Genomic DNA, 55,177 nt, shown 5'->3' with positions numbered 1-55,177 from the left:
TGGGCGCTGAAATCATCAAGGTCGAGAGCCCCGAGGGCGACATCGTTCGCCAGATCGGTCCCGGCCGCACACCCGGCATGGGCGGGATGTTTCTCAACGCCAACCGCGGCAAGCGCAGCATCGTCCTCGACCTCAAGAAGAAGGAAGGACGCGACACGCTGCTGCGACTGGCCAAGCGTGCCAACGCGCTGGTCTATAATGTGCGCCCGCAGGCGATGACGCGGCTCGGCCTCGACTACGAGACGCTTCGCGAGATCAATCCGTCCCTCGTCTATGTCGGCGCGTTCGGCTACGGCCAGTCCGGCCCCTATGCCGCCAAGCCCGCCTATGACGATCTCATTCAGGGCGCGGCCACCATTCCGACACTTCTCGCCGCCGCCGGCGACGGCACGCCGCGCTACGTTCCTGTCACCATCGCCGACCGCATCGTCGGACTGATGATGGTCAATGCCATCATGGGCGGACTGATGCACCAGCAGCGCACCGGCATCGGCCAACGCATCGACGTGCCGATGTTCGAATCCATGACGGAGTTCGTGCTGGTCGATCATCTGGGCGGATTGACCTACGATCCGCCGCTCGACCACGGCGGCTATGCCCGCCTGCTCTCGCGCTATCGCAAACCCTACAAGACCAGCGACGGCTATCTCTGCGTCCTCATCTACAACGACAAGCACTGGCGCAGCTTCTTCGAGGCGATCGGGCAACCGCATTTCCTCGATCAGCCGCGTTTTGCCAACCACGCTGCGCGCACGAATCATATTGACGATATCTACGAGGAGATCGGCCACATCTTCGTCACGCGCACCACCGCGGAATGGCGCGAGCTGCTGGAGCGCGCCGACATTCCGGTGATGCCGATGCACACGCTGGAGACGATTTTGGACGATCCGCATCTCAATGCGATCGACTTCTTCCAGACTGTAGATCACCCCGTGGAAGGCCGCATCCGCCAGATGCGCGTGCCCTCGACCTGGAGCGTGACCCAGCCCGAGCCCGCCGGCCCCGCGCCGACACTCGGCCAGCACGGCCGCGACATCCTGGCCGAGGCCGGCTTCTCGGTGGACGAGATCGAGCAGCTTGCAGAGCAAGAAGCAGTTCACCTGGCGGCGCCGCCGTAAGCAACGGGCGCCGGCAAAAATCGAGATACAGGGAGGAAACCACGATGGCCGGACTCTATTTCGAGGATTTTTCCGTGGGCCAGGAGTTCAGGCATCCCCTGAGCCGGACCGTCACGGAGATGGACAACACCATGTTCAGCCTGCTGACGCTCAACCCGCAGCCGCTGCACATCGACGCGCATTTTTCGGCCCAGACCGAGTTCGGCCAGCGCATTTTCAACAGCCTTTACACCCTCGGCATCATGATCGGCATGACGGTCTATGATACGACCATGGGCACCACCGTCGCCAATCTCGGCATGACCGACGTCACTTTTCCAAAGCCGGTCTTCCATGGCGACACTTTGCGGGCGACGACAAAGGTGCTTTCGTTGCGGGAATCCAAATCGCGCCCCAAGGCGGGCATCGTCGAGTTCGAGCACCACGCCTTGAACCAGAACGACGAGATCGTCGGTAAATGCCGCCGCATGGCGATGATGCACAAGAGGCCGGTCTGATGCGTTCGATGCTGTTCGTGCCGGGCGACTCCCCGCGAAAATTCGAGAAGGCCAGCGAAGGCAGCGCCGACGCGTTGATCATCGATCTCGAGGACTCTGTCGTCACCGACAAGAAGCCGGAGGCGCGCGGGTTGACGCTGGCGATGCTGAAGGGCTCTCGCGGCCCCCATCAGCTCTATGTCCGCGTCAACGCGCTCGACACCGGCATGACGCTCGCTGACCTCGCCGCGGTGATGCCAGGCAAACCCGACGGCATCGTGTTGCCGAAATCGCAAGGCGGCGACGACGTGCGCCAGGTCGCAACCTGGCTCGAAGCCTTGGAGGCTGCGGCCGGCATCGCGGTCGGCACGACGCGCATCGTCTGCGTCGCGACCGAAACCGCCGGCTCGATCTTCGGGCTGGGCAGCTACAAGGGCTGCTCCGCGCGTCTTGCCGGCTTGATGTGGGGCGCGGAAGATCTCTCCGCTTCGCTCGGCGCTACTGAAAAGGCGTCAGGTGGCGTGTTCCACAGCCCTTATCGTCTGGCACGCGATCTCTGTCTGATGGCGGCGGCGGCGGCCGAAGTCGCGCCGATCGACACCGTCTATACCGACATCGACAATCTGGCAGGACTCGAGCAGGAAACGCGCGCCGCGCGGCGCGACGGTTTTTCGGCGAAGGCGCTGATCCATCCAAAGCATGTCGACGTCGTCAACGCGGCGTTCGAGCCGACCGAGGCCGAGCGTAATTGGGCAGAGAAGGTGATCGCGGCATTCGCGAACAATCCGAACTCCGGTACTCTGCGTCTCGACGGCCAGATGATCGACAAGCCGCATCTTCGCGCCGCGAAGAAAATCCTCGGCCAGCCCTAGATCAGGATGCAAGTCTCACCATGATCGTTCGCCAAGCCGCAAACGTCCTGGAGATCATGGAGTTCTTCGCGCAAACGAGGAAACCGGCGACGCTTGCCGAGATCGCCGACCATTTCGGCTGGCCGCGCTCGTCGACCTTCAACCTGCTCGCGACGCTGTCGGAGAAAGGCTATCTCTACGAACCGCGGCCGCGGGCCGGCTTCTACCCGACGCCGCGCTGGCTGGCGATGGCGCGGATGATCTCCGAGGTCGAGCCGCTGCCGCCGTGGACACACACGCTGATCGCCGACCTCTCGGCCGAGACCGGCGAGACCGCCTCCATCGTGGCGCCGGCCGGCGTGATGGCCGTGTTCATTGACGTCGTCGAGTCCCAGGCCGCGATCCGCTATTTCGCGACCATCGGCCACCGCGTGCCGATTCACGCCACCGCCAGCGGCCGCGCCCTGCTGCTGCAATATTCGCCGGAGGAGCGCGACTCCGTCTATCGCAAGATCGAATTCAAGCAATACGGTCCGTCAACGCCGATCAGCATAGACGCCGTCGAGACCGAGCTGCGCAATTCGATCGCGCGCGGCTATTGCCAGAGCTTCGCCGACTATAGCCGCGACCTCGCGGGCGCCGCGATCCCGCTGCCGATCAGCGATCGCAGACTCTCGGTCGTGGTCGCCGGCCCGGAATTTCGCATCGGTCCGAAGGTGGCGGAGGTGGCCGCTTTGATCGCGCGGACTGTCGATCGATTGCGGCCGAAGGCGGCGGCGTAAGCTGACCTCAGTCGAATCCTTGAACCGGCGGCGTCGTGGTCTGCGCGGGCACCACAGGAGCAGCTTGAACAGGCTGCACCGCAGGCGCGGCTTGAACCGGCGGTTTGCTGGCAGCTCTCATCTGGCCATTGGCATCCATCGACTCGCGTGTGCCCGGCGGACCCCCGGTCGCCGCCGCGCGACGCGGCAGTTGCCGATGTCTCGCCGAGCGTGAACCTCTCACGCCCCAGGACCGGGCGATTGCAGGTCCGGCGGTATAACCGACCACCGCGCCCGCGACGGCACCGATCGGACCCAGCACGACGGCGCCTGACACGGCTCCCAACGCCGCAGCACCAGCGCGCTCCTGCGCGGCGGCGCTTGCAGGCACGCTAGCCAGCATCACGACGGCAGTGATCAGAGCTTTGTTCATCGGAGCGTCTCCCTCGCGGGCGTGACTCATACTTAAATATGGCTGCACGAGGTTTGTTCGTTGCCCAACACAGGGCAATCGCCGATGGAACTCCGGCAATTCAAAGGCCTCTGCCTTCAGATTGTGGTCGCAGCGGAGGCAGATCGGCAACTACGGCGCGACCTTGTCGCTGGTAAATCCGTTGCCGTCGAGCGCGCGGCGCACCGTGCCATCCGACTTGGCCTCATCCAGGAAATGCGCGGCCCAGGCCTTCGCCACCGCCTTGCCCTTGGGCACGACCACGACCACGCCGGTCGACTGGATCACCTCGTCCAGCACCTTCGTTCCCGGCAGCTTACGCGAGAGGTCTTCCAACGCCCCCATACCCATCGCGAGGGCATCCAGCTCCCCCTTGCCGATTAATTCGGCCGCCTGTTCCGGCTTCACGAACTTCGTCAGCTTCGCCTGCTTCAGCGACTTCTCGACCGTCCGCGACGTCGAGGTCCCCTCGATGCAACCGACCCGCATTCCCGCACGATCAACATCCGCAACGGCGCGGATGTCCGAACCGGCGCGAATGAGATAGCCGCTCATATAGGCGACGTAAGCTGGGCCCTGATCCACGAACTGCTCGCGCTTGACGTCGGCCGGCATGAAGGAGAGATCCCAGACGTCCTTGCTGCTGGCGGCGGCGATCTCGTCGGAGCTCTGGTATTCGACCAGATGCAGAGGAACGTGCAACTTGTCGGCGGCAGCCTTGGCGAGTTCTACGGTGACGCCGCGCGGCTTTCCGCCTGCGGGATCACGCGTCGTCCAGAACGCCGACGCGGCGGGGCCGACGGCCACCGCCACGCGCAACGCTCCCGTCGGCGCGATGTCGCTCGCGCCTTCAGCATTCCCCGTTACAGCGCCGGTGACAGCGAAGGCCAACCCCAACATGACGACTACGGCATAACGCAACATATTGCACTCCCGATCCGGGCTGGATCAGTCAGGCGATCTTGATCGACATGTCCGGCAAGCCATCGAGCTTGCACAGCAGCACGTCGCCCTTCACCACGGGGCCGACATTCTCCGGCGTGCCGGAATAGATGATGTCGCCGGCCTTGAGCTCGAACGCTTCCGAGAGCTTTGCGATCTGCTCGGCGACACTCCAGATCATCTTGCTGAGATCCGAGCTCTGCTTCACCGTCCCGTTGATCGCCAGTGAAATGGCGCCCTTCTCGAAATGCCCGGTCTTGCTGGCCGGATGGATCGGGCCGATCACCGCAGCGTGGTCAAAGCTCTTGCCGATCTCCCAGGGCTTCTTCTCCGCGGCCATGCCGTTCTGGAGATCGCGCCGGGTCATGTCGAGGCCGAGCGCGTAGCCATAGACATGATCGAGCGCCTTCTCGGCCGGAATGTTGCTGCCGCCGGATTTCAGCGCAGCGACCAGCTCGACCTCGTGATGATAGTTCTTGGTCAGCGACGGATAGGGATGATCCGCGACCTCGCCGATCGCGACGTTCTGGATCGCGTCGGTCGGTTTCTGGAAGAAGAACGGCGGCTCGCGGCTCGGATCCGAACCCCGCTCGATCGCGTGCGCCGCATAGTTACGCCCGATGCAGTAGATGCGGCGGACCTGGAACACGCTGGTCTCGCCGACGATCGGGATGGTGACCATCGGCACCGGAAAGATCGGCCTTTGCCCGGCCTGCGCCGCAGCCGGCGCAACTTCCGCGATTGAAGCAGCACTTGCCACCGCGGCAATTGCGAGCAGCTCTCGTCGCGTTGCTGAGATCTCTTTCATGTTTTGTGCTCCCTTTTTATGTTCGTTGGGCGCATCATGCGCGCCGGCCCACCTGATAATCAATATTCAGTATGCCAGCAACACTGGACTGGCACGTCCTCTAATTGATGAGAACAGGTCGCGTGCGGCGGCGGGGCCTCACCCAGCCGTCCACACCGGCGGCCAGGTGGTGCGGCGCGAGCAGTTGGTCTGGATGACCGGCGAGCAATCCGCCGCCCACTAGGAGCGCCTCTATCGCGATTACGCCATTGATACGCTGGAGCGTGCAAACCTGCGCTGGCGCATCGGTCGGGAAGCCGCGGATCGCGTCCGCTCCTGCGGCTGCGCCCGCCCCCTTCAACAGCGTGCGCCGGCTCAGCTTTTTTGTCGATTTGTCGTTCGTCCCCGCCGGATTGGCAGCGGATGTCACTTCGTCCCCGTCAAGCATGGCAACCCTCGTTGGCTACAATGAACGCTGCGCACAGATCGCCATTGACCGGCTGCGGATCTGATCAATTGCGGCGAGGCCATGGGCGGGATGTTGAGAAGTAAAATTGGAAGTAAAAATTCGCCGCATAAAAGCGGTTAATGGTTCGCCCAGCTGCATCGGCTTTCGGCAGCGCGCATAAGAAGGCGTCAGGACGTGTATACAAGGCCGGCAATGGAGCGACACAGCCGCCTGCGCATCGCGCGCGTGATCGGCGCCGCATTGCTCGTCGCTGCGATAAGTCGCGCGGCAAGTGCAAGCGAGCCTGTGATCGCACCGTCGCGCATGACGGTGATCGACACGATCGACCCGCGCTTTCAATCCTACAATGTCGAGATGGTCGAGGTGACCGGCGGTCGCTTTTGGAGACCTTATGCGCAACATCAGATGCAGCGTGATGGCTACAGCGACAGACCGCCAATCGATCTTGCCAACCGGCGTCTCCGCAAGCTCGCCGCGGCCTTGGCGCCGGCCTATCTGCGCGTGAGCGGCACCTGGGCGAATGCAACCTATTTCGCGGACGGCGACGACGCGCCGGCCGCACCGCCTGCCGGCTTCAACACCGTGCTCAGCCGCGCGCAATGGCGTGGCGTTATCGACTTCGCCCGCGCGGTTGACGCGCAGATCGTCACCTCCTTTGCGATCAGTCCGGGCAGCCGCGATGCGGATGGCGCGTGGAAGACCGATCAGGCGGAGCACCTGATCGACACGACGCGTTCGCTGGGCGGCCACATCGCGGCGGTGGAATTCATGAACGAACCAAACCTCGCCGCGACGAACGGCGCGCCGCCTCGATATGATGCGAAGGCTTATGGCCGCGACTTCAGGATTTTTCGCGAATGGATGCAACGGGCGGCGCCCGAGACGCTGATCGTCGGTCCGGGTTCAATCGGCGATGCGCCGTCGCCATCCGGGTCCGGCATCGCCACGCGCGACCTGCTCGCCGCATCCGGCCCCGGTCTCGATCGCTTCTCCTATCATCACTACAACACGCTCTCGCCGCGCTGCGGCGGCCGTGACGATCCGGCGCAGGCGCTTTCGGAGCAATGGCTGGCGCGGACCGACGCGAGTCTCGCGATCTACAGCGCGCTGCGCGACATATTCGAGCCGGGCAAACCGATCTGGCTGACGGAGACCGCGGATGCAGCCTGCGGAGGCAATCGCTGGGACAAGACTTTTCGCGACGCATTCCGCTATCTCGACCAGCTCGGACGGCTGGCAAGAGCTGGCGTCCAGGTCGTGATGCACAACACGCTGGCCGCCAGCGACTACGGCCTGCTCGACGAAGGGACGTTCCGTCCGCGGCCGAACTACTGGGCTGCGCTGCTCTGGCACCGGCTGATGGGAACGGTCGTACTCGACACGAGCTCCGTCGCCGCGCCAGATCTCCATCTCTATGCGCATTGCCATCCGGCCATGCGGGGCGCGGTGTCCGTGCTCGCGATCAACGCGTCGCGGCATGCATCATCCACCCTGACGCTGTCACATCCCGCCGAGCGTTACACGTTGCATGCGAAGCGGCTGCAAGACGCGACCGTGCAGCTGAACGGCAAGTCGCTCGCGCTGAATGCCGATGACGAGCTACCCCGGCTTGAGCCGCGCGCAGCATCGGCGGGCACGATCCGGCTTGCGCCAGCGACCATCACCTTCCTGGTATTTCCAGCAGTCGCGAATCCTGCCTGCCGTTAGCCGCCCTCAGGATCTCAGCGAGCTCCGCGCGGTCTCCGGCGCCATCAGCGTTGCGATGATCGTGATGATCGAGAGCCCGATGATGTAGACTGACACCGCCCAGTACGAGCCGGCCCATGCGAGCAGTGCCGTCGCAATCAGCGGCGAGAAGCCGCCACTGAGCGCGGCCGCGACGTTGGCCCCCAGCGACGCACCGCTGTAGCGCACCTGGGTGCGGAACAGCTCCGGCATGAAGGCGGCCTTCGGCCCGAACAGCAGCGCATGCGTCAGGGTCATCGTGACGACGAGCGCGAGCGTGATCAGCGCCGGCTCCCTGGTGTCGAGGAACCAGAACAACGGAAACGCCAGCGCCACCGTGAACGCGCCGCCGGCGAGATACAGTGCCTTGCGGCCGAAGATGTCGGACAACCAGCCGGCGAGCGGCAGCGTCGCGAGCTCGACCAGCGCGGCATAGACCACCGCATCCAGGATCACCTGCCGCGGCAGGCCGAGCTGCGTCGTGGCATAGACCACGGTGAAGACGGTGAGGAGATAAGCGAGCCCGACTTCAGAGACGGTGATGCCGATCGCGAGCAGGAAACTACGCCAGTCGCGGCGCAGGACTTCCATCACCGGCTGTGCCAGCACCTCCTTGCGCTCGACCACCTCCTTGAAGTGCGGCGTCTCCGCGAGTTTCAGCCGCACGATGAAGCCGACCCCGACGAGCAGGATGCTGATCAGGAACGGCACGCGCCAGCCCCAACTGAGGAAATCGGCTTCGGGCAGTTTCGTCATCAGACCAAAAATGCGGGTGGAGGCGGCGACGCCGACGGGAAAACCGATCTGCACCAGACTGCCATAGAAACCGCGGCGATTGCCGGCGTGCTCGGCCACCATGACCACCGCGCCGCTCCACTCGCCACCGAGCCCGATGCCCTGGATGAAGCGCAAGATGACGAGGAAGATCGGCGCCCAGACGCCGATCTGGCTGTAGGTCGGCAGGCAGCCGATCAGGAACGTGCCGAGCCCCATCGCGATCATGGTCGCGACCAGCATCTTCTTGCGGCCGAGCCGGTCGCCATAATGCCCGATGATCGCGCCGCCGATCGGCCGCGCCACGAAGCCGACTGCATAGGTCGAGAACGCCGCCAGCGTGCCGACGAAGGGATCGAAGCTCGGGAAGAACAACTTGTTGAACACGAGGGCGGCGGCCGTGCCGTAGATCAGGAAGTCGTACCACTCGATCGCGGTGCCGAGCGCGCTCGCCCACACCACATGCGCCGTCGTCGATTTCTCCGCCGATGCGGAGACCCCTGTTGCTGCCGTCATTGCCATGAGCCCCAAAATTCCCGGGCGGCATCATGGCCAATCATAATGGCGGTTGCAACCTGCGGGCGTGTTGGCTTGCCCGGGATTACGGTGCGAAATTTTGCGCGTCGCTGCTTCAACACCCGTCATCGCGAGGAGCCCGTGCGACGAAGCAATGCAGAGTGCCCCCGCGGAAGGATTCTGGATTGCTTCGCTCCGCTCGCAATGACGGGCGTGGGAGCAGTTGCGCGCTCACTTTGGCGGCGCCGTCCGCGGGATAGCGGAATCCACCCAAGACCGCTATTCGTCATTGACAAATTCGTTCGTCATTATCTAATTAGCTCCCAGAACAACCAGCCGCGCCAAGCGGCCCATAAAAGAGAGGGAATGACGATGAGAGGGTTTTTGGCCTGCGCCATGCTCGCGGCCATGTCTTCGGCCGCCATGACCACCGTCGCGACCGCGCAAGTCTCCGACGACGCGGTGCGGATCGGCGTGCTCACGGATCTATCGAGCTGGGGCCGCGACAACAGCGGGCCTGGCTCGGTCGAAGCCGCGAAGATGGCGGTGGAGGAATTCGGGCCCACCGTGCTCGGCAAGCCGATCGAGATCATCAGCGCCGACCATCAGATGAAGACCGACGTCGGCGTGCAGATCGTGCGCGGTTGGTTCGACAACGGCAAGGTCGATGCCGTCGTCGACATCCCCAATTCCGGCATCGCGATCGCCGTGCACAACATGGTGCGCGAGCGCAACAAGATCGCGCTGCTCTCCGGCCCCGGCGCGAGCTCGCTGACCGACGAGCTGTGCAGCCCGAACACCGTGCACTTCACCTATGACACCTATGCGCTGTCCAAGGTGACGGCCTCCGCGGTGATCAAGGAAGGCGGAAAATCCTGGTACTTCATCACCGCGGACTACGCCTTTGGCCAACAGCTCGAGAAGGACGCCACGCGCTTCATCAACGAGATGGGCGGCAAGGTTTTGGGCGGCGTGAAGCACCCGACCAACACGGCGGACTTCTCCTCCTTCGCGCTGCAGGCGCAAAGCTCGAAGGCCGATGTGGTGGCCTTCGCCAATGCCGGCCAGGACACCGACAACGCCATCAAGCAGTCCGGCGAGTTCGGCCTGGTCCAGGGCGGCCAGAAGCTGGTCGGCCTCTTGATGTTCGACACCGACGTGCATGCGATCGGCCTCAAATCCGCGCAGGGCACCTACATGACCACGGCGTCGTATTGGAACATGGACGAGGCGACCCGCGCATGGTCGCGGAAATTCTACGAGCGCACCAAGGTGATGCCGACCATGATCCAGACCGGCGTCTACGGCTCGGTGTTGCATTATCTCAAGGCCATCAGGGCTGCCGGCACCGATGACCCCGCAAAGGCGATGGCCAAGATGCGCGAACTGCCAATCGAGGATACATTCGTTCATGGCGGACGCTTGCGCGAGGACGGCCGCGTCATTCGCGACATGTATCTCGCCAAGGTGAAAACACCCGAGCAGTCCAAGGAGCCTTGGGATTACCTGGAGATCGTCAAGACGGTAAAGGGCGAGGACGCCTTCCGCCCGGTCTCCGAATCCAAATGTCCGCTGCTCAAGAAGTGAGGCCCGCATGACCGGCAACGAGCGCAACGCAATTGAGACTTACGAGTGCGATGTGCTCGTGGCCGGATCGGGCGCATCCGGGATGTCGGCCGCGATCACCGCGCGCTATCGCGGCCTCGACGTCCTGATCGTCGAGAAGGAGCCACGCTTCGGCGGCACCACCGCCCGCTCCGGCGGTTGGTTGTGGATTCCCGGCACGTCGCTGGCGAAGGCTTACGGCATCGAGGAGACGCCGGAGCAGGCCCGCACCTATCTGCGGCACGAAGCCGGCAACAATTATGACGCCGCGCGCGTCGATGCATTCCTGAGCGCCGGGCCCGAGGCGGTCGGTTTCTTCACCAGCAAGACCGCACTCCGCTTCGACATGCCGCTGGTATTCCCGGACTACCACGCCGAGGCGCCCGGAGGCACCCAGGGTGGCCGTTCGATGGTGGCGCGCCCGTTCGACGGCCGCGAGCTCGGCGACCAGATCAAGACCCTCGGCATGCCCCTGCCGGAGCTGACCGTATTCGGCATGATGCTCGGATCCGGCAAGGACATCGTCCATTTCATGCGCGCGACGAAGTCGCTGACCTCGGCCGTCTATGTCGCAAAGCGCCTGTCGCGCCATTTGATGGACGTGCTGCGCTACGGCCGCGGCATGACCCTGACCAACGGCAATGCGCTCGCCGGGCGCCTGGCAAAATCCGCGCAAGACCTGAAGATTCCGATGTGGCTGTCCTCGCCGGTGCGTGAGCTGACGGTCGAGAACGGCACTGTCATCGGCGCCATTGTCGCCCGCGAGGGACGCGACGTCCGCATTCGTGCAAGACAAGGCGTCGTGCTCGCCTGCGGCGGCTTTCCGCACGATGTGGAACGGCGCAAGAAGATGTTCCCGCACGCGCCGACCGGCAACGAGCATTTTTCGCCGGGACCGACCGGCAACACCGGCGACGGCCTGCGCCTTGCGGAAAGCGCCGGCGGGCATGTCGAGGACCGCCTGCCGAACGCGGCAGCCTGGGTCCCGGTCTCGGTCACCAAGCGCAAGGACGGTTCAAACGGCGTGATGCCGCATTTCATCGACCGCGCAAAGCCCGGTGTGATCGCGGTGATGCGCGACGGAAAGCGCTTTGCCAACGAGGGCAATTCCTATCACGACTTCGTCCAGGCCATGGTCAAGGCGGCGAAGCCCGGCGAGGAGATCGCGGCGTACCTCGTCTGCGATCACCCGACCCTGCGCAAATACGGCCTCGGCTGCGTGCCGCCCTTCCCGATGCCAACAGGTCATCACCTCAACACGGGTTATCTCTTGCGCGGCGAGACGCTGGAGGCGCTTGCGGCAAAAGCGGGTATTGATGCCACCGCGTTCATCGAGACCGTCAAGCAGTTCAATGCGACCGCACCACTAGGTCATGACAAGGCCTTCGGCAAGGGATCAAAGGCCTATAACCGCTACCAGGGCGATGCGCTGCACGGCCCCAACCCCTGCGTCGCGCCGATCGAGAACGGCCCGTTCTACGCGATCAAGATGGTGGTCGGCGATCTCGGCACCTATGCCGGCATCGTCACTGACGAGAACGCGCGAGCGCTCGATGCGGAGGGACGGGTGATTCCCGGGCTCTATGCCGCCGGCAACGACATGGCGAGCATCATGGGCGGCAATTATCCCGGTGCCGGCATTACGCTTGGGCCGGCGCTGACCTTCGGCTACATTGCCGGCCGTCATCTCGCCGACCGCGCTACCAAGCGCGACGCGGCGTAAGCCACACGCCAGGAGGCGCATGAAGAGAGAAAGCCGCGGCATCCAGTCGATCGAGGTCGGCGGAGAATTGCTCCGCGCGCTGGCGAGATGCGGTGAGCCGATGATGCTGCGCGATCTCGCGCGCGAGGCCGGTATGACGCCGGCCAAGGCGCATCCTTATCTGGCCAGCTTCTCCCGCATCGGGCTGATCGAGCAGGACGAGATCACTGGCCGCTACGAGATCGGCGCACTGGCGCTGGAACTCGGCCTGATCAGCCTGCGCCGCCTGTCCGGCGTACGCATCGCGAGGCCGAAGATCGCGGCGCTCGCAAGTCACATTGGGCACGCGGTCTCGCTGGCGGTCTGGGGCACGCACGGCCCGACCGTGGTGCAGCTCGAAGAGCCTGGCCAGCCCGTGCACATCGTGATGCGGGCCGGCTCAGTCATGGCGCTGCTGGAGACCGCTACAGGGCGGGCCTTTGCGGCCTTCCTGCCGGAGAAGACAATCAACGCCGCACTCGAAAGCGGCCTCGATCGCCACGGCGTCGGATATAATCCGAAGCGCGCGGTGAAAGGCGCGAAGGTCACTGAGATGCTCACAGAGGTCCGCAAGCACGGCCTCGCCCGCGCGCTCGGCGATCCCCTGCCCGGCGTCAACGCATTCTCCGCGCCCGTATTCGACCATTCTGGCCATGTCGCCCTCGTCATCACCGCGATGGGACCGGAAGGCACTTTTGATGCGCGCTGGGACAGCCCGACCGCCCATGCCTTGCGCGACTGTGCCGGCAGCATTTCGAAACGGCTGGGCCACGGGATGACGGTTGCGGCGGAGTGATCTACTTCACCGGCACCGTATAGTTCAGGATCAGCCGGCCGCCGTCTGGGTAGATGGTCTGCCCAGTGATGTAGGACGCGTCGTCGCTCGCCAGGAACGCCACGACGGAAGCCACCTCGCCCGGCTCGCCGCCGCGGCCCGCCGGCGTGCGCGACAGCACGGTCTTGCGGGCATCTTCGGATGTGTAGATGGCGGACGCCACCATGTCGGTCAGAATCGTACCCGGTCCGACCGCGACGACGCGGATGTTGTGCGGGGCAAGCGCGACGGCGGCGACACTCGTTAGCTGCTTCATGCCGCCCTTGGAGATGGCGTAGGTCGCGAGCGTCGGGATCGCCAGCAGCGCGTTCACCGAGGACATGTTGATGATCACCCCGCCGCCGCCTTGCGCGATCATCTGCTTGGCCGCCGCCTGCACCCCGAAGAACGCACCCTTCAAGTTGATGGCGATGACGTCGTCGAAATCCTGTTCGGATATCTCCAGAATGTCCTGGTTGCGGGCAACGCCGGCGTTGTTGACCATGACGTCCAGCCGGCCGAACTCCTTCACGGCGGTAGCCACGAGCTGGTCGACGTCAGCGCGCCTGGCAACATTGCCGACGATGGTGCGCAAGGCGTGGGGCCGCCCCAGTTCAGCAGCCGTCGCGGCAAGGCCATCGGCATCGACATCCGAGATGACGACTTTGACGCCGTCGTCCAGGAATCGTTTCGCGCAAGCCTTGCCGATGCCGCGCGCTGCGCCGGTGATGGCGGCGACCTTGCCGGTTAGTTTCATGGTCTCACTCCAGAATAGCTGCTTGAGGCAAGCTGTTGCCGGGTGAGACCCGGCTTACGCAGCCGCGAAACCCAGATGAGCACGGAACCGGTTCTTGATAAAGACGGCATCGCGCGAGGGTAGCGATCGTGCCGGATTTTCGGCCAGAACCTTGATGACAAAAAGCCGCGGGCCATCAGCCGGCTCGGCGATCTGCCGCGTGAGACGCTCCACTTCCTCAAGCGTCCGCACCGTCCCGGTCGCAACAAAGCCGCAGGCCGTAGCGATGGCGGTGAGATCGACCCCGCGCCCGGTGTGGCTTGCCTGCATTCCGGTCTCGCCAAAATGCTGGTTGTCGATCACGACGATGTCGAGATTGCGCGGGCGCGCAACGCCGATGGTGGCGAGACCGCCGAGGCCCATGAGCTGCTCGCCATCACCAGTGAGGGCCAGCACGCGCTTTTCCGGCTGGGCCTGAGCGAGGCCAAGCCCGATCAGCGCGGCGCCGCCCATGGCGCCCCAGAGATAAAAATTGCCGTCGTTGTCGCCGACCGAATGAAGGTCGTAGGTCGGTGAACCGAGGCCGGAGACGACCAACGTGTCCTTGCGATTCTTCAGGAGCGCGGCGACGGCGGCGCGGCGGTCGAGTTGAGCTTGCATTGGCATCACCACTTCTTCTTGCCGATCAGACGTTGCCCGATCAGGACTGCGACCTGCTGATCGGATTGGTAGGCGAGCGCTGCGGCCGATTCGACCGTCTCGACCAGATCGTCCGGCGTCTCCGCGCGCATCACCTTCAGGCCGATTGCTTCCAACGAGGGCTGCGTCGCCCGGCTCATCGGCACCTGCCAGGGATTGAACTCGGCCCACTCGCCGCGCATCGTCACCAGCATCAGCAGTGGAAATCGCCCGATCGCCGACAGCGACAGCATGTTGATGCAGTTGCCGACCCCGCTCGACTGCATCAGCAGCACGCTGCGCTGCCCGCCGAGCCAGGCGCCCGCGGCAATGGCGATGCCCTCTTCCTCCGTCGTCAGCACGTTGGTGGTGACGTCGCGGTCGGCTGAGAACAGGCGGATGAGCTGGCTGTGGCCGGCATCGGGCACATAGGACATCTGCCGCACGTCGGTGGCTTTCAGGATGCGGTAGAGCTCGGACGGCCAGTCATCGCCGGCGCGCGTTTCGAGATTGGTCTGAGGGCTGTGCACCGCGTGTCTCCTTGAATTTCGGAAGCATGCTAGCGATGTTCTGATAGGGAGGCTCAGACCGTCTGGCACAACCAGATATCGAGGGATTGTATAGCTGCAGCAAAAGCGGGATGATCTGCGCTTAGCCTTCCTTGATCGCGGAGGTGATACGGTCGATAGGCAGCTTCTCGACCTCTAGCCAAACCGGCGCGGCCGCAGTCCGGCATGAAACCACGTAATCATGGAATAGATATCATAGACGGGCAGTCCGACCTCGGCCTGAAGCGCGGCCGCGTAGGGCGGCATGTTGGTGCATTCGAGCACGATGGCGCCGACATCCGGATTCTTGGCGACCAGCTCCCTACCGGCCTCGACCACGTCGCGCTCCGCCTGCGCGATGTCCATGTCGTCCTTCTCGGCCTTGATCAGAACGCGGAAGAATTCCTTGCCGTGCTCGGTCCCCACCAGCGGCGTGTCGAGCGGCACGCCGGCGCCTTCGAGATGGGCCGGCGTCAAGGTCGAGCCGGAGACCGTGACGAGACCGACGCGCTTGCCCGGCGGCAAGGTCGCCTGCACCCACGGCACCTGCATCAGTGACGAGGTCGCGACGGGAACGCCGGCCGCGGCTGCGATCTCCTTCTGGAACAGCGAGAGGAAGCCGCAATTGGTGGTGATGGCTTCGGCCCCGAGCCGCACCAGATCCTTCGCCGCATCGATGAAATCAGGCAGCAAACCGGCGGCGCCTTTCAGCACCACCTTCTCTGGCGAAGCGCCGCTCACCACGCGATAGAGCACGGGGAAAGGCCAGGTGGTGCCGTTGCCCATGTCGCCGGGAATGCGAGGAAAGCGTGCCTCCAGCATCAAGATGCCGAGCGGCGCGCCGTAGATGGCCTTGCCGCCACGGGTGATACGGGAGGACGAGTTGGCTGAAGTGGTCATGGTGCGATCTCAGAGAAAACGATCAGGTGCGAACGGTGCGAGCGGAATCTCCGGCGGCTTGCCGCTCAGAAGCTGGGCGACGAGACGGCCGGTGCGGGCCGAACCGACCAGGCCGATATGGCCGTGGCCGAAGGCATAGACGATGTCGCGCGAGGCGCGCGCGTAGCCGATGCAGGGACGTCCGTCCGGCATGCTCGGCCGATGGCCAAACCAGGTCTTGATACGGGAAGACGGAATGTCCGTCGGCAGTTTCGGGAACATGCCGAGGAGGTTGTCGCGCAGGATCTCGGCGCGCTTCCAGTTCGGTTCGGCCTCGAGGCCGGCGATCTCGACCGTGCCGGCGGCGCGCAAACCCTTGTCGGTCCAGTTCACTACCATCTTCGCATCCGATGCCATCATCGAGCTGCGCGGGCCCGATTCCGGATTCTCGATCATGACGTGATAGCCACGCTCGGTCTCCAGCGGCAGCGGATCACCAATGGATGCGGTGAGCCGCTTCGAATGCGCGCCGGCGGCAATCACCGCGGCATCGCAGGGAATCTCGCCGGTCTCGGTGATCACTGCAACGAGCTTGTTGCCGGAAAGCTTGAGCCCCGTCGCCTTGGCCCGCACAAGCTGCGCGCCACTTGCCAGCGCATGTTGCGCGAGGGCTGCGACATAGGCACCGGGATCGCGGCAGCGCCCGGCCTCTTCCACCACAACGCCGAAGGTGTAGCGCGGATGCAGATCCGGCTCGCGCTGACGAATCTCGTCGGCGTTAAGCTCCATCCATTCGACGCCGACTTTTCTGCGCAGGCGCCAGCCGAGATCGTTGTCGAAGTTCCCGCGTGACGGAAACACATGCATCACGCCGTTGCGTTCGACCAGCTCAGGAACGCCCGCCTCCTCCGCGAGCTTCCGGTGCAGCAGCGGCGCGTCCTTCAAGAGGTCGCGTAGCGCAAAGGCCGTCTTCTCGACGCGTGCCTCGGTCCAGCCAGAGAGCAGATATCTAATCAGCCAGGGCAACGCCTTCGGCAAGTAAGACCAGCGGATCGCGAGCGGCCCGAGCGGGTCCATCAGAAAGAACGGCACCTTCTTCCAGACGCCGGGCTCGGCCGGCGGGATCACGGAATGCGAGGAGAGCCAGCCGGCATTGCCGTAGCTCGCCGCCTGTTCGCCACCGGGCTCGCCTGCGTCGATCAGCGTGACGCGATGTCCCTCGCGCAGCGCTTCGATTGCGCTGATCACGCCGACCGCGCCGGCACCGATGATGGCGACGTGGCGGCCCTTGGACATGGCTTAAGCCTTCACCGCAGGGGCAAAGTCCTTGCCGACCGACATCGCGCGCGGATCGATGATGCAGTGGAGGATCGACGGCTTGCCCGAGGCGAGCGCACGCTCGAACGCCGGCGCGAACTCTTCGGTACGCTCGACGCGCTCGCCATGGCCCCCGAACGCTTTCGCGTACATCGCAAAATCCGGGTTCTTGAGCTGGGTGCCGACTATGCGGCCGGGATAGTCGCGCTCCTGGTGCATGCGGATGGTGCCGTATTGCGAATTGTCGACGACGATGACGACGAGCGGCGCGTCGTATTGCACGGCGGTCGCGAACTCCTGGCCGTTCATCAGGAAGCAGCCGTCGCCCGCGAAGGCGATCACGGTGCGATCTGGATATTGCCGCTTGGCGAGCACCGCCGCCGGCACCCCATAGCCCATCGAGCCTGAGGTCGGCGCAAGCTGGGCCGCAAAGCTGTGGAAGCGGTGATGGCGGTGGATCCAGCCAGCATAGTTGCCGGCGCCGTTGCAGACGATCGCGTCCTTCGGCAGCCGGTCGCGCAGCCAGGTCATGACCTGGCCGTACTGGAACGTGCCGGGCAGCTCGCGCGCTTTGTCGGTCCAGGCCAGATAATCGGCATGCGCCTTGGCCGCTTCACCCTCCCATGCGAGCGCCCCGGCGGGCTTTAGCGTCTCCACCGCTTCGGCGAACGCGGCAGGCGTCGCCTGGATCGCCAGCTCCGGCTGATAGACGCGGCCGAGCTCTTCCGAGCCCGGATGCACGTGGATCAGCTTCTGTTGCGGGGTTGGAATATCGAACAGCGTGTAGGACGAGGACGGCATTTCCGACATGCGGCCGCCGATCAGCAGAATGACATCGGCGCCGTCGATGCGCGCCTTCAGGCCCGGGCTCGGCCCAATGCCGAGGTCGCCTGCATAGTGCGAATGGTCCGCGTCGATCAGCGACGCTCGGCGGAACGAGGTCGCGACCGGCAAGTCGAACCGCTCGGCAAACCGCGCGATGCTCCTGGTCGCCTCGTCTGTCCAGCGCGAACCGCCGAGAATGACGAGCGGCGCCTTGGCGCTGGCAAGCATGGCGCCAACGCGCTCGATATCAGAAGGCGCGGGCCAGCTCACCGCCGGCTCGATACGCATCGCGTCCGCAACGGCCGCGGTCTCGGTCAGCATGTTCTCGGGCAGCGAGATCACGACGGGACCGGGACGGCCCTGCATGGCGACGCGGAAGGCGCGCGCGACCAGCTCCGGAATGCGGTCGGGACGATCGATCTCGACCGCCCATTTTGCCATGGTGCCGAACACCGCCTTGTAGTCGAGCTCCTGGAACGCCTCGCGCTCGCGCATGCCGGTGTCGACCTGACCGACGAACAGGATCATCGGCGTCGAATCCTGCATCGCGATATGGACGCCGTGGCTGGCGTTGGTGGCGCCGGGGCCGCGGGTGACGAAGCAGATTCCGGGGCGGCCCGTGAGCTTGCCGTAGGCTTCCGCCATCATCGCGGCGCCGCCTTCGGCGCGGCAGATCATGACGTCGATCGGGCTGTCATGCAGCGCATCGAGCGCCGCGAGGTAGCTCTCGCCCGGCACGCAGGTGACGCGCTCGACGCCTTGCGCGACCAGCTGATCGATCAGGATCTGGCCGCCGGTGCGGGTGTTGCGAATGGTCATGACGGCTCCCTCGAGGCTTTGGCGATGCGCTTCATGGCTTCGCGAAAATCTTGTTCAGAGCTGGCGTAGGACAGGCCGGCAGGGCGCGCAAGATCGAATGGCTTTTCGCACCCTGCGCAGGCGTCATGCCCGCCCCTGGTCTTTGCACATCCGCCCATTCGCGAGGACGCGGCGGCCATGATCGAGCGCCGCGCCAATGATCGACCGGCTCGATCCGAAGCTCGGCGCAGCTGCCTTCTATTGATGCTCGATCGCGCGGATCGCGCCGCGGAGCTCGGCGAGGCCGCGGAGACGGCCGATCGCGGTGTAGCCGGGATTGGTGCGCTTGGTGGCCGCGAGATCGTCGAGCATGCGGTGGCCGTGGTCAGGCCGGAACACGATTCTCTTGTCGGGCGAACGCCGCGCGTTCTCCTTCAGGAGCGCCTTCAGCACCGCGATCATGTCGACATCGCCGTCGAGGTGATCGGACTCGTAGAACGACAGGCCATCGGCCTCGCGCTTGGTCGCGCGCAGATGTGCAAATGCGACGCGCGGGCCGAAGCGCTCGGCCATTGCGGGGAGGTTGTTCTCGGCGCGCACGCCGAGCGAACCCGTGCACAGGCAGATGCCGTTGGCCTTGGACGGAACGGCATCGAACAGCGCCTGATAGTCATCGGCGGACGAGGCAATGCGCGGCAGGCCGAACAGCGGGCGCGGCGGATCGTCGGGATGCAGTGTCAGCGAGACCCCGAGCTGCTCGGCGACGGGCGTGACGCGGCCCAAAAATTCGGCAAGATGTTGCCGCAGGATTTTCGGCGTGATGTCGCGATATGTTTCGAGTCGATCGCGGAATTGCGGGATCGTCATCGGCTCGGTGGTCGACCCCGGCAACGCGCTGGCGATGACCATGACGAGATAGTCGATATCGGCCTGGCTCATCTGGTCGAACAGCTTTTTCGCGCCGGCCTGCTGCTCGGGTGAGTATTCGGCGGTTGCGGCCGGCCGCTTCAGGATATGCAGCTCGAACGCGGCAAAGCGGTCCTGGTCGAAGCGCATGGCGCGGGCGCCGTTCGGCAGCTCCCATTCGAGATCGGTGCGACACCAGTCAACCACCGGCATGAAGTTGTAGCAGACAATCCTGATACCGGCGGCGGCTACCGCCTCCAGGCTCGCGATCCACGTCTCGATCGAGCGCGTCGCCTTGGCGCCAAGACGCTTGACGTCGTCGGGGATTGGGATCGATTCCACCACCGACCAGGTCAGTTGCGAGCGGCCGGGCTGGCCGCGCTCGATGAAGTTCTTGCGCTCCTCGACCGCCTTGCGTGTCCAGGCCTCGCCGATCGGCACCTGATGCAGCGCCGAGACGATATCGGTCGCGCCGGCCTGCCTGACGTCATCCAGCGAGACGGGATCATCGGGCCCGTACCAGCGCCATCCCTCTAGCATCATGCCCTTTTCTCCGATCAATTCGCGGTCAGCACGACCTTGACGCTCTGCGAGCGGTCGAGCGCCAGCCGCAGCGCCTCCGGCGCGGTGGACAGCGGCCGCTCGGCCGTGACCAGTGACAGCACGTCGACGCTGCCGGCAGAAATCAGTTCCACCGCGGTCATGAACTCGAGCCCGAAGCGGAACGAGCCGCGAAGGTCGATCTCCTTCGCCATCACCGCATTGGCCGGCACTGGAATCTGGCCGCCCGGAAGGTTGCCGATCTGCACGACAATGCCGCCGCGCCTGACGATGCCGATCGCGCTGGCGAGGCCAGCAGCCGTGCCCGAGACCTCGAAGACGACATCGTAGGGACGCGACGCGGCTTGTGCCTTCAGGCCTTCCTCACCGCCCGCGACGTTTTCGGCGTGAGAGACGCCGAGGCGGCTTGCAAAGGCCAGCGGCGCCGGCGCGATGTCCGCAACCGTGATGTCGGTCATGCCGGCGCGGCGCGCGGCGAGCATGGTCAGAAGCCCGATCGGGCCGGCACCGAAGATGATGCCGCGCTTGCCTTCGATGTTGCCGGCACGCGCGACCGCGTGCAGGCAGACCGCGAGCGGCTCGGCCAGCGCCGCGGCCTGATAGGAGACGTGGTCGGGAATCTTCACGCATTGCGCCGGGATCGCATCGAAGTAATCGGCAAAACCGCCCTGCATGTGCGGCGTCTTCGAGGCCGAGCCCATGAAGTAGATATTTTCGCAAAGGTTTTGCCGGCCTTCGCGGCAAGCGACGCAATGGCCGCACCAGCGCGACGGGTTGACGGCGACGCGGTCGCCGGCCTTCAGGTTCGCCGCGGCGCCCGCGATCTCCACGACCTCGCCGGATATCTCGTGGCCGAGCACCAGCGGCGACTTCACGACGAAATCGCCGGTCCGGGCATGACGGAAATAATGCATGTCCGAACCACAGATGCCGCCGGCACCGAAGCGGATGCGCACCATGCCATCAGCGAGCTTGTCGAGCGGATGCTCGATCATGCGCAGATCTTCGGGACCGAACAGGGTTGCGGCGAGAGAAGTGGATGTCATTTGGAAAGTCCCATGTATTTCGGCAGCCAGAGGGTCAATTCAGGAATGTAGGTGATTGCGATCAGCGCGACCATCAGCGGCACCAGCCATGGCAGGATCGCAATCGTCGTGCGCTCGACCGAGAGCTTTGCCACTCGGGCGAGCACGAAGAGGACCATGCCAAGCGGCGGATGCAACAGGCCGATCATCAGGTTCAACGTCATGATCAGACCGAAATGGATCGGGTCGATGCCGAGCTTGAGCACGATCGGCAGCAGGATCGGCACCAAAATGGTGATCGCTGCCGTGGTGTCGATGAAGCAACCGACGAACAGGATCAGGACGTTCGCAAGCGCCAGGAACACCCATTTGTTGTGGGTGATGCTGAGCATCCAGTCCGACAGCATCTGGGCTGCCTGCGACACCGTGAGCAACCAGGCGAAGATCGAGGCTGCCGTGACGATGAACAGCACCGACGCCGTGGTCTCGATGGTGTCGAAAGTCGCTTTCGCGACCGTCTTCATCGTCATGGTGCGATAGCGCACCAGGCCGAGGAACAGCGACCAGATCACGGCGGCGACCGCGGCTTCCGTCGGCGTGAACCAGCCGAGAGTCATGCCACCGATCAGGATCACCGGCGCCATCAGCGCCATCACCGCCGAGAAGTCGAAGTACCAGTCGATCGCGAGCAGCACGACCAGGCCAAGCCCAACCGCCCAATTGGTGGAGAGACCGGCGACTGTCAGCAGCCAGACAGCCATCGGAAAGCTCAGTACGACGACGATCTCGAGCCCCGCCGATCCCAATTGCGGCCAGGAGAACGGCGTATCGCTGCCCCATTTGTTCTTGTGCGCGAAATAGGTGACGGTGGCCATCATCAGCAGCGTCAGGACGACGCCGGGAATGACGCCGCCCAGAAACAGCGCGCCGATCGAGACGTTCGCCATCATGCCGTAGATCACGAACGGCAGCGACGGCGGGATGATGGGCCCGAGCGTGGCCGAGGCCGCGGTGACGCCGACGGAGAATTCCGTGGAGTAGCCGTGGTCCTTCATCGCCTTGATCTCGATGGTGCCGAGACCGGCGGCATCGGCGATCGCGGTGCCGGACATGCCGGAGAAGATCACCGAGCCGATGATGTTGACGTGGCCGAGACCGCCGCGCATCCAGCCGACCAGCGCAACGGCGAACTTGTAGATGCGCCCGGTGACACCGGCGATGTTCATGAGATTGCCGGCCAGGATGAAGAACGGCACGGCGAGCAGCGGAAAGCTCTCGACGCCGGCGATCATGCGCTGCGCCAGCGTGACGTCGGGCGTCACGCCGCTGACCAGGATGTAGAGCAGCGACGACGCGGCCATGGCGATCGCCACGGGAACGCCGAGCAGCATCAGGATGAGAAAGCCTCCAAGCAACAGCAACATGGAACTACCCTTCAAAACCGTCGTAGGCGCCGGGTCGTTCGAGGATCGAATAGCCCTGTCGCAGATGTTGCACCGCCACCTGCAGGGAGCGCACAAACATCAGCACGAAGCCGAGCAGCACCGCGTAGTAGACGTAGTCCTTGGGAAAATTGATCGTGGTCATGGACTCGTCGCCGATGATCTGGATGTAGACCCAGACCAGCTTGATGGCGTAGCCGAAGAAAGCGATCCGAATCAGGTCGATCACCGTCGACAGCGCGCGCGCCAAGAGGTGCGGCAAATAGCGGTAGACGAGATCGACCTGGATGTGCCGCGACAGCCGCACGCACATCGAGGAGCCGATGAAGACCACGCCGATCAGGCAGTAGGTCGCGATCTCCTCGGTCCAGGCGTAGCTGTCGTTGAGCACGTAGCGGGTGAAGAACTGGAGAAAGACCGCGAGCGCCATCACCCAGAAAATCGCCAGCGCGACCCAGTCCTCGAAAGCGTAGACGCCGAGATCGACCTTCGGTGTCGCCTCTTCCTCGAAGGTAAGGGCGATCTCGTCCCCGGTGATCTGCCGGTGCGTTTCGACTGTGGACATGGGGTTACTCCTCAAAAGTACCGAGCGTCATTCCGGGCCCTCGCGAAGTGCGCGCCCGGAATGACGACCTATCGCTATTTCACGTCCTGGATCCGCTCCCAGTCGGCCTTGCGGTAGCCGAAGGTCTCGAACGCGACGTTCTTCAGCACGGTGTCGCGGAACTCCTTCTTGTCGACGTCGGTCACGGTCAGGCCCTTCTCCTTGAAGAAGGCGACCAGCTTGGCTTCGTTCTGCTTGATCTCCTCGGTCGCCTTGGCGGCGGCTTCCTGCGCCACGTCCGTGAAGATCTTCTTGTCCTCGTCGCTGAGCTTCTTCCAGAGCGCGCCGGCCACTACCGTGTTGAGGTGATCGACGATGTGGCCGGTCAGCACGATGTGCTTCTGCACCTCGTAGAACTTTTTGGCCTCGATTGTGGTCAGCGGGTTCTCCTGGGCCTCGACCGTGCCGTTCTGGAGCGCGAGATAGACTTCCGCGAACGCGATCGGCGCAGTGTTGGCGCCACAGGCGCGCGGCATCGCCAGATAGGCCGGAACGTCGGGCACGCGCATCTTCAGGCCCTTGAGGTCGGCACAGGTCTTGATCGGCTTGTTCGACGAGGTCTGGCGCACGCCGTAATAGGTCACCGCGATGATGTGGTGGCCGCTCTTGTCCTCATAGCCCTTGGCGAGTTCCTTGAAGATGTCGCTCTTGGTGTAGGCGAGCAGATGATCGGCGTCGCGGAAGGTGTAGGGATAGTAGGTCACGCCGATCGGCTGAAAGCTCTTGGCCGCGAAGCTCGATCCGGAAATGATGATGTCGACCGAGCCGAGCGAGAGGCCCTGGTTGATGTCGGCTTCCTTGCCGAGCTGCGACGCCGGATAGACGTCGATCGCATAACGCCCGTTGGTGCGCTTTCCGATCTCCTGCGCAGCCCAGACCGAGGCGGTATGGAACGGCTCCGAAGTCTCATAGACATGAGCCCATTTGAGCTTGGTCTGCGCAATGCCGGCATTGGTCGTAGCAAACATGGCCGCGGCCGAGACCGCCAGCACCGTTGTGATCTTTTTCAACACTGATTTTTCCTCCATCTTCTAAGTCTGCTTCTTGTCCGCCCGCCCCGACCCGGATGCGGACCGCCCAATCTCATCGCCGCCGCGCGCTGCTGCTCGCAGCCCGTTTTTTCTTCGGCGCATGTTGCGGTTTTGACGGCTTTGCCGTCGATCGCGCCGCGCGCCCGGACGATGGTCTTGCCGCGTTCTCGGCGCCAAAGTTCTGCGCAAAGCGATCCTGGGATCGCGCAAGATGATCGCGCATCGCATCGCGCGCGGCTCCGGGATCATGCGCCACGATCGCATCGCGCACCGCGTGATGCTCGTCGAGCGCAGTGCGCCAGGTGCCGGGGCTCTCGAAATAATGCGCAAGCTGCGCGAAATAGGGATTGAGGCGCTGGTCGAACAGCTCGCCGACCACGCGCACCAGGACGGCATTGCCGAGGCTTCCAGCGATCGCGACGTGGAAGGCGCGGTCGTGGACCATCGAGGCTTCGCCGGGGTGTTCTACATTCTCCATCGCGACAAGGGACGCATCGATTCGGGCAATGTCGCCCTTCGTCGCCACGCGCGCGGCTTCTTCGGCGATGGCGCTCTCCAGGAATTCGCGGGCGCGCAGCAGCTCGAACGGGCCCTCGATGACGGAAGCAGGCGCGGGCGCCGCAACGGCGGCGGGCTCGATCACGTAGATGCCGGAGCCGACACGGATGCGGAGGCGGCCTTCGACCTCGAGCGCGATCAGGGCTTCGCGCACAGTCGGCCGCGATATCTTGAGCTGCTCGGCGAGCTCGCGCTCGGTCGGCAAGCGGCTGCCGACCGCGTATTCACCGCTGTCGATCAGGCTTCGCAGTTGATCGGCGACCTGGCGATAAAGCCGTCTTGCCTCCACAGCTTCCAGCGGCACACTGGTCCTCCCTGAAAGAGCCGCACCGGGTTGATCCCGGCGGCCCGCCAATTTTGGAAAATTGGTCTTACCAATTGACCGCAGCATTGACCGAGGACAGACGTCATGTCAAGCAGCGGCAAAGCAAGGGGAGATACGTCCATGCGCCTTGGTTCAACGCGCCTTGGCCGCGCCAACCTCGACCGGCTGCCACCTGGCATCCGCCGCCCGGCCTATGACCGTTCGCGGGTCACGCCCGGCATCGTGCATCTCGGCCTCGGCGCCTTTCATCGCGCCCATCAGGCGGTCGTCATCGACGATTGCCTTGCCGCCGGCGCGGCCTCGTGGGGCATCGTCGGCGCGAGCCTGCGCAGCCCTGACACGCGCGACGCCCTCGCCCCGCAGGACCATCTCTATACGGTTGCGGTCCGTGCGGCCGAAGGCACCCAGCACCGGGTGATCGGCGCGCTGCTCGACAGCGTGGTCGCGCGCGAGAGCCCAGCGCGGCTGATCGAGCGGATGGCCGATCCCGCCATTCGTATCGTCTCCCTCACCGTTACCGAAAAGGGCTATTGCCACACGCCGCAGACCGGCGATCTCGACGAGCGGCATCCTGATGTCGTGTACGATCTCAACAGTTTCGACGCGCCGCGTTCGGCGCCTGGCTTCATCGTTGCGGCACTGGCGCGGCGGCGAGCGCTGGGTGCCCCGCCCTTCACCGTGCTGAGCTGCGACAACCTCGCCGCCAATGGCCACACCGTGCAGCGGATCGTGACGCAGTTCGCAGCGCTGCGCTCGAAGGACCTCGGCAAGTGGATTACGGATACAGCGGCCTTCCCCTCGACCATGGTCGACCGCATCGTGCCGGAGACGACGGATAGCGACCGCGATACGGTTTCATCCGCGCTCGGCTTGCGCGACGCCTGGCCCGTCATGACCGAGCCGTTCACGCAATGGGTGGTCGAAGATCGCTTCACGGCGGGCCGGCCTGACCTTGCCGCCGCGGGCGTCGAGCTCGTCACTGATGTCAAGCCGTTCGAGCTGATGAAGCTGCGGCTGCTCAACGCCAGCCATTCCGCGCTCGCCTATCTCGGCTATCTCGCCGGCTACGAGACCATCGCCGACACCATGCTGGATCCGCATTTTGCGCGTTTTGCCGCGCAGGTGATGGAGGAGGCCGCGGTGACGCTGACAATGCCTGCCGGTGCCGATCTGGCCGCCTATCGCGCCTCGCTGCTCAAGCGCTTCGCAAATCCGGCGCTGCATCATCGTACCTGGCAGATCGCGATGGATGGCTCGCAAAAGCTGCCGCAGCGGCTGCTTGGCGCGATGCAGGATCGCCTGCTTAAGAATTTACCGGTCGCGACGCATGCGCTCGCGGTGGCCGGCTGGATGCGCTACGTCACCGGCCTCGACGAGCAGGGCCGCGCCATCGACGTGCGCGATCCGCTCGCCGCCGAGTTCGCTGGCTTGGCGCGCGAGGCAGGTCCCGTCGCCGAGCGATTGGCGCCCGCACTGCTCGGCGTCGGAAAAGTGTTCGGGCCGCTAGGTGCCGAGCCGCGCCTGCGCGAGGCCGTGACCGCGGCGCTTGGCCGTCTCTTTGAGGATGGCGCGCGGCGGGCGGTGGAGACGCACCTCTCCGCGTGACCACAAAGCAGGCATGCTGCACTGCGGTCCAGATCGAACAGAAAGCCGACGGAAGTCGCGCTTGATTTTTGCCTGTCATTGCCCCACCCGAGAGGCATGGCAAAGGACAGCAAGATCATCGCCGCCAACGCGGCCTTCTACGCCGCCTTTTCAACCGGCGACTTCGACGGTATGGAACAGATGTGGGCAGATGACGACGCCATTTCCTGCATCCATCCCGGCTGGCCGGCGATTATCGGGCGCGCCACGGTGATCGGAAGCTGGCGCGATATCCTGCAAAATCCGCAGCGGCCGCAGATCGTCTGCGCCGAACCGCAGGCCATCGTCGACGGCGACAGCGCGCGCGTGCTCTGCATCGAGATCGTTGACGGCACCGCTTTGGCTGCTGCCAACCATTTTCGGCGCGTCGGCGACGGATGGCGGCTGGTGCATCATCAGTCGAGCCCAATCGCGCAGATTGTCGAGCAGGCTGAGGATGATAGAACGAGCCACCGCGTCCACTGAACGCGGCCGGCCCGCAGGCACTTTCTACTGTGCATGGGGTTGTTTTTCAGTTTTTTTGTTCTGCGGCCTCATCCGAGCTCCGACAAATCATCCAGCACGACCCGCGCCGCGCTGAAATCGTCGTCCCGGAAGAACATGCTGCGGGTGATGAGCACGGGAATCTTCGCCCGCGAGGCCGCGATCAGGCCGTTGGCGGAATCCTCGATCGCGACGCAGTCGGACGCCTTGAGCTTCAGCCGCGCCAGGATTTCGAAATAGACGTCCGGCGCAGGTTTCTTGTGCTCCACATCATCCCCGGCCACGATCGCCTCAAAATCCGCGGACCAGCGCGTCCCCAGCGCCCGCGACAGCAGCGCATCGATGTTGCCGTGGGACGTCGTGGTCGCGATCGCGAGCCGCTGGCCGCGCGCCTTGGCAGCAATGAGGAGACCGGTCACGCCGGGCCGTAAGGGGCAGCAGCCGGTCTCGACCAGTTCGGCGTAATGCGCGGTCTTGATGCGGTGGAGTTCCGCGATGTTCGCGTCCGACAATGGCGCAGCAATCTTCAGCCGTCCATGGAAGACGCGAATGCGCTCCTTGCCACCGGTGACCCGCAGCAGGTCCTTGTAGACGGCCCGGTCCCACTGCCAGCCGAGACCGTGGCGAACGAAGGCATAATTGAAGGCCTGCCGATGCAGTTCCTCGGTTTCGGCCAAGGTGCCGTCGATATCGAAGATCAGCGCTGCGGCGCGCCGGATCAGCTCAGCGGCGTCACATGGCACTATGGCGGGCGCTTCTGCCTGCATGATCGATCCGTCCCTCCTGCCGCTGTGACAAGTGAGCATCGCCCGAGGCAGCGTGCGAGTAAAATTGCAATATCTTTTGCCGGACCCAAAAATCCCTTATGAGCGGAGACGCGCGCAACGGCGCGAACGGAACCAGCACGGCGGACACATGCGGCTCTTCATCCTTGGCCTTGGCTACAGCGCCGGGCATTTCGTCCGCAGGTTTGGCGGCACCTTCTCACATATCGCCGCCACCGTGCGCGATCCCGCGAAGCGAGATGACCCCGCCGGCATCGAGATGCATGCCTTTTCCGGCGACAGCCCCGCGCGCGAGACGGTCGAACGTATCGGCGACGCCGACGTCCTTCTCGTATCGATCCCGCCCGGCAGCGCTGGCGATCCCGCCATCGCCGCGTTCGGCGACGTGCTGGCGGCGGGCCGGCGCAAAGTCATCTATCTCTCGACCATCGGCGTGTATGGCGATCACGGCGGCGGATGGGTCGACGAGAGCACGCCGCCGCAGGCCATCCTCGACCGCACCCGTATGCGGGTCGCTGCCGAGCGGGCCTGGACGGACATAACGCGCGGCAACGCTGCAATCCTGCGGCTTGCGGGCATCTATGGCCCCGGCCGTAACGCGCTGGTGACGCTGCGCGCGGGAACGGCCCGGCGCATCATCAAGCCGGGACAATTGTTCAACCGCATCCATGTCGACGACATCGCAAGCACGATCACGGCCGCGGTTCATCACCCGAGCGGCGGCACCTGGAACGTCTGCGACGACGAGCCGGCGCCGCCGCAGGACGTGATCGCCCATGCGGCGAAGCTGATGAACGTTGCGCCGCCCCCCGAAGAGGCCTTCGAGACCGCCGGGATGTCGTCGATAGCGCGCAGCTTCTATGCCAGCAGCGCCCGTGTCTCCAACGCGAAATTGAAGCGCGAGCTCGGCGTCACACTTGCTTATCCGACCTACCGCCACGCTCTGGATGCGTTATGGCGCGCGGGAGAGGGACGATAGGGTTCCGGCATTCCCGGCGTCCCAGACATGCCCTGCCCGCGCTTGACTTCGCGCCGGTGCGGTCGTGATCTAACCACTCAGCGGGCCACTGCATAACGAGCCCGCGCTTGGGAGGATACAATGAAGACGATCGCCATGGTCGCGGCGGCTGCCGTCATCACGCTTGGTGCAGCGCGCGCCGCGCCGCTGCCCGAAGCCAGTCCCGACGACGCCGGCTTCTCGAAACAAGGCCTTGCGCGGCTCGACAATTTCTTCGCGCGTGAGATCGCCGCCAAGCGCGTCCCCGGCGCGGTCGTCGCGATCGCCCGTGACGGCAAGCTTGTGCACTACAAGGCCTATGGCATGCTGGATCCGGACAAGGGCACGCCGATGCCTGTTGACGCGATCTTCGCGCTGGCATCGATGACCAAGCCGATGGCCGCAGTCGCGGGCCTGACATTGATGGAGCAGGGCAAGCTGCCGCTCCAGGCCAAGCTGTCCGATTATTATCCTGGCTTTGCCGACATGAAGGTCGGCGTTCAGCAGGCCGACGGTTCATTGAAGCTCGAACCGCAGGCATCGCCGATTTTCATTCACGATCTCTACCGGCACACGTCCGGCCTGATGTATGGCGGCCGCCCGGACAGCTCAAGCATGCTTGCGCGACAATATCCTGAAGGCACCGCGCCGGCGATCGAAGGCAACACCCAGGCGTTCATCGATCGCATCACAAAGCTGCCGCTGGCGCATCAACCCTCGACCGAGTTCGAGTATGGTTTTTCGATCGACGTACTTGGTGCTGTGGTCGAGAAGGTGAGCGAGCAGAAGCTCGGCGACTATCTTGCCGCCAATGTCTGGCAACCGCTCGGCATGAAGGACGCGACCTTCCATCCGACCGACGCACAGCGCCCTCGCCTCGCCCGCCCGTTCGCCAACGATCCGCTGACCGGCAAGCCGCAAGCCATCAAGCTTTTGGACACGCCGACAAAATCCGACTGCGGCGGCGCCTGCTCGTTCGCAACCGTCGGCGACTACATCCGCTTCGGGCAGATGCTGCTCAACGGCGGCGAACTCGACGGCCAGCGCGTCCTCGGTCCCAAGACCGTGCATCACATGACGACCAATCATCTCGGCCCCGAGATCAAGAACAACGTGGCGAACATCGAGCCGCACCGCGCCGGCTTCGGCTTTGGCCTCGCGGTCGCTGTCCGCACCGGCGAAGGATTGTCGTCGGTCCCCGGCAATCCCGGCGAGTTCACGTGGAATGGCGCGTACGGGACACAGTTCTTCTGCGATCCCAAGGAGCGTCTCGTCGTGGTTGTCGGAACGGCGGCGCCAGGCGAGCTGCGAAAATTTTATCGCGAGCAGGTCCAGGACATCGTCTATGGCGCCATGGTGAAATGAGATCGGCACGCCGCATTGGAAAGAGGGCGGCCGATTGGATCGCCCTCTTGGATTGTTTGAGCATGATCTTGTCGGAAAACCGCTACACGCTTTTCCGGATCATGCTGCGACGTCAGCTCAGAACGCCGTATTTCTTGAACCAGGCCTGCGCCCGCTTCCAGGCATCTTCCGCGGCGTCCTTGCGGTAGCTGCCGCGGTAGTCGGCATGGAAGCCGTGCGGCGCTTCCGGATAGATCTTGAATTCGGCCGTCTTCTTGTTCTGCTCGAGCGCAGCCTTCATCTGCTCGACCTGGGTGACGGGAATGCCGGTATCGGCGCCACCATACAGGCCGAGCACCGGCGCCTTCATCTCGGGCGCCAGCTGCATCGGGCTCTTCGGCCACAGCGGATTGGGAGCATCGACCGGCGGACCGTAGAAGGCGACGCCAGCCTTGAGCGTGCCGTTGTGGGCGGCATATTCCCAGACGGTGCGTCCACCGCGGCAAAAGCCGATGATTCCGAGCTTCGCGGTGTCGCCGCCTTGCGATCCCGCCCACGCCACCGTCGCATCGAGATCGGACAGCAGCTCCGCGTCCGGCTTGGCATTGACGATCGGCAGCAGGTCCTTGATCTCGGCGATCTTGGTCAGATCGGTACCCTTGCGGAAGTAATAGTCAGGCGCGACTGCGAACGCGCCGAGCTTGGCGAGGCGCCGCGTCACGTCCTTGATGTATTCGTGCAAGCCGAAGATCTCCATCGCCACGATGATCACCGGCGCCTTTGTGTTGCCGGCCGGGCGGGCGAAATAGGCAGGCATCTCTGCGGAGCCGACCTTGATCTTGGCGTCGCCGGCCTGGAGACCGCTGGTGTCTGTCGTGATCGCCTCGGCGCGTACGGGCCCGGCCGCAAGCGTGTAGCCGGCGGCAACCGCCGCGGTGGCGCTCATGAATCCGCGCCGCGAGACCGGGGCGGCCTTGGTCAGCCCGACGACGTCGGATGTCATGGTGGTTTCAATGCTCATCGGCTCATCCCTTCCTGATGCCTGGCCCTGATCCCCAAGCGACGCATTCGCCGATAATTGCCGGCGAAACGCAAATCACCAGCCTGCGAGCACGCCGCTTTCAGGCCTTGCCCTGACGCTGCTTCCCCGGGGCAGTCTCGGGCATCAGACTCATCGCAACAAGTCCAACGATTGCCGCAAGCAGCAGGTACCAAGCCGGCGCCAGCGGATTGCCGGTGAGGTGGAGGAGCCAGGTGACCACGAGCTGCGCCGTGCCGCCGAAGCTGGCGATCGCGACCGCATAGACGGTCGCGAACACGCCACCGCGAATGTTCTGGGGCAGCGCCTCGACGAAGGTCGCGTAGAACGCAGTGAATGGCAGCGACCCGATGACCGACAGGACACCGAAACCGGCCAGGAGCGACAACGCGCCCGGCGCATGGACGATCCACAGGAAGGTCGGGTAGGTCAGCAGCAGCGTTGCGAGCTGCGGCCAGATCATCACCGGCTTGCGACCAAGACGATCTGCCAGCCAGCCCCCGACCAGTGCGCCGACAAACTGAATGCCGTTGCTGACCAGCGACACGGCGAAAGCCAGTGTGGACGACACATGCAACGTGTTCTGCGCATAGGTCGTCATGTACTGGGTGACGTAGGTCGAGATGGTGCCGCTTGCCAGGATCATCAGCGCAAGTCCGATGATGCCAAGGTGGCGCCTCGCCTGCGAAAGATGACTGACGTGTTCGACGGTGCGGGCACCGGCTTTGGCCTGCGGGATCGTCTCGGGCAGCGTTCGGCGCATCCAGAACCCGAACGGTATGCAGACCGCCCCGATCAGAAACGCCACCCGCCAGCCATAGGCGTCGAGCATTTCCGGCGCCATCGTCCGGCTCAGGATGACGCCGACGAGCGCGCCCGCGGTCGCGGCGATCTCCTGGCTCGCCGGCTGCCATGCCACCACCAGCGCCCGATGCTCGGGCGGGGCAATCTCGATCAGATAGGCGGTGGTCGGCCCAACCTCGCCGCCGAGGGCAAAGCCTTGCGTCATACGCGCCGCGATCACGATGATGGGCGCGGCAAGGCCGATCGCTTGATAGGACGGCGTGAGCGCGATGGTCAGGATCGATAGCCCCATGAGCGCGAAGCTCAGCAGCATGGCGGGGCGCCGGCCGATGCGGTCGGAATAGATCCCGAGCACGATTCCGCCGATCGGCCGCGTCACGAAGCCGGCGCCGAAGGTCGCCAGCGACAACATCAGGCTGCCGTACTCGCTTCCCGTCGGGAAGAAGGTATGGCCGATCTGGATGGCGAAGAAGCTGTAGGTGATGAAGTCGTAGAATTCGAGCATGTTGCCGACGGTGGCGGCCAATGCTGCGCGCTTGACGTTGAACGGCTTCGCTTGCTCGATCACAGACGATACTCTGGCATTCCCGGGCTCGATCGTATTTGGGACTTAACCGCCTGCCTGCATTGCGACGCAACATCCATTAACCGAAAACGGTGGTTCTCTCGCCTCCACTTTCCCTGCCACGAGTTGCAGCGCAACTGCTGCTCGCGCTATTCGAACCGCGTCGCCGCAACAAATGGGCTCTGCTGTGGTCGCAAGGGCACATCATGTTGCTCCCCGTCGTACGCTATCGGGATTTTGCAGGCGAATCGCAGTTTATTTGACTGAAATTTTCAGAACAGTTGAGCCAGGCGATTTACTCGAACTTTCTTCGTGACGCTCTAGTTCCACCGCCAGAAGTTCCGTCTCTCTCCGGAGCTTCATTATCAGCCACCCGGATTGCGCTGCCAGAAGCTCAATTGAATAAAGATTTATCCGACCTGGAATTGAAATGCATTTGGCTCGCGAAGCGATCGAATTATTGGGACAGATGGCCCGTATCCTGTGGTTCGAAGGCGCCAAGCATGGCCTGCGCGACCGCGAATGGATGGCGCTGCGTTTCCTCTCCCGCGCCAACCGGTTTTCCCGGACGCCCTCGGCGCTCGCGAGTTACGTTGGCACCACGCGCGGCACCGCCTCTTTCGTCATCGGCGAGCTCGAGCGGCTGGGCTACATCGAGCGCAAGCGCTCCGCCACGGACAAGCGCTCTGTGTTGCTGAGTGTGACGCAGCAGGGCAAGAAATTTCTCGTGCGCGACCCCATCAGCGTTCTGCTCGAGCCGATTGCCGTTCTCGACGACGAGGCCAAGACTCGCTTTCGCGATACGCTCCGGCATGTGCTCGATCAGGCCGATGCGGCCGAACAGCGGCACCATACCGACGTCTGCAAGCGCTGCATCTTCCTGCGCGAAGATCGCACCACGGACAGCAAGACGGCGGCCGAGTTCAGCTGCCGCCTGTTTCGCGCGCCGATCGCGGAGGCGGAGGTCGACCTGCTATGCACCAGCTTCGAGCACCACCGCCAATAGAAGGCGGCCCTCGATCAGGGCGTTGCCTTGCGTGACGAATAGATGACGCCCCCGCTGGACTCCACCACCAGACGTCCGTTCTCGTTTTTGATCTCCTCGATACGGCCAAGGCCCGGCACCTGCTGTCCCAGCACGGCCTCGACGACGCCGTTCGGGCCTTGCAGGATCGCAATCCCTTCATAGGCCTGGCGGACCGACCAGCCCTTGATGGTCTTGCGCGACGCCGACATGCGCTCGGACGGAGACACCGATCCCGTGACCTCGGGCGCCGCGACTGAAGCCATCATCGGCATTGGCTGTGTTTGTGAGGCAACGGGCGTCGGAGCCTGGGCCTGCGCCTGGGCGAGCTTGTCGAGCTTCACCGTCGAGGACGAGCTCACCCGCTCGATGCGATCCAGGTTCTCGCCAAAACGGCCGAAACGGTCATTGGTCGCCTTGCTCGATTGATCGACCGCCGTGCGCAGGCCGTCAAGATTGTCGGACACGCCCGACATCTGCTTGCGCAATTGCGCCACCGTCTCGCGCAGATTCCTGATCTCCGTATTGGCGGCGACATTGCTCTGGGCGGGCTGCGTGGTGAGATAGACGATCACGCCAGTGCAGGCGCAGACCACCACCATCGCTGCGACTGCCAATGTCGCGAGCGGCGCGACCCATGTCGGACGCGGCGGCGGCGGCTTGGCTACGATCACGGCCGGCTTGATCACGATCGGCGCAGGCTTGTGTATCGCCATCTTGTCGAGCCGCGCCTTGGCGCGAATGCGCTTCAGACCCTCGAGCGCCTCTTTCGCCAGAGTTTCATCACTCGCCGCTGCCGACACACGCCTGGTGGTCGCAGCAGGCTTGGCGGCTCCCGTCGCATTGTCCCCGGCATCGCGCGCCTCCGCAGCCGGCTTCGCCGCTGCGGAAACATTGGCGGTCGCGTTGGGGCGAGCTTGTCCATCGGACAACATGTGAGAATGCTCCGTTCGGTTCGACCTATCGAACGGTGACGTTATGTGCCGAAGCTTGCCTGAAACGTGCGCATCGAAATCTTTTCATCGCGCGCGAAGCGACGCAACTGAGTCAAACGCGTCATACACGTGGCGAGAGTGCGACTCGAAAGACACACCTCCGTCAAGATTTCGCCAAGCTGGAGTCGCCTTGCCATACATGAGTCGAATTGTCGCATGTGGAAACAGGGCGACGAGAGTCAATCCCGGGTTGAAAACCTCCCGATTTGCATGAACCGCGGCATCGCCCGAAAAGGCTGTATTCATACGGGGATGCGGAACTTTAGAACTGCCAAAGTGCAAAACTAGTTTTAATTCCAAATCAACTGATGCGATTGTACATACAAAGAAACAACTCGAAACAAAGCAACAGTATCAAGCACGCGTAGCAACCGCTTTGTTGCGCACGCTTGATCGGGAATCGGCAATTGTTACGGTCCTACTCAAGTGATTCTCGCCAGTTAGCGAGGAGAACGATACAGTACAGTAGCGTTCGGACGCGATAAGCACTTGGCGCAACTGTTCTAGGTCGCTTTCTCAATCCGCTCCGCGAGGTGATCCGTAAGACACCCGCCGGGCCTCACGCAGTAAGCGTTCAGTATCGAGTCGAAGTAGCAGGCCTGCGAGACGCAGGCACTGAAAGCGTAGGGCTGCCCGCGAATATGAAACCATAATAACGGTTCGCGGGAAGGAATGTCGTCAAACAGCACCGTTGCCGAGCCGGGCATCACAACAACGAACCGGCCGCAGCAAGTGCGAAACAGGGGCGAAAGACTGATGTATATTATCGTTGATGATCGCGAGAGCGTCACGAACAGCTATGTCGGAGGGCTCGTTCGCGAAGGTGTATCGTCGATCGGCTTCTCCTCCGGAGAGTTCTGGGACTGGCTGCAATCTGCGAGTGAACCGGACCTGGCTGCGGTGGACGCCTTCCTCCTCGGGGATTGCGACGCTCGCGGAAGCCTGCCGCGGGCGATGCGCAAGCGCTCCTCGGCTCCCATCATCGCCATGAGCGGCCAGAAGATGCTCAAGAACACGCTGGAGCTGTTCGAATCGGGCGTCGATGACGTCGTGCACGTGCCGATTCATCTCCGCGAGATCCTCGCTCGAACGGCCGCGATCGCGCGCCGCCGGGTCGGGGAACTGCCGAGGCCCTGCGAGACCAGGATCCAGGTCTTTTTCAACGGACGTGACCCCGAGATCGCGGGCCACGCCCTCACCCTGCCCCGACGCGAACTGCGCATCCTCGAATATATGGTCAGCAACCACGGCAAGTGGGTCACCAAGACGCAGATCTTCAACGCGGTCTACGGCATCTTCGAGGCGACCTTCGACGAGAGCGTGATCGAGAGCCACGTCAGCAAGCTGCGCAAGAAACTTCGCGACCGCCTCGGCTTCGATGCGATCGTGGCCCGGCGCTACGTCGGATACCGTCTCGACATCCCGGCAGGGGAGACCATCGACGTGCCGATGCAGGAACTCGACGAGGTCGGCATCCTCCTGAACAGGGCGCATGTCGCCCCAGCGGCGTATCCGGCCGGAAACTGATCGGCAGGGTACTGCCACGAAAACGACAACGGCCTCTGCGAACCAATTTCGCAGAGGCCGTTGTACTTTCAGCGGCGGAAACGCGGGAACAGATGCCTAGCTTCGCGACGCGAGGCGCCGCGACACCTAGGGCTTCTGCTGAAATTCTTCCTTCGACACGTAGTTGAAGTCCTCGACCAGGACATCCTGGACGACTTCGGCCTGCATCCGCTCATTGACGCGCTGCTTGATGGCCGTCGTGAGGATGGAGAGGTCGTAACGGGCGAGTTTCCTGAAATCGAGGCGGTCGTCGGCATAGATCCTGCGGAAGGCTTCGTCCACGACGAACGGCTCGGGCGGAACGTTGAGCTGGTGCATGGTCCGCGCCTCCACGGTGTAGACGAAGCGCGCGACGATGTAGCCCTGCACGTTGCCACCCTCGACCATGGGCACGCTCAGCGCCCGCGTCTTCTGATACTGCAGCCCGTCGAGATATTCGTCCTTCGCCGGCAGCAGGGTGCCGTTTTCCTTCCAATACGCGACGGCATAGCTCGTGCCCGCGGTGAGGATGCATACCCAGAGCCCGGCCAGCACCAGTCTGATCATCTTCCGTCCTGTGCTGCTCGACCGGTATAGGTGCCGTCCGACTCGGCATCCCTGATGGCCTTGACGATGATGGTCGCGACCTCGCGTACCGCGTCGTAGTGCATTTCGAGGAGAGAACGGTTTCGCTCAAGTTTCTCGCGCAACCGCTGGATCTCCTCGGTGATCTCGACCTCGCCGCCGAGATGCATTCGCGCCCGCATCAGGCGGACGAATTCCAGCATGCTCCGGCTCTTCCGGGCGCTGAACTCGTCGAAATCGATCTTCTTGCCCGTACCGAGCGCGACCGTCTCTTCCTCGACGATGCTTTCGAGCCGGCGGATCGCAGCCAGCAGGCCCCGCACCTCATCCGACCTCGCTGTATCCGCGCCTTCGTTCGCCACCTCGCCACCGACATTCGAGAGCAGCACGGGCAACAGCGCATCACCGGGCGCGGCTGCCGTCGTCATCGCCTCGGTGTCCACGACCGGCTGCTCCATCACCAGGGCCGCCGCGCCTTCATGTGCCTGCATAGGAAATTCACCCTTCAACTTCTGTCACCCATTCCCGGATCGTCATCCGGCCTTGCCCGTAACGTCCGGCCCGGCCGGATGCGCGGCGGCGAGCTGCTTGGCAATGCCAATGCCCTTGCCCTTTGCCAGCTGAGCACCAAGTTGCTCCGCCAGCATCGACTTCCAGACGCCACCGGCCGTCCCCTTGCCAAAGACCTCCTCCGACTCCTTCGGCAACATCGTCTCGACGAAGGTCTGGAGGATGAAAGCCTCGAACTTCCGGTACACCTCGCCGGATGCCGGCGCCTTGATCACCTGCACCGGCGCCCCGTTCACCGCACCCGACGGCGCTTCCGAAATCTTCGACGCGGATTGTTCTGCGGCGGCCGCCTTCGCCTTGCCGGCCTCCGCGTCCATCGTGGCGGCGAAATCCGCGTCCGATGATTTCAGCGCATCGAGCTTGGCGGTCGCCGCGCGCTGCGCTACCGGGTCGGCGGCATCGAGGACGTCGAGGACGAGGTCGGGTGTCGCTGTCACGATCATGTCTTGTTCCGGTTGGCTGGCCGTGGCGTCCACTCGCGCACGGTGAGACTTGTTCCCGTCGTCTCTTCGAGCGATTTCTTCTCGGCGTCGCGAAGCTTGTCCGCGAGCGCCGCCTTGGCGACCTGCTCGAACTGCTTCACACGGCGGCTCTCCGCGCGAACCTGGTCGAGCTGCTGCGAGGCCTGCGCCTGAATCGCGCGCGTGCCGACGCTGGTCCTGGTCAGGCGCCGCGCGATCGATTCGCTCGATGATCCCGCCGGCGGCTTGCCATCGTTCAGGGCTCCGACCAGCCATTCCTGCTCGTCCTGCAAGCTGCGCTCCTGCTGCCGCAGATGCGCGAGCTGCCACTCGGAGAGCCGGAGCTGGAGCTTCACGAGCGAGACCAACCGGCCGAGCTTGTCCGCGCGCGAGGTCATGACCGATCACTCCGCCAGCCATGACGAGACGCCGAGCATGAATTGCGTCAAGAGCTCGTCGCTGGTGAGGTAGAGCAGCAGGAAGCCGCCGAACAGCACGAACGGCACCGAGATGAAATAGACCGGAATCGCCGGCGTCAGCTTGTTGACCAGGCCGACCGCCAGGTTGACGATGACCGAATAGACGATGAAAGGGCTGGTGATCCGCAGCGTCAGGACGAATGCTTCCGACAGCCGGCCGACGAGCAGCTCCAGCGCCATGCCGCCGCCGAACTTATCGCCGGGATGCCAGACGTCGTAGGAGTTCATCAACCCGCGCAGGACCTGCCAGTGCTGGTCGGTTATGAAGAACAGCGTGATGACGGCCGTCATGATCAGCGGCACCAGAGCCGGCGCCGGATCAGTGTCGCCGATCGGCGTCCCCGGGATGTTGCTCAGCCCGATGGCACTCGCCATCACAGTGGCCATGGTCTGGAGTGCGAGGAAGAACACGCGGCCGCCGAGCCCGATGACGCTGCCGACCACGAGCTCGGAGCAGATCAGCAGCGCGAGCGTCAGCGGTGCCGCATTGTCCGTGAGAGGTTTCAGGACAGCGACCAGGATCGGCGTCAGCGCAAACGTCGTGACGAGCGCGACGAACAAGCGGACCTGGGCCGGGACGTTGACGCTGGAATAGCCCGGCACCAGCATCAGGCAGGCACCGATGCGGCAGAACACGATGAACGTCACCAGCACGCTGTCGGCAAGGCCGCTGATCACGATATGGCTCCGAGTGCTCTGATCTCGGTGCTGCGCGCGACTTCGACATGCGACAGGATTGGCAGTGTCGGAAATACCCGTTCCAGGATCATCCGGACGTAGGGACGGGCTTCGGGGGTCACCGCCAGCACGACGCTGGTGCCGTTCTCGGTGAACTTGCGGATCGCGGCGCTGGCTTCGGTCGCAAACTGCTCGATCAGGCGCGGATCGGCGTCGAATTCGACGACATCGCCCTTGGCGTCGCGCTTCAGGCTCTGGTGGAACGCCAGGTCCCAACGGTTGCCGAGACGGACCACGTTGAGCACGCCGTTGTCGGACAGGTCGCCGCAGATCTGCTGGGCCAGGCGCGTACGCACATGCTCCGCTACCTGCTCGGAGCGCCGCACATGGGGCGCGATCTCGGCGATGGCCTCAAGGATCAGATGGAGGTTGCGTATCGACACGCGCTCGGCCAGCAGGATCTTCAGGATTGCCAGCAGTCCCGAGTACGATATCTGCGACGGGCAGAGATCCTCGACCAAGCGCTTGTATTCGGGATCGAGCCGGTCGAGCAGGCCGCGCATGTCCTTGTAGGACAGGAGCTGGGCGAGGTTGGCCCTGATCACTTCGCTCAGATGCGTGAGCAGCACCGACAGATTGTCGACCGGCTTGCAGCCCTGACGCTTGACCTCGTCGGTGAAAGCGTCCGTCACCCACAGCGCTTTCATGCCGAAGGCCGGCTCGATCACCTCTTCGCCGGGGACGTCGGGCTTGCCGTCCTTGTCGACGAGCACCAGCACCTCGCCGAGCCTGAGCTCGCCCTGGGAGACGCGGGTGTCGTGGATCCGGATCTGATATCCCTTGGGATCGATCGACAGATTGTCGGTGAGCTTGATCTCGGGAACGACGAAGCCGTACTGCTTGGCGAACTTCTTGCGGATCTTGGCCACGCGGTGTGCGAGCTCGGTACGCGAGCCCAGCAGATGGACCGACAGGTGGCCGCCGAGCGCCAGCTCGATCTCCGCGGTCTTGAGCGATTCCTTGACGGATTCCTTGGCCTCGACCTGGGCGCGTTCGTCGGCCTTGCGCGCATCGTCCTTCTGCTTCAGGGCCGCCTGCCGCCTCGGCAGCGAGTATCCGACGAAGGCCATGGCGCCGCCGAGCAGCAAGAAGGGCGCCATCGGCAACCCCGGCATCAAGGCAAGCACGAACATCATCAGCGCGGCGGCCGACACCGCGCGCGGATAGCCGCCGAGCTGGCGCAACACTGCCTGCTCCGCCGACCCCCTGGTGCCGCCCTTGGAGACCAGCAGGCCCGCCGATAGCGACACGATGAGGGCCGGCATTTGCGTTACCAGACCGTCGCCCACGGAGAGTTTTGTGTAGACGTCGGCGGCACGGGACAGCGTGAGGCCGTGATGGGTGACGCCGATGATGATGCCGCCGAAAATGTTGATCGCGGTGATGATCAGGCCGGCGATGGCGTCGCCGCGGACGAATTTCGAGGCACCGTCCATGGCGCCGAAGAACGCGCTCTCCTCTTCCAGCTCGCGGCGCCGGCGCTGGGCTTCCTTGTCGTCGATCAGCCCTGCGGACAGGTCCGCGTCGATCGCCATCTGCTTGCCGGGGATGGCGTCCAGGGTGAAGCGGGCGCCGACTTCGGCGATACGCGTCGCGCCCTTGGTGATCACGACGAAGTTTACCGTGACCAGAATCGCGAAGATGATCAGGCCGATGACGAAGTCGCCGCCCATGACGAACTTCGAGAAGCCGGCAACGACGTGGCCCGCGGCGTTTTCCCCCTCCCCGCCGCGCGACAGGATCAGACGAGTCGTCGCGACGTTCAGCGCCAGCCGCAGGATCGTGGCGATCAGCAGCACGGTCGGGAAAGCCGAGAAATCGAGCGGCCGCTGGATCCACAGCGCGACCATCAGGATCAGCGCCGACAGTGCGATCGAGAAGGCGAGGCCGAGATCGATCAGGATCGGCGGGATAGGCAGGAACAGGATCGTGAGCATGGCCACGATACCGCCTGCGAAAAAGGCGTCGGCGCCCAATCGTCGCGGGGTCGGCAGGCTGGCAGCTAACGTATCGGACATGGGTCACCGGCAGAGGATCCGGCCCGTAATCTGCCGTGCAAAGCTTACGCGGGGGTGGTGGCAGGAGATGGCCAGGGGTGCCCGGGCCGCCCGGATCAGAAGCCGCGCTCGATATGCGAATAGACCATCTCGGTGAAGGTGGAGAGATGGGCTCCGATGAAGGAGCCGGAGACGGCAACGACCAAGAGAATGACGATGATCTTCGGAACGAAGGTCAGCGTCACCTCCTGGATCTGGGTCAGAGCCTGGATCAGCGCAATGAGGGTGCCGACCAGCATCGCGGCGCCAACGGCAGGCCCGGAGGCGACGATGATGGTCCAGATCGCCGCCTGGACGATGTCGAGAGCGTCCCGTTCGTTCATGACTGGCTGATCGTGAGACCCGGGCCGACCGCGACTTTCGTGCCGTCCTCGAGCGTCGCGACGGAGCCGTCAGTGTTGATGGAAATCGAAGCGACCTTGCCGCTGAAAGTCGCTCCGGTCGAGTCCGTGAAGCTGACGGTCTTTCCGATCAGCCCGTCTGCCTGCGACAGCGATTGCGAAGATAGCAAAGAGTCGAGCTTGGTATTGGTCTGCATCGCCTGCTCGACCGACGAGAGCTGCGCAAACTGGCTCATATATTGCGAGGTATCCATCGGATTGGTCGGATCCTGGTTCTTCATCTCTGCGATGAGGAGCTGAAGGAACGTGTTGTAGTCGACGCCGGTGCTCGACTTCGACGTGGTTGAGCTGGTCGAACTGGACTTGCTGGTGCTATCGGTCGCGCTGGTGACGTTCATGTGACTCTCCGCTGTCAGGCAGCCTCGAATGGGGAATCGATCGTGGCGCCGGCCAGGATGGCCTGCTCCACCGGAAACAGCGCCCGGATCCGCTTGAGCGCTTCGAAGTAACGGGTTGCTCCGACCAGTTCGTCGACCGCGCCAAGTCCGAGCAGCATCTCGTGGCTCTCGCACACCGCGATCAGGGCTGCGTGATGCTGCCCGTAAAGCGCCGAAGCATCCCGGACGTCGGTCGGATTCATCAGCATCAGCTGGACGATGAAATAGAGCTGCCGCAGCGCCGTGGTGGCCTCGGAGGCCTGCATGATCTGCCCTTCGAGCAGGAACATCACGTCGTTGACAAGCTCGACGGAGACCTTGCGGTCCACACGCAGCACCGCGCCGTTGATGTAGACCCGTTCGCCCGCCCGCAAGGATATCTTCATCAAAGAGCGTCTCGGATCAAGCGGTTGATTTCGATGAGCTGCATCACGTCGTTCGACCTCTCTTCGCGAAGGCGGTCGGCTTCCTTGACGACCCACAGGCCGATGGAGATGATGTCGGCGCGCAGCTTGTCCGGAAGTCCGTTTTCCGGATGCGCGAGATCCTCGATGAAGATCGTCCACAGCCGCCGCACATAGAGCAGGCTCTCGACCAGATCCTCGATGCTGAAGCGGTCTTTCTGGATCCGCTCGAGCCGGTCGATGCCGAGGCTGAGCGCCTGCCGCTCGCGGCCCCGCGCTTCATATCCGCTCTCGTCGACGACCGCTTCATAGGCTTCAAACGTCATCAGGACAACTCTGCCTTACAAAGGAGGCTTCTCAAAAGTACTTGGCTCAGAGGTAGTTGATGAGGCTGATCTGCTGGAGCTGCGATGTCAGCGCCAGCGCTGTCTTGATCTGGGTTTGCAGCGTATTGACCCGGACCGAGGCCTCGGTCGGGTCGACCGCCTCCATCTTGACGATCTGGTTGTTGAGGATGTCCTGCTGCAGCTTCAGCCTATCGGTCGCGCCGGTGATCCGCTGCTGGACCGTGCCGATGTTGCCGCCGAGGGTAGCAAGGTCACTGATGGCGTTTCCGACAAGGCCGATAGCCTTGTCCACGACGACCTGGAACGTCGCTTGGTCCAGGTTCACGTTCCCGAGATCCGCCATCATGGTGTAGGCCTCGGCGAGCTTGCGGAAGCCTGGCTGATTGGCGCTGACGGAGGTATCGGCGATCTCGGTCGTGGAGATACGGCTTTGCATGACCTGGTCGGTAGCCGACGACCAGTTGGTGTCCCAGGCCGGGCTCGCGAACTCGGCATCGAAGGTGGTGTCGAGGAAGGTCTGCATCTGGGCCGGGGTGATGCTGCTCACGCTGGCCGAAGACTGGGCAAAGCCGAAAGTCGCGAGGAAATCCGCATCGACCTGGTTCTTGCTGGCCGAGCCCGCGGTGTAGGCCGTAATCGGCGTGTTCTGCGTGTTGATGCCCGAGAAAAGAGACGAACCGTTATAGGAGACGTTCAGCGCGCCAATCAGATCCTGGAGGTTGGAGGACGCGGGCGGCAGGATGATCCGCCCGCCGCCGTCGGTACTGCGGGCCGCGATCAGGTCCTTGAGGAAGTCCGTTGCGGTCGAACCAAGCTGGCTGATCCGGCTCTGCGTTATGTCCAGGCGTCCCAAGACCAGCCCGTTGGTATCGACGAGCTGATCGGCGAAGCTCAGGTCCGCTCGCAGGGTGACGTCGCTTCCCGTCGTGGCACCAAGCTCGAGGCCAACGTCGGCAAAGCGGCCGGTGGTGGCTTCCTTCGAAGCTTTGGCGAGCGCGGCCTGATTGTTGGTAACCGAGGACCTCAGCGACGAAGACAGCATCAAAGTCGAGATGTAGTTCGCGCTCATCATGACTTAATTCCCCACAGCAGCCAGCAGGCTCTGCAACATCTCGTCGACGGTGGAAATGATCTTCGACGAGGCCGAATAGGTCCGCTCGACCTGGAGCATCAGCGACATCTCGTCGTCCATGTTGACGCCGTTGACGTTGGACAGCGCCGCGGTGCTACGGTCGAGCAGCGTGTTCTGGTAGGTGACGTTGTCGTTCGCGGCCGTGCGCTGGCTTTCGATCCAGCTCGCCGAGGACGACGCGAAGTCGATCAAGCTGCCGTTCGGCTTGCCTTGCGTGGTTGCATCGAACGGCTGCGACGCATCCATGTTGCCGATGAGCTGCTGCAGCCGGGTCGAGTAGCCGGCGTTGCCGGCGGTGTTGTATTGATATGCGGCGTTGCCGCTGATCGCGCCGTCGCGCAGCAGATTGGGGTTGCCGCCCTGAACAGGGTCGACCGAAGCGGCCACACTGATCAAGCCGGCCAAGCCGACCGAGACGGTGGCGCTCGCCGGCATCGCCGGCGCACCCGGATAGGTGAACAGGCCGGGGACGTCCGGCAGCGCGGCGCCGGACTGGTCGACTTCCTTGAAGGCGTCGACCAGGCCGCGTGCGACTTCGTCAAGCTGGCTCTGATACGTGACCGTGGCGTTGTCACGCAACTCGGCGAGGCCGGCGAGCTTGCCGGACTTGAGCGGCATGACGGAATTCGCGCCGGTCACGGGTACGCCGTCGATGTAGACGGCATTGCCCGTCGTGCCAGCAGTGTAGGCGTTGGTCGGGGAAAAACTCACCGCGCGCGCCGTCTTGTCGAACAGAACGACACCGCTATCGGCATAGAGCGCCGCGTCGCCGTTGGGACGGATCGACATCGTGACGCCGAGTTCTTGCGACAGTTTCGAGACGATGCTGTCGCGCTGGTCGAGGTAGTCGGTGACGTCGTCGCCGGAGATCGTACCCTTCACGATCGCGGTGTTCACGCTCTGGAACTGGGAGAGCAACTGATTGATGTTCTGAACCGACGTATTCATGTCGGCATCCGCGCCCTCACGGACCGACTGCACGGTTTGGGTCGCCTGGTTTAGCGCCGTCGCCATGTCCTTGGCGGACGCGACCGCCGCCTGCGCCAGCGTGGTGTTGTCCGGGGCGTTGGCATATTGCTGGAGCGCCTTCTTCAGCGCATTGAGCTGCGCCGTCGGCGACTGGTCGAGCTCCGGATCGTCGACCGTCGAGGCCGCGATCTTCTGGAGACCGTCATAGATCGCGCTCTGCTTGGTAGACGACGAAGTCGCGGTCAGGACGTTGGTGTACAAGCCGCTGCTGGCGGCGCGCTGGATCGCCGCGACGTAGACGCCAGCACCGGGGTGATTGTCCAGTACGGTGAGCTTGCGCGAATAGCCGGTGGCGGTGGCCCCGGCGATGTTACGCGAGATGACCGACGACTGGATGCCCGACGTCATCAGCGAGGAGCGGGCGGATTCGAGAGCGGCGGTAAGGTTCATGATCTGCTCTTGCCGGGATCGAGCGCTGAGAGACTCAGCGCTTCAGGTTGACGACGACATCCAGCAAGTCGGCGCCGGTCTGGAACGATTTCGAGTTCGCAGTGAAGCCGCGCTGCGCCTCGATCATCGCAGTCAACTCGTCCGCCAGATCGACGTTCGAGTCTTCCAGAGCGCCCGACTGGATGGTGCCGAGCCCGCCCTGGCCGGCGAGGCCGACCTGCACGTTTCCGGAATCCAGGTTCGGTGAATAGACGTTGCCGACTTCGGGCGTCAGATGGTCCGGGCTCGGAACGTTCGCGAGCGCGATCTGGAAGCTCGGCAGCTCGGTGCCGTTCTTGAGCACCGCGGTGACCACGCCCTTGTCGTCGATGTTCACCTTCTCCACCGCGGACGGGGCGTTGCCGTCGACCGTCGCCTTGAAGTCGAAGCTGGAAGCGACCTGGGTCATGGCCGACAGATCCATGTTGAAGGACGAGCCGCCCGGGATGGTCACGGTGAGCGAGGTCGGGCTTGCGGCGGTGAGCTTGCCTTTGCCGGTCGCGGTGACATCGAAGGTGAAGGTATTGAGACCACCCGCGAGCGCCGTGCCGGTGGAAGAATCGTAGAGCTGGATCTGCCAGGTGTTCGCGGCGGTCTTCGCAGCATAGACGTCGACCGTCACCGCGTTGCCGATGTTGTCGTAAGTGACGACCGAGGTCTTCGACGTGTAAGCGCCGGGACCGGGCGGACCCGCGATGATCGCAGCGCTCGGATCGAGATTGGCATCGACAGTTGCCTTGGTCGAAGGCGACGCCTGGAGCGCCATCTGGTTGACGTTGATGACCTGGAGGCCGCCGAAGCCATTGGCGGCGACGGTGGGCGTCGCACCGTTCGCGATGTTGTAGCCCATCAGCTGGAAGCCGGCGGAGTTGACGAGATTGCCCGTGCTGTCGGGCACGAACGCGCCGGCGCGCGTCAGAAAATTGTTGCCGTTCGGATCCCGCACGACGAAGAAGCCGTTGCCCTGCACCGCGAGGTCCGTCGCCGAGGTCGTGAACTGGTAATTGCCGGCATCGCTGATGGCGTAGCGGACCGTGGTCTCGACCGCGCCGGAATCGTAATTGCCCGAGCCGCTCTTCAGGATCAGCGATGAGAATTCGGTCGAAGCCCGCTTGTAGCCGGTGGTGTTGACGTTGGCGATGTTGTCCGACACCGTCGACAGCTTGTTGGACTGCGCGTTCATCCCGGAAACACCGGTGCGCATAACACCATACAGGCTCATGAATTGGGCTCCTTCGGTAGGTTGCAGTTACAATGGTGGTTGTTGCTTGCGCGGGGCTGATGGTGCGGAACGATGCACAACTTTGACGTCGTCCCTTCAGGTCGTTTTGGGCTGACAGAACGAGCGCGCCTTGTCGGTCCACGCGCCGAAGCCGCTCGAGACGAGATGAGCGACGATGTGACAGACGTAGCGCTTCTGCGCCGGCTGGTTGTTGGGGCCTGCATTGTAGCGGGCGACCGCCATGGTCCAGCTGCCCTCGCGTTGCTTCAGCTCCTTCAGGAAGCGCGCGGCGTAATCGACGTTCTTGGCAGGATCGAACATCGCCCGCACCGAGGTGAACTTGTCGCCGTGAAAGTGATGGTTGATCTGCATGCAACCGAGGTCGATCAGCTTGATCCCCTTGCTGCGCATGGATTCGAAATTCGCGATCGCGTCGTTCATGTCCTTGGCGAACACGGTCTGTCCTTCGGCGCCGAGCGCGTAGGGATAAAGCGCGCCGCGCCGCCCGGTCTCGGTCAGGCCGACGGCATAGAGAATGCCGAGCGGAATTCCGTGCTGCTGGGACGCACGCGCCATCTCGCGCTCGCAGGGGCGCGAATTGTCGGTCGCCGCGGCCGCGGCGCCGGCGTTACAGATAAACAGGGCCGCGACGAATCTGCGGCGCCACGTCCTGGTCATGACGCGTCTCCTGGTTGAACTGGCGCTCCTGTCGGGCCTGTTTCGCGCCGCCGTCCGACTGTCCCGACGAATTTCTCGCGCCGTCGAACGTGCCTTGCGACTGCGACGATGGCTGTTGCTGGCCCGAGAGCTGCGGCTGCGACTGACCGGAGCCGCTCTGGAATCCATCCAACGAGCCGTGCTGGACGGGCGCAACGTCGGCCACGTAGCCCGCCGACTGCATGAGCTCGCGGATCGAGTCGCGCTGCTGGTCAAGCATCTGGCTCGTATCCTTGCGCTCGGCGGCGAGGTGGACGGACACCTCGTTCCCAACGAGACGAAGGCGCACGGTGACGTTCCCGAGAGTAGGCGGTTCGAGGTTGATGGTCAGGATCTTGAGCGGCTGGTCCGGCGCATTGGCTTGGGACGCTGCAAGATCTGGAGCTGCGGACGCCGTCGGCGCCGGAGATTCCTTCAGCTCGGCGACGACGGCATTGGCAACCTGTTGCGGAGCGTTGAACTGCGCCGGGGGCAGATGGGTCTCCTGCTGGACTACGGTGACCTTGGTCGTCTCGGGCAATGCGTCCCGCGCCGAGGCCTTGGCAGCACGCTCGACATTGGCCGCAACGGCCTCGAAGTCAGGTGCCGTTGCCCTCGGCGATGGCTCGCCGTCTTGCGTCGATGTCGCCTGGGCGGCGGCCGTCGCGTGGGGAGCCGCGGCCTGCGAGTGCGCGGCGATCGGAGCCACAGCAGATGGGCCGGGATCGGCTGTCATCGTCTTCGACATGCCCATGGCCTGAACTTCGCGCTTCGTCGTGGCAGACCGCCCGTCGCGCCCGGACGCATCGTTCTTGTCGCCCGCCGGTGCTTGCATCTGTGGCTGCACGACCGGTCCGGCGGCGATCTCCTGTCCGACGATCACCGCAATGCTCGATTGGTTCTGGACGTCGGCCTGCCCGGTATGGTCGACAGGGACATGTTTCCCGGACGATTTGTCGGTCTTCTTGTCGGAAGATTTCTCGGTGGGCCTCGCGGTGAATCCGGGGTCCTCGGCCGCCGCGGGGCCTTCGTGCACCGTGTCGTCCTTCGACCTGTCCTTTTCACTCTGGTGCGCCAGGCGCGTCCGCAGTGTTCCGGCTTTCACGGCCGTGTCGCTGCCCTCGTCGTTGAGCGCCCGCTTCGCGAGATTCGAGACGGTGTGCAGCAGATCGTTGAACGACGTGTCCGGCTGCGCTTTCGCCCCGGCGCTCTTGCCGGCGCGAGATGTGCCCCGCATGCTGAGGCTTTCGGCGAGGCCCGAAAAGACCTGTCCGGAGGTTCCACTGAGCTTCGTCATGGACGGCGATCCCTGGTGAGGAGCTCGAGTTCGCCGAGCTGCTTCTGTGCGCGCGCAAGCGTTGCGGTCGACGACGCGAGATCGATACGCGCCGGCGTGACCGGAGGCTTGTCGGCTGCGGCGGCGGATGCGCCGGCGAACGGCTTGCGAACGTCGAGTGCGAGCTGCACCGTTGCATTGAGCAAGGGAATGTCGCGCTCGGGCAGCTTCGACCGGTCGAGCGCCTTCAACTCGGCAAGACCACCGTCATATTCGTCGGTGAGCGCCCGCGACACGCCGCGGAACAAATGCGCCCGTTCGCGATCCGCCGAGGCATCGGCACTGAGCGTCAGCGCGCGCTCGCCGGCAAGCCGGGTTACGGCGAGCCCTCCGCGCACCATCGCGGTGCGTGCGATCACGAGATAGAGCTTGAGCCGGCTCGCGCGGTCGATCTGCTCCAGCAAAGTGATGATCCGCCCAAACCGGCGCTCGTCGAGCGCGAGGCTCGATTGCGTCAGGCCCGTGGAAAAGCGCTGCCAGAAGTCGCCGGCATAGACCGAGTTGCCGTAGTGGCGGATATAGGCCAGCGTCAAGAACTCGAACTTGTCGAAATCCTCGGCTTGCCCGACCAGCAGGATCTCGCGCCGCAGCGCGGCCTCCTCCACCAATGTGCCCGGCGAGAGTAGGCGCGCGTCATCCAGACGCTCGATCGCGAGCGTTGCTTCGGCGCGTGCGAACAACGCGCCCTGGACCAGCGCGACCTGTCCGCCCAGGCCCGACGGAATCGTCCGGGGCTTGACGTCCTTGAGCAGCTCGCGCGCTTCGTCCTGACGGCCCTCGACATAGGCGAGTGCGCCATCGAACAGCCGTCCGTCGACGTTCAGCTTGTCGCGCGGCAACTTGCGGACGATTTGCGGCCCGCCGCCGCTGAGCAGGTAGATGACGACGGCTTGGCCGTTCTGCGGGTTGCTCCACACGCCCGGATCGGCGGCGAGAAATTTTTCGCCGATCTGCCGGATCAACGCGATGTGGTTGCCATGCGCCGCGGTATCGCCGTTGGCGATGCCGTCCTGCACGGCCTGCAATGCGCGAACGAGTTCATATGGCTCGCCCGATATCGATGCCGCCAGGGTCGGTGTCGGTGCCGGCTCGGCAAATGCGCCTGCCGCCGTGAACGGCAGCAGCATCAGCAACGCGGCGCGGAGCAGAGACCTGTTCAAGGACGCTTCTCCCGGACCAGGATCTCGATCCGGCGATTCTGCGCGGCCGCCGGATCGTTTTGGAGTTTCGGCCGTCGATCGGCATAACCCTCGACGTGCTCGATGCGCTGCGCATCGACGCCGGAGCGGACCAGCATGTAGTAGGCCATCTGCGCACGGGCCGTCGACAGCCGCCAATTGTCGTAGGTCTCCGAACGGTACGGCCGATTGTCGGTGTGGCCGCGGACGATGATCATGCCGAGACGCTTCGTCAGCAGCGGACCGATCTTGTCGATCACACGGATGAGCTCGGGCCGCGGTTCAGCCGAGCCGCGCGCGAACATGCCGAAGTTCGCGTCGTCGGTCAGGCTGATCAGCAGGCCTTCCTCGACCTGACGCACCTCAGCCACCGGTCCCGCGCCGGCCTTGACGTCCGACAGCGCCTCCGCGATCGCCGACTGAAGCTGCTTGACCGTCGGTTGCTGCGTCTGAGCCGCGTCGCGCGGCTCGGATTCCTTCGTCGTATCGTTGGGACGCGACTGCGCGGCGGCGTTGGCTTGAATGCCGGCCTGGGCGCGCGGCTGCGCGCTCCCTTCGCGTGAAGACGGCGAGGGCGCGGGCCCCGGCGGCAGCAGGGGCGACAGGCTTGCGGACGACGCATCGGCGTTCGGACCCACGCTTCCGGCGGCATCGTCCTGCTTGGCCCGGCGCGCCTGCGGCTCGCCCGGGCCGGACGCTGTGTCGCGCGCGGACGCATTCGGCTTGGGCTCGCTCTCCATGATGCGATCGGCATCCTTGGATGCCTGTGGCGCAAGCTTCCAATAACCGGGATCGAAGGGATCGCGGTAGGCGTCGCCTCCCTTGAGTCCGTCCTCTTCGGCGGATGTCAGAGCGCCGGCGCGCCGCTGGCCCGAGGCCTGGTTTGCGCTGCTGGCGATCTCGGCGAGCGTCGTATAGGGATCGCGGAACAGGACCTTCTCCTCGTAGAAGGGCGGCTTCTCGGCCGTCGGAGAGTCACCGCGACGTTCCTCGCTCGGTCCTGCCGGCTGACGCCGGCCGTCCTGGCCTTCGAACGACGACGGCTCTTTCTTGGAGAGGTCCTTGAGGCCTTTCGGGGCAGGCGCGTTCTCCGCGAGCATGATCGGATTGAAATAGCTCGCGACCACCTGCTTCTGATCCTGGTTGAGTGCATTGATCAGCCACATGACCAGGAAGAACGCCATCATCGCGGTCATGAAGTCCGCATAGGCGATCTTCCAGACGCCGCCGTGCGGCTTCTCGTCGTCGAAGGCGCTCCGCCGGCGGATGATGACGAGCTCTGATTTGACCTCATTCATGACGGGCTACCGGCGCGCCTCTTTCAGGCGTTCGCTCCAGGCCGTGATCTGCGTCTCGATCACGGTCTGGTCGGCTACGACGCGGACCTCGAAAGTATCGGCGGCCTCGTACTCGATGCCCGTTCGCCGGGCCGTCTGGAGTTGGGTCTTCACCAGGTCGAGCAGTTCGCTCGGGCCGGTGACCTTGAACACCGGCACCGGCGAATTGCCGGTCAGTGCCGCAATCTGCTCGACCAGCGACCCGATCGCCTTGTCGCGGACCGCATCGGCGAGAAACGGCAGCAATATCCGCGCAACAGAGCTCGCGATGTTGGTCTCGATCTCGCGGCAAGCCGCCTCGAAGCCGCTGACGATCGTGACCGCCTGCTGGTCGGACCACTTGGCCCGCTCCTCGCCGAGCCGGATCGCGCTGCGCACGCGTTCCTCGGCGATCCTGGCGTCGCTCTCCGCTACGCCGGCCGCGTGGCCGCGCCGATAGGCATCGTCCAGGAGATTGACCGCCGGAGCTTCCGTCTTCGGCGCCGGAGGCGGCGACTGAAGCAGCGGCTGCGGCTGCAAATGGGCCTGGGGCTGCGGCTGAGGCTCGCGCCGAACCTCCCTCGGCCTTGTCAGCACATCCTGGATCTTGGGCGGCGGCGGAAGCGGCGGCGATTTGGCTCGCCCGTTCGCGTCGAACTGCGTCAGGAGTTTTCCGATTGCCGCGTTCATGCCGCCTCCTCGCGCCGCATCCAGTCTTTAAGGATCGCCGCCGCCTGCATCTGATCGAGACGGACGATCTGCTCGAGCCGCTTCTGCGGCGTTCGCTGCATCTTGCCTTCGAGATCTTCGACCAAATTGAGCTCGGTCTCCTCGCTATCCGCCAATGCAAGAGCGCCGGCGGCTGCCTCGAGTTGGGCAGCTTCCGCCGCCTCGGTCTGCTCCTGCGCCGCGCGATGGGTCAGGATGCCGTTGACCGCGGGCCGAAGTCCGAACCACACCAGCATCGAGGCTACGGCCAGGATCGTGACTGCGTTGATGACACTGCCGAGCTGCTTGTTGATCATCTCGACGAAGCTGATCGGCGGCACCGGCGCCAGTTCGCGCGAGCCTTCGATGAAATCGACGGCCGTCACCTGGATCTGGTCGCCCCGCGCCTTGTCCAGCCCACCGGCCGTGGCTGCGAGCTGGCTGATCTCGGCAAGCTTGCTGTCGACGATGGCCTGGTTGCTCTTGTCGCCGAGGTCGGCGACGAGCCGCCCGCGATTGATCAGGACGGCGATGAAGAGTTTCTTCACCGAATAGCCGTCGCTCACCGTCGTCGTGGTCTTGGACGAGACCTCGAAATTGGTGACGTCCTCGCGGCGGCTCTTGTCCTCGTTGGAGTTCTTGCCACCGCCGGCGTTCACCTGCTGGTCGGGAAGATTTTGCTGCACCGTCGTCGGCTGCGAACGGTCCGCGTTCTGCGACGACTCCTTCTCGCGCACGTTTCGGACTGAGCGCTCGGCGCGGTTCTCAGGATCGTAAACAGTCTCGTTGATCTGCCGTTTGTCCGTGGAAAGCTGCGGGGAGACGCTCACCTCGAAATTATCGATCCCGAGATACGGCGTCAGCGCCTTGCGGATGTTCTCCTGCACCATCCCGCCGACAGTCTTCTGAAGGCTCGCCATCTTGGTCGGCGCTGCAGTCGCTTCGTCCTCCTCGGCGAGCAGCATCGAACCGTCGGCGTCCAGCACCGTGACCTTGTCGCGGCTCATGCCCGGAATGGCGGCAGCGACGAGATGACGGATCGACTGCGCCGTGCGCGCCTCGATCGTGCCGTCGGTGCGCAATACGACCGATGCAGAAGGCGGCTGCTGCGTCGCCCGGAACGAGCCGCGCACCGGCAGCACGATATGCACCCGCGCCGCCTTCACGCCCTTCATCAACTGCACCGTGCGCGCGATCTCGCCTTCCAACGCCCGCAGCTTGGTAACCTCCTGCATGAATGAGGTCAGGCCGAGCGAGCCGATCTTGTCGAACAGCTCGTAGCCGGAATTGGCGCTGGTCGGCAGCCCCTTCTCGGCGAGCAGCATCCGCGCCTGCATGGTCTGGCTCGGGCGCACCGAAACCGCGTCGCCGGCCGTATTGACGTCGAAGGCGATGTTTTGCTCGCGCAGCGCGGCACCCATGCGCGTCACGTCTTCGCGGGAAAGACCCGTGTAGAGTGTCTCGAACTCAGGCCGGCTGAGATAATAGGCGCCGCCGACGACGGTGACGAGAACGGCAAAGCCGATCAGTCCCAAGGCCATCAGGCGTCGCGGCCCAAGCTCCAGCAGATTGTTGAGCAGTTGCTGTATCTGCACACGACTGAACAGCATATGACCTCATACCAATGCGAACGTAGAGGACACTCCGCTGCCAACCTTGTCCGAAGGTTGCGCGAGAAAACGAATGTGTCGGTTCGCAGGCGAGGCGTTGCAATTTTACAAGAGATTGAGTGACGCAATCGCGCGCGTCGGCAACAGGCGGACAGCCGGTCGCATCGCGGCGCGATCGGCCAAGGCGTGCTGCCCTGGAATGTGGCGTCAGGAGACCGATGTGGGCACGTCTTGTGCCGTCATATCCGCCGTTCATGGCGGAGACCGTGCTCCCCTGGGGAGCACGGTCGTTTTCGAAGCCGCCGCTTAACGGAACAGCGACAGGATGCTCTGGCTGTTCTGGTTGGCGATCGAGAGCGCCTGAACGCCGAGCTGCTGCTGGGTCTGCAGCGCCTGGAGGCGAGTCGATTCCGCGTTCATGTCGGCGTCGACGAGCTGGCCGATACCACGGTCCACGGAGTCCATCAGGGTCTTGACGAACTCAGTGTTGGTCGCGAGGCGGTTCTTGACGGCGCCGAGATTGGCGGCAGCCGAGGCCACCGAGTTGATGCCGGCGGTGACCTGCGAGATGTAGCCATCGAGCAGGGTCTGGTCGGCCGCCGAGTCGGTGAGCGCGGAGATGGTCATCGTGTTGATCGACGGAGCGGTACTGCCCGCCGTGTCCAGAATGCCGGTCTGCGTCGCGGTGTAGAGCGAGTAGTTGGCGGTCGTCACGGTGATGGAACCGATGGTGGGCGTACCGCCGACGCGCGAGTACGACGACACCAGGTTGAAGGTCGTCGGCGTGGCGGCGGTCGTGCTCAGCCAGTTGATGCCGTTGAAGGTCGCCGAGCTGGCCTTGAGCTTCATATCCTGCTGAATCTGGGTGATGTCAGCCTGGATCTTGGTGCGGTCGATACCGGCGGTCTTGGCTTCGACCAGCAACGCCTGAAGCTTGGTCAGGCCGGAGTCCTTGTCGCCGATAACCGAGGTCAGAGCGGTATATTCGGTGTCGACAGTCGCAGCCGACAGACCGAGCGAGTCGGAGACGGCGGAAAGCGCGGCATTGTCGGAGCGCATCGACGTCGCGATCGACCAGTAGGCGGCGTTGTCCGAGGCGGTCGAGACGCGCTGGCCGGTCGAGATCCGGTTCTGCGTGGTAGCAAGTTGCGAGCTGACGTTCCGAAGCGTCTGCAGCGCGGTCATTGCGGAGGAGTTGGTGAGGAGACTAGAACCCATTTTGATGTCCCTTTGAAGATTGGATTAGGTTTGGGGACATACCGGGCTTGCACCGGTACGACAGGGCGGCGTCATGCCTTTGGGCTGCGCAAAAGCGTCAAGGCCCAACCTGTCGTAACGGCGAAGGTAGCGAGCCAAGCTTGTGCGAGGCTTGTGGCTCTGTGCCCGTTCGGCAACAGGGCCGTCGAAAATTACGGCCTGCGCGCGGCGTCACGCCAAAACGAAAGGGCCGCGCTTTGCGAGAAGCGCGGCCCTCCCAAGCTGGCTCGAGGCTTAGCGGAACAGCGACAGGATGCTCTGGCTGCTGTTGTTGGCGATCGAGAGCGCCTGCACACCGAGCTGCTGCTGGACCTGGAGGGCCGACAGGCGGGTGGACTCCTGGTTCATGTCGGC

General features: G+C 64.1%; 55 protein-coding genes and 1 pseudogene (2 of these 56 running past the window's edge). 14 read left to right on the top strand and 42 right to left on the bottom strand.

The window, feature by feature from the left end; translation table 11 throughout:
* The 4 genes and pseudogenes from ABIB00_RS21435 to ABIB00_RS21420 all read left to right on the top strand — a co-directional run.
* Positions 1–1,121, top strand: the 3' portion of a protein-coding gene (locus tag ABIB00_RS21435) for a CaiB/BaiF CoA transferase family protein (RefSeq protein ID WP_354105751.1). The gene continues 82 nt to the left of window position 1, outside the view; only the last 1,121 of its 1,203 coding nucleotides appear in the window; its start codon lies off the left edge, out of view; the stop codon is at positions 1,119–1,121.
* A gap of 29 nt (positions 1,122–1,150) precedes the next feature.
* Positions 1,151–1,618, top strand: a pseudogene (locus ABIB00_RS21430) (MaoC family dehydratase); the annotation flags it as partial.
* Positions 1,618–2,469, top strand: coding sequence for an HpcH/HpaI aldolase/citrate lyase family protein (locus ABIB00_RS21425; RefSeq protein WP_354105750.1), 852 nt, complete (start codon positions 1,618–1,620; stop codon positions 2,467–2,469). The pseudogene ABIB00_RS21430 and the gene ABIB00_RS21425, both read left to right, overlap by 1 nt.
* Before the next feature lie 20 nt (positions 2,470–2,489).
* Positions 2,490–3,230, top strand: a complete 741-nt coding sequence (locus ABIB00_RS21420) for an IclR family transcriptional regulator (RefSeq protein WP_354105749.1) — start codon at positions 2,490–2,492, stop codon at positions 3,228–3,230.
* Between the two features lie 7 nt (positions 3,231–3,237).
* On the opposite strand, the gene ABIB00_RS21415 is transcribed toward ABIB00_RS21420, so the two are convergent.
* The 4 genes from ABIB00_RS21415 to ABIB00_RS21400 all read right to left on the bottom strand — a co-directional run bounded on the left by ABIB00_RS21415 (position 3,238) and on the right by ABIB00_RS21400 (position 5,837).
* Positions 3,238–3,642, bottom strand: coding sequence for a hypothetical protein (locus ABIB00_RS21415; RefSeq protein ID WP_354105748.1), 405 nt, complete (start codon positions 3,640–3,642; stop codon positions 3,238–3,240).
* A 150-nt stretch (positions 3,643–3,792) separates the two neighbouring features.
* A complete protein-coding gene (locus tag ABIB00_RS21410; RefSeq protein ID WP_247350798.1) occupies positions 3,793–4,584 on the bottom strand; it encodes a transporter substrate-binding domain-containing protein in 792 nt (263 codons plus the stop codon).
* A gap of 28 nt (positions 4,585–4,612) precedes the next feature.
* The gene (locus tag ABIB00_RS21405; RefSeq protein ID WP_247442865.1) at positions 4,613–5,410 is read right to left on the bottom strand and encodes a fumarylacetoacetate hydrolase family protein; all 798 of its coding nucleotides are present in this window, start codon (positions 5,408–5,410) and stop codon (positions 4,613–4,615) included.
* 100 nt (positions 5,411–5,510) lie between these two features.
* The gene (locus ABIB00_RS21400) at positions 5,511–5,837 is read right to left on the bottom strand and encodes a hypothetical protein (protein WP_354105747.1); all 327 of its coding nucleotides are present in this window, start codon (positions 5,835–5,837) and stop codon (positions 5,511–5,513) included.
* 213 nt (positions 5,838–6,050) lie between these two features.
* On the opposite strand from ABIB00_RS21400, the gene ABIB00_RS21395 reads away from it, so the two are divergent.
* Positions 6,051–7,565, top strand: coding sequence for a glycosyl hydrolase family 79 N-terminal domain-containing protein (locus tag ABIB00_RS21395; protein ID WP_354105746.1), 1,515 nt, complete (start codon positions 6,051–6,053; stop codon positions 7,563–7,565).
* A gap of 6 nt (positions 7,566–7,571) precedes the next feature.
* Here ABIB00_RS21395 and ABIB00_RS21390 read toward each other — a convergent pair whose 3' ends face one another.
* Positions 7,572–8,873 (bottom strand): MFS transporter, encoded by a 1,302-nt coding sequence (locus ABIB00_RS21390; RefSeq protein ID WP_354105745.1) that lies wholly within the window; start codon positions 8,871–8,873, stop codon positions 7,572–7,574.
* Between the two features lie 372 nt (positions 8,874–9,245).
* Here ABIB00_RS21390 and ABIB00_RS21385 point away from each other — a divergent pair, with 372 nt between their 5' ends.
* From ABIB00_RS21385 to ABIB00_RS21375, 3 genes are read left to right on the top strand one after another with little or no spacing between them, the layout of a single operon-like run.
* Positions 9,246–10,460, top strand: a complete 1,215-nt coding sequence (locus ABIB00_RS21385) for an ABC transporter substrate-binding protein (RefSeq protein WP_354105744.1) — start codon at positions 9,246–9,248, stop codon at positions 10,458–10,460.
* 7 nt (positions 10,461–10,467) lie between these two features.
* Positions 10,468–12,201: an FAD-dependent oxidoreductase gene (locus tag ABIB00_RS21380; RefSeq protein WP_354105743.1), complete on the top strand. Its 1,734-nt coding sequence runs from the start codon at positions 10,468–10,470 to the stop codon at positions 12,199–12,201.
* 19 nt (positions 12,202–12,220) lie between these two features.
* Positions 12,221–13,015: an IclR family transcriptional regulator gene (locus ABIB00_RS21375; RefSeq protein WP_354105742.1), complete on the top strand. Its 795-nt coding sequence runs from the start codon at positions 12,221–12,223 to the stop codon at positions 13,013–13,015.
* A gap of 1 nt (position 13,016) precedes the next feature.
* On the opposite strand, the gene ABIB00_RS21370 is transcribed toward ABIB00_RS21375, so the two are convergent.
* From ABIB00_RS21370 to ABIB00_RS21315, 12 genes are all read right to left on the bottom strand, one after another.
* Positions 13,017–13,790 (bottom strand): SDR family NAD(P)-dependent oxidoreductase, encoded by a 774-nt coding sequence (locus ABIB00_RS21370; protein ID WP_354105741.1) that lies wholly within the window; start codon positions 13,788–13,790, stop codon positions 13,017–13,019.
* A 54-nt stretch (positions 13,791–13,844) separates the two neighbouring features.
* A complete protein-coding gene (locus tag ABIB00_RS21365) occupies positions 13,845–14,435 on the bottom strand; it encodes a thiamine pyrophosphate-dependent enzyme (RefSeq protein ID WP_354105740.1) in 591 nt (196 codons plus the stop codon).
* Positions 14,435–14,977: a phosphonopyruvate decarboxylase gene (locus tag ABIB00_RS21360; protein ID WP_354105739.1), complete on the bottom strand. Its 543-nt coding sequence runs from the start codon at positions 14,975–14,977 to the stop codon at positions 14,435–14,437. Before ABIB00_RS21360 ends, ABIB00_RS21365 begins: the two co-directional genes overlap by 1 nt.
* A 174-nt stretch (positions 14,978–15,151) precedes the next feature.
* Positions 15,152–15,895 carry an aspartate/glutamate racemase family protein gene (locus ABIB00_RS21355; RefSeq protein ID WP_247442884.1) on the bottom strand — a complete coding sequence of 248 codons (744 nt, stop codon included), beginning with the start codon at positions 15,893–15,895 and terminating at the stop codon, positions 15,152–15,154.
* Between the two features lie 9 nt (positions 15,896–15,904).
* Positions 15,905–17,170, bottom strand: coding sequence for an NAD(P)/FAD-dependent oxidoreductase (locus ABIB00_RS21350; RefSeq protein ID WP_354105738.1), 1,266 nt, complete (start codon positions 17,168–17,170; stop codon positions 15,905–15,907).
* Between the two features lie 3 nt (positions 17,171–17,173).
* The gene (locus tag ABIB00_RS21345) at positions 17,174–18,835 is read right to left on the bottom strand and encodes a thiamine pyrophosphate-binding protein (protein WP_354105737.1); all 1,662 of its coding nucleotides are present in this window, start codon (positions 18,833–18,835) and stop codon (positions 17,174–17,176) included.
* A gap of 237 nt (positions 18,836–19,072) precedes the next feature.
* Entirely contained in the window at positions 19,073–20,263 is a 1,191-nt protein-coding gene (gene uxuA / locus ABIB00_RS21340) for a mannonate dehydratase (RefSeq protein ID WP_247350774.1), read from the bottom strand.
* Between the two features lie 14 nt (positions 20,264–20,277).
* On the bottom strand, positions 20,278–21,327 hold the full coding sequence (locus ABIB00_RS21335) for an L-idonate 5-dehydrogenase (RefSeq protein WP_354105736.1): 1,050 nt from the start codon (positions 21,325–21,327) through the stop codon (positions 20,278–20,280).
* Positions 21,324–22,730 (bottom strand): TRAP transporter large permease, encoded by a 1,407-nt coding sequence (locus tag ABIB00_RS21330; protein WP_247442893.1) that lies wholly within the window; start codon positions 22,728–22,730, stop codon positions 21,324–21,326. The genes ABIB00_RS21335 and ABIB00_RS21330 overlap by 4 nt, the downstream gene beginning before the upstream one ends.
* 4 nt (positions 22,731–22,734) lie before the next feature.
* Positions 22,735–23,313 carry a TRAP transporter small permease gene (locus tag ABIB00_RS21325; RefSeq protein ID WP_354105735.1) on the bottom strand — a complete coding sequence of 193 codons (579 nt, stop codon included), beginning with the start codon at positions 23,311–23,313 and terminating at the stop codon, positions 22,735–22,737.
* A 74-nt stretch (positions 23,314–23,387) separates the two neighbouring features.
* Complete coding sequence (locus tag ABIB00_RS21320) at positions 23,388–24,380, bottom strand: sialic acid TRAP transporter substrate-binding protein SiaP (protein WP_502917851.1); 993 nt, start codon at positions 24,378–24,380, stop codon at positions 23,388–23,390.
* Positions 24,381–24,435: 55 nt separating this feature from the next.
* On the bottom strand, positions 24,436–25,245 hold the full coding sequence (locus ABIB00_RS21315) for a FadR/GntR family transcriptional regulator (RefSeq protein ID WP_354105733.1): 810 nt from the start codon (positions 25,243–25,245) through the stop codon (positions 24,436–24,438).
* A 141-nt stretch (positions 25,246–25,386) separates the two neighbouring features.
* On the opposite strand from ABIB00_RS21315, the gene ABIB00_RS21310 reads away from it, so the two are divergent.
* Positions 25,387–26,871, top strand: a complete 1,485-nt coding sequence (locus tag ABIB00_RS21310; RefSeq protein ID WP_354105732.1) for a mannitol dehydrogenase family protein — start codon at positions 25,387–25,389, stop codon at positions 26,869–26,871.
* A gap of 96 nt (positions 26,872–26,967) precedes the next feature.
* Positions 26,968–27,375: a nuclear transport factor 2 family protein gene (locus ABIB00_RS21305; protein ID WP_247350762.1), complete on the top strand. Its 408-nt coding sequence runs from the start codon at positions 26,968–26,970 to the stop codon at positions 27,373–27,375.
* Positions 27,376–27,443: 68 nt separating this feature from the next.
* Here ABIB00_RS21305 and ABIB00_RS21300 read toward each other — a convergent pair whose 3' ends face one another.
* Positions 27,444–28,160 carry an HAD family hydrolase gene (locus ABIB00_RS21300; RefSeq protein WP_247350761.1) on the bottom strand — a complete coding sequence of 239 codons (717 nt, stop codon included), beginning with the start codon at positions 28,158–28,160 and terminating at the stop codon, positions 27,444–27,446.
* 148 nt (positions 28,161–28,308) lie between these two features.
* Here ABIB00_RS21300 and ABIB00_RS21295 point away from each other — a divergent pair, with 148 nt between their 5' ends.
* The gene (locus ABIB00_RS21295) at positions 28,309–29,157 is read left to right on the top strand and encodes an SDR family oxidoreductase (RefSeq protein WP_354105731.1); all 849 of its coding nucleotides are present in this window, start codon (positions 28,309–28,311) and stop codon (positions 29,155–29,157) included.
* Positions 29,158–29,277: 120 nt separating this feature from the next.
* Positions 29,278–30,540 (top strand): serine hydrolase domain-containing protein, encoded by a 1,263-nt coding sequence (locus ABIB00_RS21290; protein WP_354105730.1) that lies wholly within the window; start codon positions 29,278–29,280, stop codon positions 30,538–30,540.
* Between the two features lie 112 nt (positions 30,541–30,652).
* Here the strand turns inward: ABIB00_RS21290 and ABIB00_RS21285 are convergent, their stop codons facing one another.
* A complete protein-coding gene (locus tag ABIB00_RS21285) occupies positions 30,653–31,540 on the bottom strand; it encodes a dienelactone hydrolase family protein (protein ID WP_354105729.1) in 888 nt (295 codons plus the stop codon).
* 100 nt (positions 31,541–31,640) lie between these two features.
* Positions 31,641–32,930 carry an MFS transporter gene (locus tag ABIB00_RS21280; protein ID WP_354105728.1) on the bottom strand — a complete coding sequence of 430 codons (1,290 nt, stop codon included), beginning with the start codon at positions 32,928–32,930 and terminating at the stop codon, positions 31,641–31,643.
* Between the two features lie 427 nt (positions 32,931–33,357).
* Here ABIB00_RS21280 and ABIB00_RS21275 point away from each other — a divergent pair, with 427 nt between their 5' ends.
* On the top strand, positions 33,358–33,933 hold the full coding sequence (locus ABIB00_RS21275) for a MarR family winged helix-turn-helix transcriptional regulator (RefSeq protein WP_354050130.1): 576 nt from the start codon (positions 33,358–33,360) through the stop codon (positions 33,931–33,933).
* A gap of 14 nt (positions 33,934–33,947) precedes the next feature.
* Here the strand turns inward: ABIB00_RS21275 and ABIB00_RS21270 are convergent, their stop codons facing one another.
* Entirely contained in the window at positions 33,948–34,886 is a 939-nt protein-coding gene (locus tag ABIB00_RS21270; RefSeq protein ID WP_354105727.1) for a hypothetical protein, read from the bottom strand.
* Positions 34,887–35,702: 816 nt separating this feature from the next.
* Here ABIB00_RS21270 and ABIB00_RS21265 point away from each other — a divergent pair.
* Entirely contained in the window at positions 35,703–36,473 is a 771-nt protein-coding gene (locus tag ABIB00_RS21265) for a response regulator transcription factor (protein WP_354105726.1), read from the top strand.
* 126 nt (positions 36,474–36,599) lie between these two features.
* On the opposite strand, the gene ABIB00_RS21260 is transcribed toward ABIB00_RS21265, so the two are convergent.
* From ABIB00_RS21260 to ABIB00_RS21160, 21 genes are all read right to left on the bottom strand, one after another.
* Positions 36,600–37,058 carry a hypothetical protein gene (locus ABIB00_RS21260; protein ID WP_354050126.1) on the bottom strand — a complete coding sequence of 153 codons (459 nt, stop codon included), beginning with the start codon at positions 37,056–37,058 and terminating at the stop codon, positions 36,600–36,602.
* On the bottom strand, positions 37,055–37,567 hold the full coding sequence (locus ABIB00_RS21255; RefSeq protein ID WP_354105725.1) for a flagellar biosynthesis protein FlgN: 513 nt from the start codon (positions 37,565–37,567) through the stop codon (positions 37,055–37,057). Before ABIB00_RS21255 ends, ABIB00_RS21260 begins: the two co-directional genes overlap by 4 nt.
* A gap of 42 nt (positions 37,568–37,609) precedes the next feature.
* On the bottom strand, positions 37,610–38,089 hold the full coding sequence (locus ABIB00_RS21250) for a rod-binding protein (protein WP_354105786.1): 480 nt from the start codon (positions 38,087–38,089) through the stop codon (positions 37,610–37,612).
* The gene (locus ABIB00_RS21245) at positions 38,086–38,505 is read right to left on the bottom strand and encodes a hypothetical protein (RefSeq protein ID WP_354105724.1); all 420 of its coding nucleotides are present in this window, start codon (positions 38,503–38,505) and stop codon (positions 38,086–38,088) included. Before ABIB00_RS21245 ends, ABIB00_RS21250 begins: the two co-directional genes overlap by 4 nt.
* 6 nt (positions 38,506–38,511) lie before the next feature.
* On the bottom strand, positions 38,512–39,264 hold the full coding sequence (gene fliR, locus ABIB00_RS21240; RefSeq protein WP_354105723.1) for a flagellar biosynthesis protein FliR: 753 nt from the start codon (positions 39,262–39,264) through the stop codon (positions 38,512–38,514).
* Complete coding sequence (flhA, locus tag ABIB00_RS21235; RefSeq protein WP_354050118.1) at positions 39,261–41,342, bottom strand: flagellar biosynthesis protein FlhA; 2,082 nt, start codon at positions 41,340–41,342, stop codon at positions 39,261–39,263. Before flhA ends, fliR begins: the two co-directional genes overlap by 4 nt.
* Positions 41,343–41,437: 95 nt before the next feature.
* Positions 41,438–41,704 (bottom strand): flagellar biosynthesis protein FliQ, encoded by a 267-nt coding sequence (gene fliQ, locus ABIB00_RS21230; RefSeq protein ID WP_106945789.1) that lies wholly within the window; start codon positions 41,702–41,704, stop codon positions 41,438–41,440.
* On the bottom strand, positions 41,701–42,120 hold the full coding sequence (gene flgD, locus ABIB00_RS21225; RefSeq protein WP_247344628.1) for a flagellar hook assembly protein FlgD: 420 nt from the start codon (positions 42,118–42,120) through the stop codon (positions 41,701–41,703). The genes fliQ and flgD overlap by 4 nt, the downstream gene beginning before the upstream one ends.
* A 14-nt stretch (positions 42,121–42,134) precedes the next feature.
* Entirely contained in the window at positions 42,135–42,545 is a 411-nt protein-coding gene (flbT, locus tag ABIB00_RS21220; protein WP_354105722.1) for a flagellar biosynthesis repressor FlbT, read from the bottom strand.
* Positions 42,545–42,889, bottom strand: a complete 345-nt coding sequence (gene flaF, locus ABIB00_RS21215) for a flagellar biosynthesis regulator FlaF (RefSeq protein ID WP_247444795.1) — start codon at positions 42,887–42,889, stop codon at positions 42,545–42,547. Before flaF ends, flbT begins: the two co-directional genes overlap by 1 nt.
* Positions 42,890–42,935: 46 nt before the next feature.
* Positions 42,936–43,982 carry a flagellar hook-associated family protein gene (locus ABIB00_RS21210; RefSeq protein ID WP_354105721.1) on the bottom strand — a complete coding sequence of 349 codons (1,047 nt, stop codon included), beginning with the start codon at positions 43,980–43,982 and terminating at the stop codon, positions 42,936–42,938.
* A 3-nt stretch (positions 43,983–43,985) separates the two neighbouring features.
* Entirely contained in the window at positions 43,986–45,461 is a 1,476-nt protein-coding gene (gene flgK, locus ABIB00_RS21205; RefSeq protein WP_354050113.1) for a flagellar hook-associated protein FlgK, read from the bottom strand.
* Positions 45,462–45,495: 34 nt separating this feature from the next.
* Positions 45,496–46,722 carry a flagellar hook protein FlgE gene (locus ABIB00_RS21200; RefSeq protein ID WP_354105720.1) on the bottom strand — a complete coding sequence of 409 codons (1,227 nt, stop codon included), beginning with the start codon at positions 46,720–46,722 and terminating at the stop codon, positions 45,496–45,498.
* A gap of 96 nt (positions 46,723–46,818) precedes the next feature.
* Positions 46,819–47,400, bottom strand: coding sequence for a transglycosylase SLT domain-containing protein (locus tag ABIB00_RS21195; protein WP_354105719.1), 582 nt, complete (start codon positions 47,398–47,400; stop codon positions 46,819–46,821).
* On the bottom strand, positions 47,351–48,715 hold the full coding sequence (gene fliK, locus ABIB00_RS21190) for a flagellar hook-length control protein FliK (RefSeq protein ID WP_354105718.1): 1,365 nt from the start codon (positions 48,713–48,715) through the stop codon (positions 47,351–47,353). Before fliK ends, ABIB00_RS21195 begins: the two co-directional genes overlap by 50 nt.
* Positions 48,712–49,914 (bottom strand): chemotaxis protein, encoded by a 1,203-nt coding sequence (locus ABIB00_RS21185; RefSeq protein WP_354105717.1) that lies wholly within the window; start codon positions 49,912–49,914, stop codon positions 48,712–48,714. Before ABIB00_RS21185 ends, fliK begins: the two co-directional genes overlap by 4 nt.
* Positions 49,911–51,230 (bottom strand): MotB family protein, encoded by a 1,320-nt coding sequence (locus ABIB00_RS21180; RefSeq protein ID WP_354105716.1) that lies wholly within the window; start codon positions 51,228–51,230, stop codon positions 49,911–49,913. Before ABIB00_RS21180 ends, ABIB00_RS21185 begins: the two co-directional genes overlap by 4 nt.
* Before the next feature lie 6 nt (positions 51,231–51,236).
* Positions 51,237–51,938, bottom strand: a complete 702-nt coding sequence (locus ABIB00_RS21175) for a hypothetical protein (RefSeq protein WP_354105715.1) — start codon at positions 51,936–51,938, stop codon at positions 51,237–51,239.
* Complete coding sequence (gene fliF, locus ABIB00_RS21170; protein ID WP_354105714.1) at positions 51,935–53,566, bottom strand: flagellar basal-body MS-ring/collar protein FliF; 1,632 nt, start codon at positions 53,564–53,566, stop codon at positions 51,935–51,937. The genes ABIB00_RS21175 and fliF overlap by 4 nt, the downstream gene beginning before the upstream one ends.
* A 306-nt stretch (positions 53,567–53,872) precedes the next feature.
* Positions 53,873–54,784: a flagellin N-terminal helical domain-containing protein gene (locus ABIB00_RS21165; RefSeq protein WP_247344659.1), complete on the bottom strand. Its 912-nt coding sequence runs from the start codon at positions 54,782–54,784 to the stop codon at positions 53,873–53,875.
* A 273-nt stretch (positions 54,785–55,057) separates the two neighbouring features.
* A protein-coding gene (locus tag ABIB00_RS21160) for a flagellin N-terminal helical domain-containing protein (RefSeq protein WP_354050101.1) crosses the window boundary here: on the bottom strand, positions 55,058–55,177 show its final stretch. Its footprint extends 789 nt past the window's final position; only the last 120 of its 909 coding nucleotides appear in the window; its start codon lies beyond the right edge, outside the window; it ends in the stop codon at positions 55,058–55,060.

Origin of the sequence: Bradyrhizobium sp. LB14.3 (genome assembly GCF_040547985.1) — a bacterium.
Lineage (GTDB): Bacteria > Pseudomonadota > Alphaproteobacteria > Rhizobiales > Xanthobacteraceae > Bradyrhizobium.
Note: the sequence above shows the minus strand (reverse complement) of the source record. Positions and strands in the feature narration are given on the sequence as shown.

What these genes read in the sequence shown, in the direction of transcription:
- ABIB00_RS21425 (WP_354105750.1), top strand. Translation starts at nt 1,618, where the DNA reads ATGCGTTCGATGCTGTTCGTGCCGGGCGACTCCCCGCGAAAATTCGAG.
- ABIB00_RS21420 (WP_354105749.1), top strand. Translation starts at nt 2,490, where the DNA reads ATGATCGTTCGCCAAGCCGCAAACGTCCTGGAGATCATGGAGTTCTTC.
- ABIB00_RS21415 (WP_354105748.1), bottom strand. Translation starts at nt 3,642, where the DNA reads ATGAACAAAGCTCTGATCACTGCCGTCGTGATGCTGGCTAGCGTGCCT.
- ABIB00_RS21410 (WP_247350798.1), bottom strand. Translation starts at nt 4,584, where the DNA reads ATGTTGCGTTATGCCGTAGTCGTCATGTTGGGGTTGGCCTTCGCTGTC.
- ABIB00_RS21405 (WP_247442865.1), bottom strand. Translation starts at nt 5,410, where the DNA reads ATGAAAGAGATCTCAGCAACGCGACGAGAGCTGCTCGCAATTGCCGCG.
- ABIB00_RS21400 (WP_354105747.1), bottom strand. Translation starts at nt 5,837, where the DNA reads ATGCTTGACGGGGACGAAGTGACATCCGCTGCCAATCCGGCGGGGACG.
- ABIB00_RS21395 (WP_354105746.1), top strand. Translation starts at nt 6,051, where the DNA reads ATGGAGCGACACAGCCGCCTGCGCATCGCGCGCGTGATCGGCGCCGCA.
- ABIB00_RS21390 (WP_354105745.1), bottom strand. Translation starts at nt 8,873, where the DNA reads ATGACGGCAGCAACAGGGGTCTCCGCATCGGCGGAGAAATCGACGACG.
- ABIB00_RS21385 (WP_354105744.1), top strand. Translation starts at nt 9,246, where the DNA reads ATGAGAGGGTTTTTGGCCTGCGCCATGCTCGCGGCCATGTCTTCGGCC.
- ABIB00_RS21380 (WP_354105743.1), top strand. Translation starts at nt 10,468, where the DNA reads ATGACCGGCAACGAGCGCAACGCAATTGAGACTTACGAGTGCGATGTG.
- ABIB00_RS21375 (WP_354105742.1), top strand. Translation starts at nt 12,221, where the DNA reads ATGAAGAGAGAAAGCCGCGGCATCCAGTCGATCGAGGTCGGCGGAGAA.
- ABIB00_RS21370 (WP_354105741.1), bottom strand. Translation starts at nt 13,790, where the DNA reads ATGAAACTAACCGGCAAGGTCGCCGCCATCACCGGCGCAGCGCGCGGC.
- ABIB00_RS21365 (WP_354105740.1), bottom strand. Translation starts at nt 14,435, where the DNA reads ATGCCAATGCAAGCTCAACTCGACCGCCGCGCCGCCGTCGCCGCGCTC.
- ABIB00_RS21355 (WP_247442884.1), bottom strand. Translation starts at nt 15,895, where the DNA reads ATGACCACTTCAGCCAACTCGTCCTCCCGTATCACCCGTGGCGGCAAG.
- ABIB00_RS21350 (WP_354105738.1), bottom strand. Translation starts at nt 17,170, where the DNA reads ATGTCCAAGGGCCGCCACGTCGCCATCATCGGTGCCGGCGCGGTCGGC.
- ABIB00_RS21345 (WP_354105737.1), bottom strand. Translation starts at nt 18,835, where the DNA reads ATGACCATTCGCAACACCCGCACCGGCGGCCAGATCCTGATCGATCAG.
- uxuA (WP_247350774.1), bottom strand. Translation starts at nt 20,263, where the DNA reads ATGATGCTAGAGGGATGGCGCTGGTACGGGCCCGATGATCCCGTCTCG.
- ABIB00_RS21335 (WP_354105736.1), bottom strand. Translation starts at nt 21,327, where the DNA reads ATGACATCCACTTCTCTCGCCGCAACCCTGTTCGGTCCCGAAGATCTG.
- ABIB00_RS21330 (WP_247442893.1), bottom strand. Translation starts at nt 22,730, where the DNA reads ATGTTGCTGTTGCTTGGAGGCTTTCTCATCCTGATGCTGCTCGGCGTT.
- ABIB00_RS21325 (WP_354105735.1), bottom strand. Translation starts at nt 23,313, where the DNA reads ATGTCCACAGTCGAAACGCACCGGCAGATCACCGGGGACGAGATCGCC.
- ABIB00_RS21320 (WP_502917851.1), bottom strand. Translation starts at nt 24,380, where the DNA reads ATGGAGGAAAAATCAGTGTTGAAAAAGATCACAACGGTGCTGGCGGTC.
- ABIB00_RS21310 (WP_354105732.1), top strand. Translation starts at nt 25,387, where the DNA reads ATGCGCCTTGGTTCAACGCGCCTTGGCCGCGCCAACCTCGACCGGCTG.
- ABIB00_RS21305 (WP_247350762.1), top strand. Translation starts at nt 26,968, where the DNA reads ATGGCAAAGGACAGCAAGATCATCGCCGCCAACGCGGCCTTCTACGCC.
- ABIB00_RS21300 (WP_247350761.1), bottom strand. Translation starts at nt 28,160, where the DNA reads ATGCAGGCAGAAGCGCCCGCCATAGTGCCATGTGACGCCGCTGAGCTG.
- ABIB00_RS21295 (WP_354105731.1), top strand. Translation starts at nt 28,309, where the DNA reads ATGCGGCTCTTCATCCTTGGCCTTGGCTACAGCGCCGGGCATTTCGTC.
- ABIB00_RS21290 (WP_354105730.1), top strand. Translation starts at nt 29,278, where the DNA reads ATGAAGACGATCGCCATGGTCGCGGCGGCTGCCGTCATCACGCTTGGT.
- ABIB00_RS21285 (WP_354105729.1), bottom strand. Translation starts at nt 31,540, where the DNA reads ATGAGCATTGAAACCACCATGACATCCGACGTCGTCGGGCTGACCAAG.
- ABIB00_RS21275 (WP_354050130.1), top strand. Translation starts at nt 33,358, where the DNA reads ATGCATTTGGCTCGCGAAGCGATCGAATTATTGGGACAGATGGCCCGT.
- ABIB00_RS21270 (WP_354105727.1), bottom strand. Translation starts at nt 34,886, where the DNA reads ATGTTGTCCGATGGACAAGCTCGCCCCAACGCGACCGCCAATGTTTCC.
- ABIB00_RS21265 (WP_354105726.1), top strand. Translation starts at nt 35,703, where the DNA reads ATGTATATTATCGTTGATGATCGCGAGAGCGTCACGAACAGCTATGTC.
- ABIB00_RS21260 (WP_354050126.1), bottom strand. Translation starts at nt 37,058, where the DNA reads ATGATCAGACTGGTGCTGGCCGGGCTCTGGGTATGCATCCTCACCGCG.
- ABIB00_RS21255 (WP_354105725.1), bottom strand. Translation starts at nt 37,567, where the DNA reads ATGCAGGCACATGAAGGCGCGGCGGCCCTGGTGATGGAGCAGCCGGTC.
- ABIB00_RS21250 (WP_354105786.1), bottom strand. Translation starts at nt 38,089, where the DNA reads ATGATCGTGACAGCGACACCCGACCTCGTCCTCGACGTCCTCGATGCC.
- ABIB00_RS21245 (WP_354105724.1), bottom strand. Translation starts at nt 38,505, where the DNA reads ATGACCTCGCGCGCGGACAAGCTCGGCCGGTTGGTCTCGCTCGTGAAG.
- flhA (WP_354050118.1), bottom strand. Translation starts at nt 41,342, where the DNA reads ATGTCCGATACGTTAGCTGCCAGCCTGCCGACCCCGCGACGATTGGGC.
- fliQ (WP_106945789.1), bottom strand. Translation starts at nt 41,704, where the DNA reads ATGAACGAACGGGACGCTCTCGACATCGTCCAGGCGGCGATCTGGACC.
- flgD (WP_247344628.1), bottom strand. Translation starts at nt 42,120, where the DNA reads ATGAACGTCACCAGCGCGACCGATAGCACCAGCAAGTCCAGTTCGACC.
- flbT (WP_354105722.1), bottom strand. Translation starts at nt 42,545, where the DNA reads ATGAAGATATCCTTGCGGGCGGGCGAACGGGTCTACATCAACGGCGCG.
- flaF (WP_247444795.1), bottom strand. Translation starts at nt 42,889, where the DNA reads ATGACGTTTGAAGCCTATGAAGCGGTCGTCGACGAGAGCGGATATGAA.
- ABIB00_RS21210 (WP_354105721.1), bottom strand. Translation starts at nt 43,982, where the DNA reads ATGATGAGCGCGAACTACATCTCGACTTTGATGCTGTCTTCGTCGCTG.
- flgK (WP_354050113.1), bottom strand. Translation starts at nt 45,461, where the DNA reads ATGAACCTTACCGCCGCTCTCGAATCCGCCCGCTCCTCGCTGATGACG.
- ABIB00_RS21200 (WP_354105720.1), bottom strand. Translation starts at nt 46,722, where the DNA reads ATGAGCCTGTATGGTGTTATGCGCACCGGTGTTTCCGGGATGAACGCG.
- ABIB00_RS21195 (WP_354105719.1), bottom strand. Translation starts at nt 47,400, where the DNA reads ATGACCAGGACGTGGCGCCGCAGATTCGTCGCGGCCCTGTTTATCTGT.
- fliK (WP_354105718.1), bottom strand. Translation starts at nt 48,715, where the DNA reads ATGACGAAGCTCAGTGGAACCTCCGGACAGGTCTTTTCGGGCCTCGCC.
- ABIB00_RS21180 (WP_354105716.1), bottom strand. Translation starts at nt 51,230, where the DNA reads ATGAATGAGGTCAAATCAGAGCTCGTCATCATCCGCCGGCGGAGCGCC.
- ABIB00_RS21175 (WP_354105715.1), bottom strand. Translation starts at nt 51,938, where the DNA reads ATGAACGCGGCAATCGGAAAACTCCTGACGCAGTTCGACGCGAACGGG.
- fliF (WP_354105714.1), bottom strand. Translation starts at nt 53,566, where the DNA reads ATGCTGTTCAGTCGTGTGCAGATACAGCAACTGCTCAACAATCTGCTG.
- ABIB00_RS21165 (WP_247344659.1), bottom strand. Translation starts at nt 54,784, where the DNA reads ATGGGTTCTAGTCTCCTCACCAACTCCTCCGCAATGACCGCGCTGCAG.